This is a genomic window from Streptomyces sp. JLBJ103, assembly GCF_058215575.1.
Genome location: NZ_CM177089.1, coordinates 683947 through 739664, shown reverse-complemented (window position 1 = coordinate 739664; position 55718 = coordinate 683947). Strand labels below are relative to the sequence as shown.

General features: G+C 72.0%; 53 protein-coding genes and 1 pseudogene (1 of these 54 running past the window's edge). 26 read left to right on the top strand and 28 right to left on the bottom strand.

Annotation, left to right across the window (positions count from 1 at the left end):
• Positions 1–34 precede the first annotated feature (34 nt).
• The 3 genes from AC4BEG_RS03160 to AC4BEG_RS03150 are packed head-to-tail and all read right to left on the bottom strand — an operon-like array spanning position 35 to position 3482.
• Positions 35–1399: a serine hydrolase domain-containing protein gene (locus AC4BEG_RS03160; RefSeq protein ID WP_490704378.1), complete on the bottom strand. Its 1365-nt coding sequence runs from the start codon at positions 1397–1399 to the stop codon at positions 35–37.
• A 44-nt stretch (positions 1400–1443) separates the two neighbouring features.
• On the bottom strand, positions 1444–2664 hold the full coding sequence (locus AC4BEG_RS03155; protein ID WP_490704377.1) for a copper amine oxidase: 1221 nt from the start codon (positions 2662–2664) through the stop codon (positions 1444–1446).
• Between the two features lie 14 nt (positions 2665–2678).
• Positions 2679–3482 (bottom strand): hypothetical protein, encoded by an 804-nt coding sequence (locus AC4BEG_RS03150; protein WP_490704376.1) that lies wholly within the window; start codon positions 3480–3482, stop codon positions 2679–2681.
• A gap of 435 nt (positions 3483–3917) precedes the next feature.
• Between AC4BEG_RS03150 and AC4BEG_RS03145 the strand changes: the two genes are divergently transcribed.
• From AC4BEG_RS03145 to AC4BEG_RS03130, 4 genes are all read left to right on the top strand, one after another.
• Positions 3918–4205: a helix-hairpin-helix domain-containing protein gene (locus AC4BEG_RS03145; protein ID WP_490704375.1), complete on the top strand. Its 288-nt coding sequence runs from the start codon at positions 3918–3920 to the stop codon at positions 4203–4205.
• 167 nt (positions 4206–4372) lie between these two features.
• Positions 4373–4678, top strand: a complete 306-nt coding sequence (locus AC4BEG_RS03140) for a hypothetical protein (protein ID WP_490704374.1) — start codon at positions 4373–4375, stop codon at positions 4676–4678.
• 57 nt (positions 4679–4735) lie between these two features.
• Positions 4736–5593 (top strand): helix-turn-helix domain-containing protein, encoded by an 858-nt coding sequence (locus tag AC4BEG_RS03135; RefSeq protein ID WP_490704373.1) that lies wholly within the window; start codon positions 4736–4738, stop codon positions 5591–5593.
• Between the two features lie 5 nt (positions 5594–5598).
• Positions 5599–6030, top strand: a complete 432-nt coding sequence (locus AC4BEG_RS03130; protein ID WP_490704372.1) for a VOC family protein — start codon at positions 5599–5601, stop codon at positions 6028–6030.
• Positions 6031–6075: 45 nt separating this feature from the next.
• Here AC4BEG_RS03130 and AC4BEG_RS03125 read toward each other — a convergent pair whose 3' ends face one another.
• Together AC4BEG_RS03125 and AC4BEG_RS03120 are read right to left on the bottom strand one after the other, a co-directional pair.
• Entirely contained in the window at positions 6076–10677 is a 4602-nt protein-coding gene (locus tag AC4BEG_RS03125; RefSeq protein WP_490704371.1) for a caspase, EACC1-associated type, read from the bottom strand.
• Positions 10674–11129, bottom strand: coding sequence for an effector-associated constant component EACC1 (locus AC4BEG_RS03120; protein WP_490704370.1), 456 nt, complete (start codon positions 11127–11129; stop codon positions 10674–10676). Before AC4BEG_RS03120 ends, AC4BEG_RS03125 begins: the two co-directional genes overlap by 4 nt.
• A gap of 180 nt (positions 11130–11309) precedes the next feature.
• Between AC4BEG_RS03120 and AC4BEG_RS03115 the strand changes: the two genes are divergently transcribed.
• Both AC4BEG_RS03115 and AC4BEG_RS03110 read left to right on the top strand, forming a co-directional pair.
• Positions 11310–11933 carry a flavin reductase family protein gene (locus tag AC4BEG_RS03115; protein ID WP_490704369.1) on the top strand — a complete coding sequence of 208 codons (624 nt, stop codon included), beginning with the start codon at positions 11310–11312 and terminating at the stop codon, positions 11931–11933.
• Positions 11934–11985: 52 nt separating this feature from the next.
• Complete coding sequence (locus AC4BEG_RS03110; protein WP_490706965.1) at positions 11986–12621, top strand: HAD family hydrolase; 636 nt, start codon at positions 11986–11988, stop codon at positions 12619–12621.
• Between the two features lie 301 nt (positions 12622–12922).
• Here the strand turns inward: AC4BEG_RS03110 and AC4BEG_RS03105 are convergent, their stop codons facing one another.
• On the bottom strand, positions 12923–13795 hold the full coding sequence (locus tag AC4BEG_RS03105; RefSeq protein WP_490704368.1) for an undecaprenyl-diphosphate phosphatase: 873 nt from the start codon (positions 13793–13795) through the stop codon (positions 12923–12925).
• Positions 13796–14065: 270 nt separating this feature from the next.
• On the opposite strand from AC4BEG_RS03105, the pseudogene AC4BEG_RS03100 reads away from it, so the two are divergent.
• Positions 14066–14891, top strand: a pseudogene (locus tag AC4BEG_RS03100) (MFS transporter).
• 22 nt (positions 14892–14913) lie between these two features.
• On the opposite strand, the gene AC4BEG_RS03095 reads toward AC4BEG_RS03100, so the two are convergent.
• Entirely contained in the window at positions 14914–15648 is a 735-nt protein-coding gene (locus tag AC4BEG_RS03095) for a TVP38/TMEM64 family protein (RefSeq protein WP_490704367.1), read from the bottom strand.
• Between the two features lie 313 nt (positions 15649–15961).
• Here AC4BEG_RS03095 and AC4BEG_RS03090 point away from each other — a divergent pair, with 313 nt between their 5' ends.
• From AC4BEG_RS03090 to AC4BEG_RS03075, 4 genes are all read left to right on the top strand, one after another.
• Positions 15962–16138, top strand: coding sequence for a hypothetical protein (locus AC4BEG_RS03090; protein WP_201879539.1), 177 nt, complete (start codon positions 15962–15964; stop codon positions 16136–16138).
• 96 nt (positions 16139–16234) lie between these two features.
• On the top strand, positions 16235–17416 hold the full coding sequence (gene tuf / locus AC4BEG_RS03085) for an elongation factor Tu (protein ID WP_490704366.1): 1182 nt from the start codon (positions 16235–16237) through the stop codon (positions 17414–17416).
• A 232-nt stretch (positions 17417–17648) separates the two neighbouring features.
• The gene (locus AC4BEG_RS03080) at positions 17649–18494 is read left to right on the top strand and encodes a spermidine synthase (protein ID WP_490704365.1); all 846 of its coding nucleotides are present in this window, start codon (positions 17649–17651) and stop codon (positions 18492–18494) included.
• A gap of 256 nt (positions 18495–18750) precedes the next feature.
• Entirely contained in the window at positions 18751–19929 is a 1179-nt protein-coding gene (locus tag AC4BEG_RS03075; protein ID WP_490704364.1) for a glycoside hydrolase family 113 protein, read from the top strand.
• Here the strand turns inward: AC4BEG_RS03075 and AC4BEG_RS03070 are convergent.
• Together AC4BEG_RS03070 and AC4BEG_RS03065 are read right to left on the bottom strand one after the other, a co-directional pair.
• A complete protein-coding gene (locus tag AC4BEG_RS03070; protein WP_490704363.1) occupies positions 19908–21260 on the bottom strand; it encodes an MFS transporter in 1353 nt (450 codons plus the stop codon). The two genes, AC4BEG_RS03075 and AC4BEG_RS03070, sit on opposite strands and share 22 nt — an antisense overlap.
• A gap of 57 nt (positions 21261–21317) precedes the next feature.
• Positions 21318–22397 (bottom strand): DUF8017 domain-containing protein, encoded by a 1080-nt coding sequence (locus tag AC4BEG_RS03065; protein WP_490704362.1) that lies wholly within the window; start codon positions 22395–22397, stop codon positions 21318–21320.
• Between the two features lie 84 nt (positions 22398–22481).
• On the opposite strand from AC4BEG_RS03065, the gene AC4BEG_RS03060 reads away from it, so the two are divergent.
• Positions 22482–22934 carry a DUF4442 domain-containing protein gene (locus AC4BEG_RS03060; RefSeq protein ID WP_490704361.1) on the top strand — a complete coding sequence of 151 codons (453 nt, stop codon included), beginning with the start codon at positions 22482–22484 and terminating at the stop codon, positions 22932–22934.
• A gap of 181 nt (positions 22935–23115) precedes the next feature.
• Positions 23116–23784, top strand: a complete 669-nt coding sequence (locus tag AC4BEG_RS03055) for a DedA family protein (RefSeq protein WP_490704360.1) — start codon at positions 23116–23118, stop codon at positions 23782–23784.
• Positions 23785–23841: 57 nt separating this feature from the next.
• Here the strand turns inward: AC4BEG_RS03055 and AC4BEG_RS03050 are convergent, their stop codons facing one another.
• Positions 23842–24393: a gamma carbonic anhydrase family protein gene (locus AC4BEG_RS03050; protein WP_201879360.1), complete on the bottom strand. Its 552-nt coding sequence runs from the start codon at positions 24391–24393 to the stop codon at positions 23842–23844.
• Between the two features lie 138 nt (positions 24394–24531).
• Here AC4BEG_RS03050 and AC4BEG_RS03045 point away from each other — a divergent pair, with 138 nt between their 5' ends.
• On the top strand, positions 24532–25308 hold the full coding sequence (locus AC4BEG_RS03045) for an alpha/beta hydrolase (protein WP_490704359.1): 777 nt from the start codon (positions 24532–24534) through the stop codon (positions 25306–25308).
• A gap of 98 nt (positions 25309–25406) precedes the next feature.
• Here AC4BEG_RS03045 and AC4BEG_RS03040 read toward each other — a convergent pair whose 3' ends face one another.
• The gene (locus AC4BEG_RS03040) at positions 25407–26273 is read right to left on the bottom strand and encodes an EamA family transporter (protein WP_490704358.1); all 867 of its coding nucleotides are present in this window, start codon (positions 26271–26273) and stop codon (positions 25407–25409) included.
• Between the two features lie 102 nt (positions 26274–26375).
• Here AC4BEG_RS03040 and AC4BEG_RS03035 point away from each other — a divergent pair, with 102 nt between their 5' ends.
• Together AC4BEG_RS03035 and AC4BEG_RS03030 are read left to right on the top strand one after the other, a co-directional pair.
• Positions 26376–26948 (top strand): helix-turn-helix domain-containing protein, encoded by a 573-nt coding sequence (locus tag AC4BEG_RS03035; protein ID WP_490704357.1) that lies wholly within the window; start codon positions 26376–26378, stop codon positions 26946–26948.
• Positions 26949–26991: 43 nt separating this feature from the next.
• Positions 26992–27546, top strand: coding sequence for a YbaK/EbsC family protein (locus tag AC4BEG_RS03030; protein ID WP_490704356.1), 555 nt, complete (start codon positions 26992–26994; stop codon positions 27544–27546).
• 33 nt (positions 27547–27579) lie between these two features.
• Here AC4BEG_RS03030 and AC4BEG_RS03025 read toward each other — a convergent pair whose 3' ends face one another.
• Positions 27580–27987 carry a CoA-binding protein gene (locus tag AC4BEG_RS03025; protein WP_490704355.1) on the bottom strand — a complete coding sequence of 136 codons (408 nt, stop codon included), beginning with the start codon at positions 27985–27987 and terminating at the stop codon, positions 27580–27582.
• A 201-nt stretch (positions 27988–28188) separates the two neighbouring features.
• On the opposite strand from AC4BEG_RS03025, the gene AC4BEG_RS03020 reads away from it, so the two are divergent.
• The 3 genes from AC4BEG_RS03020 (at position 28189) to AC4BEG_RS03010 (ending at position 33844) form a co-directional block, all read left to right on the top strand.
• The gene (locus AC4BEG_RS03020) at positions 28189–28815 is read left to right on the top strand and encodes a YigZ family protein (protein WP_490704354.1); all 627 of its coding nucleotides are present in this window, start codon (positions 28189–28191) and stop codon (positions 28813–28815) included.
• A 356-nt stretch (positions 28816–29171) separates the two neighbouring features.
• Positions 29172–30560 (top strand): exonuclease SbcCD subunit D, encoded by a 1389-nt coding sequence (locus AC4BEG_RS03015; protein ID WP_490704353.1) that lies wholly within the window; start codon positions 29172–29174, stop codon positions 30558–30560.
• Positions 30557–33844: an AAA family ATPase gene (locus AC4BEG_RS03010; RefSeq protein WP_490704352.1), complete on the top strand. Its 3288-nt coding sequence runs from the start codon at positions 30557–30559 to the stop codon at positions 33842–33844. The genes AC4BEG_RS03015 and AC4BEG_RS03010 overlap by 4 nt, the downstream gene beginning before the upstream one ends.
• Before the next feature lie 206 nt (positions 33845–34050).
• On the opposite strand, the gene AC4BEG_RS03005 is transcribed toward AC4BEG_RS03010, so the two are convergent.
• Both AC4BEG_RS03005 and AC4BEG_RS03000 read right to left on the bottom strand, forming a co-directional pair.
• The gene (locus AC4BEG_RS03005; protein WP_490704351.1) at positions 34051–35733 is read right to left on the bottom strand and encodes a DUF885 domain-containing protein; all 1683 of its coding nucleotides are present in this window, start codon (positions 35731–35733) and stop codon (positions 34051–34053) included.
• 90 nt (positions 35734–35823) lie between these two features.
• On the bottom strand, positions 35824–36315 hold the full coding sequence (locus tag AC4BEG_RS03000; protein ID WP_490704350.1) for an Lrp/AsnC family transcriptional regulator: 492 nt from the start codon (positions 36313–36315) through the stop codon (positions 35824–35826).
• 59 nt (positions 36316–36374) lie between these two features.
• Here AC4BEG_RS03000 and AC4BEG_RS02995 point away from each other — a divergent pair, with 59 nt between their 5' ends.
• Positions 36375–37604, top strand: coding sequence for a trans-sulfuration enzyme family protein (locus tag AC4BEG_RS02995; RefSeq protein ID WP_490704349.1), 1230 nt, complete (start codon positions 36375–36377; stop codon positions 37602–37604).
• On the opposite strand, the gene AC4BEG_RS02990 is transcribed toward AC4BEG_RS02995, so the two are convergent.
• The 4 genes from AC4BEG_RS02990 to AC4BEG_RS02975 all read right to left on the bottom strand — a co-directional run bounded on the left by AC4BEG_RS02990 (position 37522) and on the right by AC4BEG_RS02975 (position 42292).
• Positions 37522–38961: a GNAT family N-acetyltransferase gene (locus tag AC4BEG_RS02990; protein WP_490704348.1), complete on the bottom strand. Its 1440-nt coding sequence runs from the start codon at positions 38959–38961 to the stop codon at positions 37522–37524. The two genes, AC4BEG_RS02995 and AC4BEG_RS02990, sit on opposite strands and share 83 nt — an antisense overlap.
• A gap of 125 nt (positions 38962–39086) precedes the next feature.
• On the bottom strand, positions 39087–39623 hold the full coding sequence (locus AC4BEG_RS02985; protein ID WP_490704347.1) for a DUF1990 domain-containing protein: 537 nt from the start codon (positions 39621–39623) through the stop codon (positions 39087–39089).
• A gap of 54 nt (positions 39624–39677) precedes the next feature.
• Positions 39678–41252, bottom strand: coding sequence for an alkaline phosphatase D family protein (locus AC4BEG_RS02980; protein ID WP_490704346.1), 1575 nt, complete (start codon positions 41250–41252; stop codon positions 39678–39680).
• A gap of 209 nt (positions 41253–41461) precedes the next feature.
• Positions 41462–42292, bottom strand: coding sequence for an alpha/beta fold hydrolase (locus AC4BEG_RS02975; protein WP_490704345.1), 831 nt, complete (start codon positions 42290–42292; stop codon positions 41462–41464).
• A gap of 146 nt (positions 42293–42438) precedes the next feature.
• Here AC4BEG_RS02975 and AC4BEG_RS02970 point away from each other — a divergent pair, with 146 nt between their 5' ends.
• Positions 42439–43320: an RNA polymerase sigma-70 factor gene (locus AC4BEG_RS02970; RefSeq protein WP_490704344.1), complete on the top strand. Its 882-nt coding sequence runs from the start codon at positions 42439–42441 to the stop codon at positions 43318–43320.
• A gap of 64 nt (positions 43321–43384) precedes the next feature.
• Here AC4BEG_RS02970 and AC4BEG_RS02965 read toward each other — a convergent pair whose 3' ends face one another.
• Positions 43385–44131 (bottom strand): SDR family oxidoreductase, encoded by a 747-nt coding sequence (locus tag AC4BEG_RS02965; protein ID WP_490704343.1) that lies wholly within the window; start codon positions 44129–44131, stop codon positions 43385–43387.
• Positions 44132–44329: 198 nt separating this feature from the next.
• On the opposite strand from AC4BEG_RS02965, the gene AC4BEG_RS02960 reads away from it, so the two are divergent.
• Positions 44330–45076, top strand: a complete 747-nt coding sequence (locus AC4BEG_RS02960) for a GntR family transcriptional regulator (RefSeq protein ID WP_490704342.1) — start codon at positions 44330–44332, stop codon at positions 45074–45076.
• A gap of 21 nt (positions 45077–45097) precedes the next feature.
• On the opposite strand, the gene AC4BEG_RS02955 is transcribed toward AC4BEG_RS02960, so the two are convergent.
• Positions 45098–46294 carry an ROK family protein gene (locus tag AC4BEG_RS02955; RefSeq protein WP_490704341.1) on the bottom strand — a complete coding sequence of 399 codons (1197 nt, stop codon included), beginning with the start codon at positions 46292–46294 and terminating at the stop codon, positions 45098–45100.
• A 183-nt stretch (positions 46295–46477) separates the two neighbouring features.
• On the opposite strand from AC4BEG_RS02955, the gene AC4BEG_RS02950 reads away from it, so the two are divergent.
• A complete protein-coding gene (locus tag AC4BEG_RS02950; protein WP_490704340.1) occupies positions 46478–46915 on the top strand; it encodes a hypothetical protein in 438 nt (145 codons plus the stop codon).
• A 65-nt stretch (positions 46916–46980) separates the two neighbouring features.
• Here the strand turns inward: AC4BEG_RS02950 and mug are convergent, their stop codons facing one another.
• The 3 genes from mug to AC4BEG_RS02935 are packed head-to-tail and all read right to left on the bottom strand — an operon-like array spanning position 46981 to position 49829.
• Positions 46981–47526 carry a G/U mismatch-specific DNA glycosylase gene (gene mug / locus AC4BEG_RS02945; RefSeq protein WP_490706964.1) on the bottom strand — a complete coding sequence of 182 codons (546 nt, stop codon included), beginning with the start codon at positions 47524–47526 and terminating at the stop codon, positions 46981–46983.
• Between the two features lie 28 nt (positions 47527–47554).
• Entirely contained in the window at positions 47555–48988 is a 1434-nt protein-coding gene (purB, locus tag AC4BEG_RS02940) for an adenylosuccinate lyase (protein WP_490704339.1), read from the bottom strand.
• A 58-nt stretch (positions 48989–49046) separates the two neighbouring features.
• Entirely contained in the window at positions 49047–49829 is a 783-nt protein-coding gene (locus AC4BEG_RS02935) for an SGNH/GDSL hydrolase family protein (RefSeq protein ID WP_490704338.1), read from the bottom strand.
• A 126-nt stretch (positions 49830–49955) separates the two neighbouring features.
• On the opposite strand from AC4BEG_RS02935, the gene AC4BEG_RS02930 reads away from it, so the two are divergent.
• Together AC4BEG_RS02930 and AC4BEG_RS02925 are read left to right on the top strand one after the other, a co-directional pair.
• Positions 49956–50174, top strand: coding sequence for a hypothetical protein (locus AC4BEG_RS02930; protein ID WP_490704337.1), 219 nt, complete (start codon positions 49956–49958; stop codon positions 50172–50174).
• 15 nt (positions 50175–50189) lie between these two features.
• A complete protein-coding gene (locus tag AC4BEG_RS02925) occupies positions 50190–50486 on the top strand; it encodes a hypothetical protein (RefSeq protein WP_490704336.1) in 297 nt (98 codons plus the stop codon).
• A gap of 40 nt (positions 50487–50526) precedes the next feature.
• On the opposite strand, the gene AC4BEG_RS02920 is transcribed toward AC4BEG_RS02925, so the two are convergent.
• The 5 genes from AC4BEG_RS02920 to AC4BEG_RS02900 all read right to left on the bottom strand — a co-directional run bounded on the left by AC4BEG_RS02920 (position 50527) and on the right by AC4BEG_RS02900 (position 55435).
• The gene (locus tag AC4BEG_RS02920) at positions 50527–51534 is read right to left on the bottom strand and encodes a hemolysin family protein (protein ID WP_490704335.1); all 1008 of its coding nucleotides are present in this window, start codon (positions 51532–51534) and stop codon (positions 50527–50529) included.
• Complete coding sequence (locus tag AC4BEG_RS02915) at positions 51531–52946, bottom strand: hemolysin family protein (RefSeq protein WP_490704334.1); 1416 nt, start codon at positions 52944–52946, stop codon at positions 51531–51533. The genes AC4BEG_RS02920 and AC4BEG_RS02915 overlap by 4 nt, the downstream gene beginning before the upstream one ends.
• A gap of 207 nt (positions 52947–53153) precedes the next feature.
• Positions 53154–53579, bottom strand: a complete 426-nt coding sequence (locus AC4BEG_RS02910; RefSeq protein WP_490704333.1) for a GNAT family N-acetyltransferase — start codon at positions 53577–53579, stop codon at positions 53154–53156.
• A 66-nt stretch (positions 53580–53645) separates the two neighbouring features.
• A complete protein-coding gene (locus AC4BEG_RS02905) occupies positions 53646–54545 on the bottom strand; it encodes an LLM class F420-dependent oxidoreductase (RefSeq protein WP_490704332.1) in 900 nt (299 codons plus the stop codon).
• A gap of 80 nt (positions 54546–54625) precedes the next feature.
• Positions 54626–55435 carry an ABC transporter ATP-binding protein gene (locus AC4BEG_RS02900; protein ID WP_490704331.1) on the bottom strand — a complete coding sequence of 270 codons (810 nt, stop codon included), beginning with the start codon at positions 55433–55435 and terminating at the stop codon, positions 54626–54628.
• Between the two features lie 102 nt (positions 55436–55537).
• Between AC4BEG_RS02900 and AC4BEG_RS02895 the strand changes: the two genes are divergently transcribed.
• Positions 55538–55718: the 5' portion of an antitoxin gene (locus AC4BEG_RS02895; RefSeq protein ID WP_201876290.1), read on the top strand. Its footprint extends 47 nt past the window's final position; the window shows 181 of its 228 coding nt (coding positions 1–181); it begins with the start codon at positions 55538–55540; the stop codon falls past the right edge of the window.

The window sequence follows — 55718 nt, the reverse complement described above, 5'->3', positions numbered from 1 at the left end:
GGAGGACCGGTGTGGGGAGGACCGGTCGCGGCTGTCAGACCAGGGCGCTCTTGCGGGCCATCCGGCCCGAGAGCTGAATGCGGTCGACCGCGCCGGTCCGCGGATCGCGCACGAAGCGGCCACCGGGGATCCGGCGTCCGGAGGACGGGTCCACCAGGTCGCAGGTGAGGTCCTCGTGACAGACCAGGGGCGCGGGCAGATCGCCGTCCACGGACAGGGCGAGATTGCCGCTGTCGCTCATCGTCACCTGGTACTCGATGTCACCGTTCAGATAGACCCCGGTGCACTGGGCGGTCGCGGCCATGGGGGTGGCCGGGGCGGGGCGGGCCGGGGTCGCGGGCACCCGGATCCCGGTGATGTCCTCGAGCGCGTCGGCCAGTTCGTGCCACATCCCGGTGCCGGCGCTCGCGTTGCTGGTGAAGGCGACCACGGCACCGCTGACCGGATCCGCCCGCAGATGGCAGGAGGTTCCCTGGGCGTTGCCGTCGTGGCCGAACCACAGGATGTCGTCCCGCCGGAAGAGTGCGACCCCCAGGCCCCAGCCGTCGGCGAGCACACCGGGATCGGCGCCGGGCACCGGACGGCGCGCCCGTGCCGCGAGCTCCGCGGGCAGCAGCCCCGGAGGCCCGTCGCCGGTGTGCGCCCGCGCCAGCGCCACCAGATCGAGCGCACTGACCGCGAGGGCTCCGGCCGCGGCCTCCGCCGGGGCGAGGTTCTGGCGCACCGGCCGGGTTCTGCCGGTGGCCGTGTTGCCCGCGTGGCCGTGCGCCAGCGGGCGGCGCGCGGTTCCGGTGGCGCCCACGAAGCAGGGCACGCTACCCAGCGGTTCCAGCAGCACCGACCGTACGGCCTCCGCCCAGCTCATTCCGGTGACCGTCTCGATGAGCCGGCCCGCGGCCACATAACCGGCGTTGGAATAGGAGAAGTCGGTGCCCGGCGCCATCACCAGGCTGCGGTCGGTGCAGTGGTCCAGCAGATAGCGCGCGGCGGTCAGCGCGGCCACCTGGTCGGAGTCGGGGCCCGACGGCAGCCCCGCGGTGTGGCTGAGCACCTGGCGCACCGTGCACGGCGTGCCGGACCGCCGCAGCTCCGGTACGTGGTCGCCGAGCTGGTCGTCGAGTGCCACGTCCCCGTCGGCCACCAGCAGCAGCACCAGCGTCGCGGTGTAGCACTTGGTGATCGAGCCGATGGGCACCGCGGTTTCGGCGGTGAACGGCTCCGCGGTGTCCGCGTCCAGCACACCGGTCTCCACGGTGAGGGTGGATCCGCCGGTGTGCACGGCGAGTTGGGCGCCCGGCACCCGGTGGGCGCGGGCCAGTGCGGTCAGACGGTCTTCGAGGAGGCGGCGCTCCTTGGGGCGCCGCTCGTCTCTGGAAGCGGTCTCGGACCCGTGGTACACGGTGTACTCCTTGGCGCACGAGGGGACGGACGGCCTGCCGGGGGTCACGGCAGCCGGCTGGTGGCGGTCACATCGCGGGGGACGATCCGGAAGCCCTGCCAGTGCGTGGGCATGGGGTCCTCGTCCTCGTCCCGGGGCACATGGTGGAAGTCGACACTGACCCAGGCCACCGGGTCGGTGAGCTTCTCGCCGTTGACGTATTTGTCCACCGAGGCGGCGCAGCCGGACGCGGCGGTGCCGTACGCGTTGGCCTTGTTGCCGTACGCCAGCCGCTCGCACGTCCGGTACTGCGTGAAGTACATGTCGTGGTGGGTGAAGTCCTCGGTGTGGTCCGGCCCGCGGTACTGGTCGCTCTCGTGGTTGTCGATCTCCCATGACTTCGGGTGGCCGTCGGCGTTCTCGGCGGCCCGGTTCACCACCCGCCAGAAGCGGCTGGGGGCGATGTCCGCCGCCGTCTCCTGGGAGAGCACGGTGCGCTTGGTGGTGCGCTTCGCGGTGCCGCTGCCGGGGAAGTCGTACTGCTCGACGGCGTTCTTCTTCTCCCCGTCGACGTCGAAGTCCAGCCGCCAGAAGATGTTGTGGCTGTGGTTCTCGCTGAACCGGGTGGAGCCCACCCCGGTCGGCCAGCCACGGGTCGCGTCGGCGAACTGGAACGGCGACAGGGAGCCGGTGGCGCCCGCCCTCGGGGTGATCGAGCCGTCGTCGGCGAAGTGCCACTCGACGATGTAGTCGTACCAGCCGATCTCCGAGACCGAGAAGACGGTCAGATCACTGCCGTGCAGCACCCCCTTCTCCACCGCGCTCTTGTAGGCGAAGGGCCTCGGCTGCTCCTCGCCGCACAGCACGGCGGTGCCGCGGAAGCTGCCGAGCCGCCCCGCCGGGCAGTCCTTCTTCGTCAGCTTGGTGAGGGTGCCCTGCTCCAGGTCGCCGAAGCCGATGGCGGACACATCGTAGAAACGCGGCTCGCCACTGTCGTAGGGCACATGCACCTCGGCGAGTGACGCGCTCTTCAGCACCCGGGTCGCGGTGCCGCGCAGCGGGGTGTACGTCACATCGCTCAGCACCACACCGGTGTTGCGGTCGACGTCCCAGCACATCCGCCAACGGGCGCCGTTCTTCAGGGCCTTGTCGATGCGGTTGGCCGCGGGGCAGTCGGCGGTCGCCGAGGGCTCCCGCGGAGCGGCGGACGCCGGACCCGGCATGCCTAAGCCCAGCAGAACCGCCGCGGCCACGAGCACACGGGCACGCCACAGGACACGGAACACGAACGGGACTCCCCTCAGAGGCCGATGACGGCGGCGCGCCGGGCCGACAGATCGATGACGATGCGACTGGTGTCGATCCACCTGCCACCGTCGCGGCCCTGTGTGCCAGGAACGCGGATGAAGAGCTGCACACATCGATGGGCACCGCACCGGGACACCTGCCGGGCTCCCTTGACGCCGTCGGCGCGGGCGGCCAGGAACGCCATTCCCTGGAGCCGCAGTTGAGCGGGTGAGGTCAGCTTCTTGTGCGTCGCGGACGCGTACGACGCGCGCATCCCCGGACCGAGGCGGCGGTCGGCGAGGAGGATCCGCACCGCCTGCCGGGCCTCCGCGAGACTGGGCGGCGGCTGCACACCGTGCCGGCGGCCGGAGGCCAGCACCTTCCCGGAGCGCAGATCGACCCGGCGGGTGATCAGGCTGTCCGAGGCGTAGTCGTAGAGCTGGACCTCGGCCTCACCGTCCGGCGCCGCGGACTTCGACGGGGACCGCGGCGGGCGATGGGTGTCCAGCGGCTCGGCCCCGGCCGCGCCCGCGGCGTTCCGCTCACGGCCGGTGGCGATGTCTCCCCGGCGGGAGGTGGGGTGGCCGATGGCGATCCGGGTGGCCTTGCGGGATTCCTCCGAGGTCAGCGGAGCGTTGTGGGAGGCGATCACGGCGGCGGGGGTGGTGCCGGGCGCGGCTGACCCGGTGGCCTTCAGCGCCACCGTCCCCGCGGCGGCCAGCAGGGCCGACAGACCCAGGGCCACGGGTATGCGCCATCGTCGTGTCCGGCCGCCCTTCGCATCGGCCGCACCGTTGTTGGTGGCGTTGCTTCTCATCACCCAGCCGTTCCCGTTGTCGGTCGGTCGAGCCTCGGTGGGGGGCTCAGGAGGACAGCACGGCGATCGCCGTCCCACCGGCGCGATTCGAGACGCTTCCGGCGGCTCGCCCGGACACATCCGAGGCTCTCCGCTGTCCACTGTCGGCACACGTTTTCACCACTCCGGGCGGCGTAACAGTTGCTTTTGTAATCAAGCGACTGTGAGAAACACATGTTCTGGATGGAATGCGTCCTGGACGGGGGAGACTGCAAAGCGACTACGAAGAAGGCCCGTTGGCGACCCGTCTGCCATCATGCGCACATGAGCCATTGGATCATCATTCGATGTGACCTCTGTGGCGCCACTCATTCATCCCACGCGGCCGAGAGCGCAAGCGCGGTACGGGAAGCCATGGCCCCAATGAGCTGGGCAATAGCGCGACAGGACGGCCGAATGATCGATGTGTGCTCCGCGTGCACCACCCCGCAGAACACGCCGGAGAACCCCGGTGGGAAATCCCGCTGTTCATGCGAGGGCGGTGAACTCTTCGATGTGCTCGGCCACGACAGAATCGGGCATCGCCTCGCCAATACCCTGCTGCGGGCGGGCATCGACAATCTCGAACTCCTCGCCAGTTTGTCGGCGCGCCAACTCCTCAGCCTGGAGGGGATCGGAACCGCCGGAGCCCATCACGCACTCAGCCGTCTGCGTCCCGAACCGGAGCGGGACGCAACGCGCTGAGGTGTTTCGCGACCACCCCCGCGACCACGCCCGCGAACACACCCGCGACCCCGCGACCACGCCCGCGACCACGCCCGCGAACACGCCCACGAACACGCCCACGAACCCCACGCGCCGCGTTCCGGCCCGGCCGGGACACGGTGGGCCCGACGGCCGAGAGGTGACCCATGACCGATGTCCCCGCCCACCCGACCGCCGCCTTCTACGCCACCCGCCGGACCCGGGCGCTGTGGGTGCTGGGCGTGGTGTTCTCCGCCGGGCTGCTGGGCCCGCCGCTGTTCCTCGCCGCCGCCCGGAAGGGTGTCGTCCGGCAGGCCGTCCCCGCGGTGTACGCGGCGATCGTCTACCCGGTCGCGCTGGGACGGACCTGGCTGCCCAACCCCGGCAACTGGATCCCCTGGGTGCTCGCGGCCGCGGTGCTGACCGCGGCGGCCCACGCGGCGCTGCTGGAAGCGGGCGAACGGCGGGGGTGAGAAGCCGCCGGGAGCAGGGCCGGACCCCATGGCCGCGAGGTGGCCCATACTGAGCCCATGAGCACCCGCGAGTTCGTGCGGGCCACTCCCGGGCTCGACGGCATGGTCGTGTCGGCGGTCGGCTACCGCACCGCCGGAGTCCTCCCGGCGCTGCACCGCGGGCTGCCCTCGCCGTATCTGACGCTGATCTTCTCCCTCGAGGGCCCGGTCGTCACCGGCCGCACCCCCGAGCAGGCGTACGGGGCCGACGCCGCACGGACCGACATCGTGATCGCCGGACTGCACCAGGACCCCGCGTATGTGGCCCAGGACAGCCACGAGGCCGGTGTCCAGCTGGCGCTGCACCCCCTGGCCGCCCGTGCGCTCCTCGGGCTGCCCGCCGGTGAACTCACCTCCCAGCTGGTCGTGTCCGGGACGGAGGTGTTCGGCGCGCGGGCCGCCGAGGTGCGCGAGCGGATGTGCGCCCAGGACACCTGGGACGAGCGCTTCGCCACCCTCGCCGGATATCTGCGGCAGCGCGCCGCGTCGGCCCGGCACACCGCGGTGCGCCCCGAGGTTGCCAAGGCATGGGCCTGGCTGGCCCGCCACCGCGGCACCGGCACGCTCTCCGGCCTGGCGGAGCATGTGGCACTCAGTCCGCGCCGGCTGACCACCCTGTTCCGCTTCGAAACGGGTCTGGGCCCCAAGCAGGCCGCCCGGCTGATGCGCTTCCAGCACGCCAGGTCCGCGGTGGCCCGCGCCGTCGCCGCGGACCGCTCGCCGGAGCTGTCCCGTATCGCCGCCGTATGCGGCTACTACGACCACTCCCACCTCGTCCGCGACTTCCGGCAGTACACCGGCGTCAGCCCGACGGCCTGGCTCGCCGAAGAGTGCCGGAATATCCAAGCCGGGGGCCACCGCAACGGCGAAGAGTAGGGCGCATGAACACCACGCACACCACCGAGAAGCAGCAGCTCCGCGCCCCCGATGTGTGGCCCACCTGCCAGGCCCACGACGCCCTCGCCCTGATCGGCTTCCTGGTCGACACGGTCGGCTTTGAGCGTACGGCCGTCTACCGGGACGGTGACCGCGTCGCCCACGCCCAGCTCGACTGGCCCGAGGGCGGCGGCATCATGCTCGGCTCCTACGATCCGTCCGGCGAGAAGGGCTGCCTCCAGCCGGGCAGCTCCGGCGCGTACATCGTCACCGCACACGTCGACGCGCTCTACGAGCGGCTGACGGCGGCCCGGGTGACGATCGTCCGCGCCATCGAGGACCAGCCCTATGGAAGCCGCGAGTTCGCGATCGCGGACCCGGAGGGCAACACCTGGTCGTTCGGCACCTATCCCGGAGAGCCGCGCGGCCAGGACTGACGGACAGCTGACGTCCGGACCCCGTCGGCGCGGTCCCAGCGCCCTTCAGCACGAGCGCTGGTAGGCCAGATGCGGGAACAACTCCTTCCACTTCGTCTTCCCGATGGTCGGCGGGTGGGTCCGGCACAGCCTTCGGTGTACGGCATCAGGCTCGAGGTCCAGAAGAAACGTCCGTTCCTCCCCGGTGGATCCCCCCGGAGCATCGGGGCCGGCCTCCGGGTTGACAAGGAGGTGCGTGCGTTCACCCGGCAGGAATCCCGCCTGTGCGGCGAACGTCAGATCGGCGAACGCCGGAGTCTTCCACCGGCCGGTGCCGCGGGCCTCCCAGAGCCGGTACGGCTTCCCGGTCACCACCCACCCGCCATCCGGACTGGCACGGACCGATGAGACATCCCTGTCCAGCCGCAGACCGTCCAGACGGCGGACGTTCCGTGGGTCCGTGACATCCCAGACGAGCACCTGTCCACTGGGCAGCGCGGTGGCCAGCTCGCGCCGTTTCAGCTGGAAGTACTGGGTCGGGGCGGCAGGCAGGCGATCACCTTTGACAGGGTGCTTCCTGTCGGACATGTCCCACAACCGGATCCGGCCCCCCGGCTCCTCGGTCATCAGGAGGTGCGCGGAGCGGACATAGGCCGCTCCCGCGTGGCTGTAGGCACCCTTGATCCGGGCGGCCTTCACCGGCCGTGCCGGGTCGCCGACGTCCCACAGCCGCAGGTCGTCGTTCTCCCGCGTCGCCAGTGTCCGCTCGTCCAGCCACCACAGGCCCGGTTCGAACACTCTGAGCGGCGCCGTCATCTCGCCGCGCTTTCGCGGCCGGTGGATATCGCGGATGTCCCACAACTCGACATCGCCACGGGGGCTGCCGAGAGCCAGCAGCCTGCCGTCGGAACTGGCCGTGGCCAGCGCGGTGGAATCTCCGAACCGGAACTCCTTCCCCGGGACCGGCGCGGAGCGCGGCGCGGAGCCGAACTCCCACAGCCGGAAGGCACTGAAGCCCTGGCTCTCGTTCCACCGGCGGCTCAGCAGGACCGGCCGGGCCCGGCCGGGGAGGAACTGCTTGGCCACCCACGGCCCCGGCACCGCGAAGCGCTTGCGCGGTCCGCTCGGATCTGCCACGTCCCAGACCGTCGCGTGTTCGGTTTCGTCCGTGTCGCGTGTGGTGGTGAGGAGGAGCTTTCCGTTGTCGCTGACCGAGTCGCCCTCGTCCAGGCCGGGCGCTGTCCCCGGCACACTGGGGGCGTCGAATCGGTCCGGCCACAGTCTGACCTCACCACGGGAGTCCCCGGCGGCGAGCACGGTGCCGTCCGGGCTCCAGGCCACGGACCGCACCGGTCCGGAGGCGGGATACGGAGACAGGGGCGCACCGGATGACTTCAGATCGGACACCGCGCCCGCTTTCGCGCGCAGCACGGAACCGTGCGCGGAGCCGTCGGCCGCCGCCACCTCCCTGCCGTCCGGCCGGAAGGCCAGGGACTGCTGACCGCCGTTCCACCAGGAGCTCTGCTCGGTCGCCGTGAGTTTTCCCTTCGGGCCGACCGACCACCAGAACGGGCCGTAGGCCCCCGAGGCCATGAGTAGATCCCGTTTGGGGTGGAAGGCGATGGCCGTCACCGAGTCGAAGGTGGTGGTGTCACGCAGCGCCGGGCGTGCCGGATCGTGGACGTTCCACAGCCGCACCTCGCCCCGGGGGCTCGCAATCCGCTTCTCCGCCTTCCCCGCGATCCGGATTCCCGCGGCGAGGTACCGGCCGTCGTGGCTGAAGGCCACGGACAGCACGTCCTGCTCCGCCGTCTTCTTCTCCCAGCGGGAGACGGGACGGGCCGGGTCGGCCATGTCCCACAGGTGCACCCTGCCGCCCTTCTCTCCGGCGGCCAGACCGCGTCCGTCGGGGCTGAACGCCAGGGAGACGGCGGCGTGCGAGACGGGCCGCTCCGCCAGTTTCCCGGGTTCTTCCGGATCGGAGACATCCCACACGGTGAGCCGCCTGGCGTTCGCCACCGCGAGCAGGGGCTTGTGGGGATGGTAGGCCAGCGCCGCGTCGCCGTCGGCGTAGCCACCGAACGGTACGACGGCCGCCGGTCGCGGACCGGACGCGGCGCCGAGGTTCCACAACGCCAGCTGCCCGGCCCGCTCGCCCTTCCCTCCCTCCTCCTCCCGCTCCTCCCCTCGCTCCACCGTCGCCGCCAGGACCCGCCCGTCCGGGCTGAACGCGAGATGGCGCACGGCACGCGGAGCGGTCTGGAGAACGGTGGGCCTCCGGGTGACATACGACGCGTAGAGGGCGGCGCGCGTCTCCGGAACCTCTGCCAGCCGGTAGGCCGCCAGACTGAGTTGCAGCGCCGTCAGCGGGTCCTGTCCGCGCAATTCGTCGGCGCGGGCCGCCATTTCCTGCGCGGTCTCCACGGCCTTCCTGCGCTCCGCGTCGTCCGAGGCATGACCGGCCCGCACGATCGCCACGCCGACCACCAGCACCATCGCGATCAGCAGCGACACCCCGGTGCGGAAGCGCAGTTTTCCGCGCCGTTGCACCAGGGCGCCGGCGGCGAGGAACTCCCGATCCACCCGGCGCAGTTCCAGAATCTGTTCACCGTCGTCGAGTCGGTCCCGTACGGCCGTCAGATGCCTGCCGGTGTACAAGCCGCTGGGCGGCCTGCCGGCCTCGTCCCAGGAGTCGGCCGCCTCCGCCAGGCTCCGGTGGGCGAGCAGCACTTCCAGGTTCTCGTTGATCCAGGCCCGCAGCGCGGGCCAGCCGTACAGCAGTGAGTCATGGCACAGCTGGGCGCGGTCGTCGTCGACCACGACCAGGCGCGCCTCGACGAGCCTGCCCAGAAGGACCACGTTGCGCTGCCGCTCGCGTTCGCCCGACGCGGCGACCAGGTCCTCGGTGCGCACCCGTCGGCGCACCGCCTTGCCTTCCGCTCCGACCAGATACACCAGACGCAGCAGCAGCGCACGCAGCGCGGTTCGGTCGGCGGGCGCCAAGGAGGCGTGGACCCGTTCGGCGGTCAGGGCCACTGAGCCGCGGATGCCGCCGGTGGCGTGGTAGCCGGAGACCGTCATGCGGCCGTGCCGGCGTCTCGCCCAGGTCTCCTGGAGCGCATGGGCGAGGAAGGGCAGCGCGATGGAGTCACCGCCGGTGCCGGTGTCCTGCTCACGCAGCTCCCTCAGGAGGAGTTCGGCGAGGCCGTCCTCGAGCCGGAGACCAGCGTGCTCGGCGGGGCCGCGGATGACGGACAGCATGTTGTCGTCGGTCATCGGCGCCACGGTGAAGTGGCCGTCCCTCATGACCCGGGACAGCCGGGGGTCGCGCAGGACATGTCCGTAGTAGTCAGCACGCAGACCCATGACGAGGCGGGGCCGGGGATCCTGCCCGGCGGACGGCCGGGCGTGCTGTTCGGCGGTCACGGCGCGGATGAAGAGATCCCGTTCCTCCGGGTCCTCGCACTGTGTGAAGATCTCCTCCAACTGGTCGATGATCAGAACGCCGGGTGCCCGGCGTCCGCCGTCCGCCGGGGCGGGGAACCGCCCGGCCCCCAACGCGGCGGCGATCTCACCGAACGGCCGACCGACCGCCCCCGCCCAGCAGGCGACCAGTTCCCGGAACGGCGTCGGCCCCGGCGCCGGGAGCAGGCTCACCGAGCCATGGACGTCCGGGGCGGCTCCCAGACCGGCCCTGAGCAGAGAGGACTTGCCCACCCCCGAGGGGCCGACGAGCACCACCGGGCCGGTCGGCGCAGTGGGCGCGACCCGGTCGAGCAGCGAGCGGATCAGCTCGGCGCGGCCGAAGAAAAGGTGCCGCTCCTCGGACAGGAAGGGCCGCATACCCGGATACGGGCAGACACCGTCATCGCCGCGCTCGGAGGATGCGGGCCCGGGTCCGGGCGCGGGCACGTACCGGCGGTTGGGGGCGATGACGAGGTCACCCACGCGCCCCACACCGTCGGCGTGCGGGCGCGCCGGGCCGCTCTGGAATCTGTGATCGAGATGCCGGTAGACATCGGCGAGCGTGAAGTGTCGCGGACCCGCCGTGTCCCCTTCGGTGAGCAGCCGCAGCAGCTCACCGCTGAACAGCGTGTACATCGCGCCATCGGGAGCGAAGGACGCGGAGTAGTACGTCGCGGACGTCAGCAGGAAGCTGCCGGCCGGGCGTGCGGAGAGGTAGGGATCGCGCCGCGCCCCCTGGGAAGCTGCCTCGGCCAGCCCGGAGAAGCAGCAGTCGAGAATGACCACCGGGCTCGCGCGGGCGACGCTCAGCCGGTTTTTCACCTCCTCGTACGGGACGGCGTACGCGGTGCTGTCCGCGGACCCGCTCGCCGCCGTGGCCAGATACAGCCGATCCTCGGGGCCGAGGAGACCGTGGCCGACGAAGCAGAAGACGACGATCCCGTCCTCCGGCGCCCGGGTCGCCACCCGTTCGACAGCGGCCAGCACATCCGTCGGCCCGGCCGGGTCGGTCATGAGGTGGATGTGGCCGGGTCGCATTCCGCACACCGCGTGCAGTGCCTCGGCCAGGGCGGCGGCGGACCGCGTGGCGCCGGGAAGGTCCGATAACCCGGCGCCCTCGGGGTGCCGTCCGGTGCCGACGACGACGGCGTACGCGTGGGGCCCGGCCAGACCGGTGATGTTCGGCTCCTCCCGCGGACTCATCCTCGGTCCCGGTCACCGGTGGGGAGCGGCCCCTGGCCCGGAGCGGACCCCGGCCGATGCTCCGGTCCCGTCTCCGGTACCTCTTCCGACGGGGGCTGCTGGAGTGCGTCGGCGACGCGCTGGGCGAGGTCGCCGGTCCCTTCTGAGGTCAAGCCGCGCACCCGCTCCGAGGTGACAGTGATCTGCGTACCGTCGGGCCGGACGATGGTGACGGTCTGATTGCCGTGGCGGTTCTGGAGCCAGGCCACGACCGCTGCCGCGAGCGCGGCCGTCAGCCCGCCGGGGGCGAGCAGTACGGGCAGCAGCTCGGCCGTCCCGCCCATCGTCCCCGCCGCGGGTTCCGCCGCGGGCTCCCTCCCTACCCGGCCCCGCAGCCGGGGGTCGCGGGTGATCCATCGCCGCAGATCGCCGGCAGCCCCGCTCCCACCGGTGACCGACACGATAACTCTCATGCTGCTCCCCCCGCCGAGTTACCCCGATGTCACTCAGGCGAGCGTAACGGCCGGCCGCCTCATGGACCACTGAGCGTGGCACGGTGAACTCGCTCCGTTCATGGGTGAGTTGCTGCCAGCCCCCGGTTCGGGTCCGGCCCATGGTTGGGGTCCGGGGCGCGGGCGCGGATACTGGGCGGCATGCGTATCGACTTTGATCCCGAGGCCATGGACCGGACCCCCTTCTACAAGCTGCTGACCTCGGTCGTGGTGCCCCGGCCGATCGCCTGGGTGTCGACGATGTCGGCGGACGGGACGGCCAACCTGGCGCCGCACTCGTTCTACTCCGTCTCGTGTGTGTCCCCGCCGATCGTGCAGTTCACCTCCGTCGGCCGGAAGGACTCGCTGCGCAATGTCGAGGAGACCGGGGAGTTCGTGGTGAACTTCGCCCCCGAGCAGCTCTTCGAGGAGGTCAACGCGACCGCGACGGACTTTCCGCACGGGGTCAGCGAGTTCGAGAAGGTGGGGATCGAGCAGGAGACGAGCCTGCGGGTGAAGCCGCCGCGGGTGGCCGCGTCGCCGGTGGCGCTCGAGTGTGTGCTGCACGGCACGCTGGGTCTCGGCGATTCCACGGTGGTCTTCGGGCGGGTGGTGCACGCCGTGGTCGACGACGCGGTGATGGCCGACGGCCACCCCGAGATCGACCGGCTCAAGCCCCTGGCCCGGCTGGGCAAGAACGAGTGGGGAACCACCGGCGAGATCCTGGACCGCGCCCGGATCCGGTACGCGGACTGGGAGGCCGGCCGGAGCGAAGCCCGGGGCTGACGGAGCGCCCCCCGGGGCGGGAGGGCCGTGGGCCCGTAGGGTGCTGCCGGTGATGGAGACCTTCGTGTTCGACGTCGGCTCGACCCTCATCCGCGAGGACCGCCACTGGGCCGCGTGGGCCGACTGGCTCGGTGTCCCGCGGCACACCCTCTCCGCCCTGGTGGGAGCCGTTGTCGCACAGGGTCGTCCGGACACCGACGCGCTCCGCCTGGCGCGGCCGGGGATGGACATCGCCGCCGAGTGGCGGGCACGCGAGGCGGCCGGGCGCGGGGAGCGGCTGGACGAGGAGGATCTGTATCCGGACGTCCGCGGCGCGCTCGGCCGGTTGCGCGGCACCGGGACGCGGATCGTTGTCGCCGGGAACCAGACGGTCCGCATGGGCGAGCTGCTGCGGGCGCTGGAGCTGCCGGTCGACGCCGTCGCCACGTCCGGCGCATGGGGCGTCGCCAAGCCCGCGGCCGGATTCTTCCGGCGGGTGCGGGAACTCGCGGACAGCGCGCCGGACCGCACCGTGTACGTGGGGGACTATCCGGCGTTCGACATCCGTCCGGCGAAGGCCGCCGGGCTGCGGGCCGCGCATATCCGGCGCGGGCCATGGGGGCATCTCTGGGCCGGTACGGCCGACGCGGCCCTGGCGGACTGGCGGATCGACTCGCTGGACGAGCTGGTCGGCGTCGCCACCGGATGAGCGCGAGGGCGGAGTGCCGGAGCGGCCCGCGCAGTGGAAGGCCGCAGTTCAGGGCAGGAATTCACGGTGTGTGATGCATTCACACCCCGTGTGACGAGAGTGCTTGCATATATCTACCGCACACCCTTCCCGGCCCGTGCCACGGGGCGATTGACTCTTCCCATGCCGCTCAGGGGGCGCCAGACCTGAGCGAAGGGGCCGCCGGACTCCTCCCTCCTCGGCCGGCGGCCCATCTCCCTGCCCCTGTCGGCAGCGTCCTCGAGGATGTCCTCGGGCGCGTCCTCGGGGGGCGTCAGGAACGTCAGCCCGCCGACTCGGCCGCGTGCGCGCTCAGCACACCGAAGCCGACCAGGGCGAAGAGGACCAGACCCAGCAGGATCCGGTAGATCACGAACGGCATGAAGCTCTTGCTGGAGATGAACTTCATGAACCACGCGATAACCGCATATCCGACAACAAAGGCGATAACGGTTGCGAAGATCGTGGGGCCCCAGGAGGTGTGCCCCTCGGACGCGTCCTTCAGCTCGAAGAGCCCGGACGCCAGGACCGCCGGAACGGCGAGGAGGAAGGAGTAGCGGGCGGCGGCCTCGCGGGTGTAGCCCATCAGCAGACCGCCGCTGATGGTCGCTCCCGACCGGGAGACACCCGGGACCAGGGCCATCGCCTGGCAGACGCCGAATATGAGCCCGTCCTTGACCCCGAGCTCCTGGAGCGTCTTGCGCTGCTTGGCGACACGGTGCTTCCCGCCCGTCTCGTCGCGCGCCGCCTGCCGGTCCGCGAAGCCCAGCACCACACCCATGACCACGAGGGTGGTGGCGATCAGCCGCAGATCGCGGAACGGTCCCTCGATCTGGTCCTGGAGCGTGATGCCGAGCACGCCGATGGGTATGGAGCCGACGATCACCAGCCAGCCCATCTGGGCGTCATGGTCGGAGCGCCACTCCTTGCTGTAGAGCGAGCGGAACCAGGCCGAGACGATCCGGGCGATGTCCTTGCGGAAGTAGATGAGCACCGCGAGCTCGGTACCGATCTGGGTGATCGCGGTGAAGGCTGGTCCCGGGTCGTTCCAACCCGCGAAGGCGGCCGTGAGCCGCAGATGGGCACTGGAGGAAATCGGAAGGAACTCGGTCAGCCCCTGGACAAGCCCGAGGATGAAAGATTCGAACCACGACATTGCGTCTACGTATCCAAAGGCTGATCATGCGCTGACCGGCGCATATGGGGCACGACCGGGTCAGGCGGGGGTGGCCGACGGGAAGAAGCCGGTGGTCGACGATCAACCACCGGGTTCGTGGGGCAGCGTAGCGTCCCCGGGTAAGAGACGACCAAGGGCCCGGTCCGCTCACCCGTTAAGCGCATTGATCATGGGGTACCCGGCGGCTCGGCACACCGCGTTCGCACACCGCGTTCGCGATGCCGACGATCTGCCGAGGAGCCGAGCCGTATGACTGGGACCGGGCATGGATCAGCAGAGGGCGGGAACGGCCGCGCGGCGGCCGGGACCATCACGACCGAAGTTCCGGCGCGGCTGGACCGGCTGCCCTGGTCTCGCTGGCACTGGATGATCGTCATCGGGCTCGGCACCGTATGGATCCTCGACGGCCTGGAAGTGACCGTCGTCGGCAATATCGCCAGCCGGCTCTCCGAGCCCGGCAGCGGGCTGACCATCACCGATGCCCAGGTCACCGGGACGGCCGCGGCCCTCTATGTCGCCGGAGCCTGCTGCGGAGCCCTGTTCTTCGGCTGGCTGACCGACCGGTACGGCCGCAAGAGGCTCTTCATGATCACGCTCGCGATCGGTCGGCCGCAGACCGATGATCGCGGGGACATATGTCCTGTCCGGGGCGCTGCTGTTCCTCACCGCCTGGTTCTTCGGTCAGGGCTTCCTCACCGCGACGACGATGACCGCATGCTGGTGCGGGGTCCTCTTCTTCGCCTCGGCCGGGGCCAGCTCCGCCTATCTGACGGTGAGCGAGGTCTTCCCGATGGAGACCCGTGCCCTGGCCATCGCGTTCTTCTACGCGATCGGTACGGCGGCCGGAGGGATCACCGGCCCGCTGATCTTCGCGGACCTCACACAGAGCGGTGTGGTCGCCGACACCGTGCTGGCCTTCTCCATCGGGGCATCGCTGATGGTGGTGTCCGGGCTGATCGCCGCGTTCCTCGCCGTACCGGCCGAACGCCGCTCCCTCGAGGACATCGCCGAGCCGCTGTCCGCCCGCGCCGCGGCGGCGTCCTCGGCCCCCGGGACGAGTGCCACGAGCGGCTGACCGTCCGGCTCGGCGGTACGGGTCAGGCGTGCGGCGTGGCGCTCCCGGCGGTGCGCGGGATCCGCGGTCCGCCGCGCTTGCGCCATGCCACGACCACACCGGCCAGCGCGGGAACGGCGATGCACGCCATCGCGATGAGGAAGACGGGGGAGGTGGGGGTGGTCGCATGGCTGCCCGCCACGACATACGCGGCGGTGTTCGGCACACTGCCGAGGCCGGTCGCCAGGAGGAACGACAGCCACCCCATCCGGGACACCGCGGCGCAGTAGTTCGCGGCGGCGAACGGTATGCCGGGGAAGAGCCGGATCGCGAGCATCGACCGGAAGCCATGACGGCTCAGCTGGTGGTCGGCCGAGGTCAGCCAGCGGCCCCGTAGCAGCGGGCGCAGCGCGTCCTGGCCCAGCAGCCGGCCCAGACCGAAGGCGATTCCGGCGCCGATCACCGTCCCGGCGACGGCCGCGGCCAGTGCGGCCTGCCAGCCGAAGAGCGCACCCGCCGCCAGATTCAGCAGTGGCCGCGGCACCAGTGCGGCGGTGCACAGCCCGTACGCGACGGTGAACAGGACCACGGCCGCCGGGCCGGACAGCTGGGGCGGCCAGCCGTGCGCCAGTAGCCGGTGCGGCTGCCACATCCAGACCGAGGCCGCCGAACCCACCAGCAGCGCGGCGAGCAGCGCAAGCCGCGACCACGGCGACAGCAGTACCGCGCGGGCGCGGCGCACGGCCGGTTTCGGGGAGGGGACGGCGACATCGAGCATCGGGGGAGCCTAACCGACCGGATGAGGCGGACGCTGTGATGTCGTCCTCTCGTCGGAGGACTGTCGGTCGATCGTCGGCCGGCCGTTGGCCGTTCGTCGGCTGTTGGTGGCCTTCGTCGCCTTCGTCGGCTGTTCGTGAGGTGTTCGTGGGTCGTGCGTGAGGCGTTCGGCGGTCGTGCGTGAGGCGTCCGTCGCGCGTGTCCGGTCGCCGGTCATGACCGGCACAACGAACTCCACAGCACCGGAAGTTGATTTCCGGCACACCGTTCCCACGCGCCCCGAAAACCATTCGACGCGGATCGTACGGTGCGCAATGATCAACGACATGTTCCGGTACGCCTTCCTCCCGCCGACGTCCGCCCTCGCGGACGCGCCGAAGGCTGCCGCTGTTCCTCCGCCCGTGAGCACGGCCGCCGCCATGGCGGCCATCGCCGCAGTGGCCCTCGCCCTTGTCACGACTCCCGCCTGCCTCGACGGCGCACGAAGCTGACCCTCCTCGGACAACTCCGACGGATCCCGCAAGGGGAGGGTCGGACAGGCCCTGGGGTCCGCGTTTCCACTGCTGTTCCGAGGAGGAACTGCCCGCATGTCCAAGCAGACGTATGTGCGCACCAAGCCGCATCTGAACATCGGCACCATGGGCCATGTCGACCACGGCAAGACCACCCTGACCGCCGCCATCACCAAGGTGCTCAGCGAGCGCGGCTCCGGCGGCACCTATGTGCCGTTCGACCGCATCGACCGGGCGCCGGAGGAGGCCGAGCGCGGTATCACCATCAACATCGCCCACGTCGAGTACGAGACCGAGACCCGGCACTACGCCCATGTCGACATGCCCGGCCATGCCGACTTCATCAAGAACATGGTGACCGGTGCGGCCCAGCTCGACGGCGCGATCCTCGTGGTCTCCGCGCTCGACGGTGTCATGCCGCAGACCGCCGAGCACGTACTGCTCGCCCGCCAGGTGGGCGTCGACCACATCGTGGTCGCCCTCAACAAGGCCGACGCGGGCGACCCCGAGCTCACCGACCTGGTCGAGCTCGAGGTGCGCGACCTGTTGTCGGCGCACGGCTACCCCGGTGAGAGCACCCCCGTCGTACGGGTCTCCGGACTGTGGGCGCTGGACGGCGACCCGCGCTGGACCGGCGCGATCGAGGCGCTCCTGGACGCCGTGGACTTCTATGTGCCGACGCCGGTGCGCTACACCGACGCCCCGTTCCTGCTCCCGGTGGAGAACGTGCTGACCATCACCGGGCGCGGCACAGTGGTCACCGGTGCCATCGAGCGCGGCACGGTGCGCGTGGGCGACCGGGTCGAGGTGCTCGGCGCGGAGGTGGCGACCGTCGTCACGGGCGTCGAGACCTTCGGCAAACCGATGGAGGTCGCGGAGGCGGGCGACAATGTCGCGCTGCTGCTGCGCGGTGTGCCGCGCGACGCGGTGCGCCGTGGCCATGTGGTCGCGGCGCCCGGCAGCGTGGTGCCCCGGCGGCACTTCACCGCGCGGGTCTACGTCCTGTCGACGGACGAGGGCGGGCGGCGTACGCCGGTGTCCACCGGCTATCGGCCGCAGTTCTACATCCGTACGGCGGATGTGGTCGGCGATGTGGACCTCGGGCTCACGGGTGTGGCGCGCCCCGGAGACACCGTCACCATGGCGGTCGAGCTCGGCCGTGCCCTGCCGCTGGAGCCGGGGCTGGGCTTCGCGATCCGCGAGGGCGGCCGCACGGTGGGCGCGGGGACCGTGACCACGGTCTCCGACCGGCCGTGACGCACCGGTGAGGGATCCGCCCGCGCCCCGCGCGATGACGGGGGCGCGGGCGGATCAGCCGCGGGCAGGAACGAAGGGAAACGGTCGAGAGCCGAGAGGAGGCCGAGCGAGAACGGGCCAGAACAGGTAGGAGCGAGCAGGAGCGGGCAGGAGCGAGCGGGAACGGGCCGAGGCGAGCCGAGCGGATGGCCGCCGGGCCGCGGCAGGGCATCCGGCCCGGCACAATGAGAGCGTGGACGAGCCCATACCCGTGATCCGCGCCGTGGACGGCGGCACCGCCAAGCTGATGCCGGACCTCGACCGGCCGCACGCCTGGCTGCTCACGGTGGACGACGCCCCGCAGTCCTATGTCGACCTGGACGACCCCACACACCTCGAGTTCGAGTACGCGCAACGGCTGGCGCACGTTCTCGACGAGACGGCCGACCCCGGCACCCCGCTCGATGTCCTGCACCTCGGCGGCGGGGCGCTCACCCTGCCGCGCTATCTGGCCGCGACCCGTCCCGGTTCGCGTCAGGAAGTGATCGAGGCCGACCGCGGGCTGCTGGAACTGGTCGACGAACATCTGCCGTTGCCGCCCGCGTCGGGGATCACGGTGCGCCGCGCGGACGCGCGGACCGCCCTGGAGGCCGCGCCCGAGGCCTCCGCCGACGTCATCATCGCCGATGTCTTCGGCGGTTCCCGGGTGCCCGCGCATCTCACCTCGGTCGAGTACGCCCACGCGGCCGCCCGGGTGCTGCGGCGGGGCGGCCGGTACACGGCGAATCTGGCCGACGGAGCGCCCTTCGGCTTCCTCCGCTCCCAACTGGCCTCGCTGCGGGTGGTGTTCCCGCATCTGTGCCTGATCGCCGAGCCCGCGGTGCTGCGCGGCCGGCGGTTCGGCAACACCGTGCTGGTGGCCTCCCGCAGTGAGCTGCCGGTCGCCGTGCTGGCCCGCCGCACCGCCGCCGACGCCTTTCCGGCCCGTGTGGAGTACGGGGAGGCGCTGGAGCGTTTCACGGGCGGGGCGGCCCCGGTGGCGGACGCCGAGGCGGTGCCGTCGCCCGAACCACCGGGCGGTGCCTTCAGCGTGGGCTGATCCTCGCGGACTGTTCCTTCCGTTCTTTCCGTTCCGTCCGTCGGCGAAAGCCGCCGCATCACGTCGGGCGCTGTCCGAGGCGCTACCTAAGTCGCTTTCCGGGAGGGCGGGTTCATACCTCCGTCGCCGGGGCGCAGACCTTTGGCCGACGACAGCGCGTACCGCCGATTGCCAGAGTGGAGTCATGCCGCGGCGCCGAGGACGCCGCGGTGGATGGACGACATGAACGGCACAGCGAACGGCATGCGGGGGAGCGATGATGGGCGGCAAGGAGATCAGCAGGGCCGGATTTCTGGCCAGGGCGGGAGCGGTCGGTGTCGCGGGAGCGATGGGGCCGCTGCTGACGGGAGGCGGGGCGAGGGCGGCCGGGGCGCCCGAAGCGGCCGGGGCCTCGGCCCCGGGACCGGCGCCGGGCGGGACGAGCGGCCGGCGGGGGCTGACGTATCGCGGGGTGTCCTACGAAATCATCGACGGAGAGACACCGTTCACGGGGTGGAATGCCACGCGGATGCGCCATGACCTGCGGGCGATCAGGGACCAGCTCCACGCGAGCTCGGTCTCGGTCTTCGGCACCGGTGTCGAGCGGCTCGCCGCCACATCGTCGGAGGCCGCGGAGCGCGGGCTGCATGTGTGGCTCCAGCCGCGGCTGGCGGATGTTCCGCAGCGGGAGATCCTTGACCATCTGGCCGAAACGGGCCGACATGCCGAGCGGTTGAGGCGCCAGGGGGCCGAGGTTCATCTCAGCGTCGGGGCTGAGTTCATGCTCTTCGTGCCGGGCATTGTTCCCGGTGCCAATGCCGTGGAGCGCATCAAGAACCTGACGAGCGGAAACGTCGACCTGAAGAAGATGATGCGGGAGCTGCGCTCGTTCACCGAGCGGGCGGCGAAGGTCGGCAGGTCCGTCTTCCACGGCAAGCTGACATACGGCGCGGCGCAGGACGAAGAGGTGGACTGGGATCTGTTCGACCTGGTCAGCGTCAACTACTACGCGTCCTTCGCCCGGCGGGACGATCATGTCCGGGAGCTGGCGAAGTACCGGCGGTGGGGCAAGCCGGTGGTCGTCTCGGAGTTCGGCACCTGCACCTTCCAAGGAGCCCCGGAAAAGGGCGGTATGGGATGGGACGTGGTCGACTACGACAAGGAGCCCCCCGAGATCATCGGCGACCTGGTCCGCAGCGAGCGCACCCAGGCCGCCTATCTCACCGATCTGGTCGATGTCTTCGAATCGATGAATCTGTATGCGGCGCTGGTGTACCAATTTGTCACCCCGGACGCCCCGCACCGGCATCAGCCGCGTTACGACCTCGACATGGCCAGTTACAGCCTCGTGAAGGCGATCTGGAAGACAGCTGAGGAGCCGACCGCCCACTGGCACTGGGAGCCGAAGGAGGCCTTCCACGCACTGGCGCGGCACTACGGCAGGGTGCGGTGCTGACCCTCGGCCGCCGCGGGGCCGGGGGCGAGCGGCCCCTCGGCGGCGGTCTCTTCGGCGGCGGGCGCCTCGGTAACGGCTCCCTGGGCGACGGGCTCCGATTCACGCCGCCGCAGTCGGCGGATGTCCGGCACGGTCAGCACCGCCAGGGTCAGCAGCAGGATCAGTGCCGCGCAGCCCCACAGCGAGGCCGTCCGGCCAAAGGCGTTCTCCGCCGGGCCGGCGAGGGCCATGGCCACAGGGAGGAAGGCGATCGAGCCCAGCATGTCGTAGGCCGAGACCCGCGAGAGTTTGTGCTCGGGGATCTCCTGGTGCAGCGCGGTCATCCAGGACACACCGAACACCTCGATCGACGCCCCGCTGATGAACATGACCACCGCCAGCACCGGCACCGGAAGCGGGATGGCGAGCGCGGCGGACGGCATGGCGAGGGGCAGGACACACAGGGTGCCCGCGAGCAGCAGACGGCGCGGACGCCAGCGCGTCATCAGCACTCCGCCGAGTACGGTGCCCGCGCCGAACGCCGCCAGGGCGAAGCCCCAGGGCCGGGCGCCGCCCAGATGCTCTTCGGCGACCAGCGGACCGTAGACCGCGTCGGCCGCGCCCACCACGGCGTTGACCACGGAGAATTGCAGCACGATGCTCCACAGCCAGGGCCGGGTGGCGAACTCCCGCCATCCATCGCGCAGATCGGCCAGCATCCCGCTCCCGGACTCCCGCGGGGGGACTCCACTGACATCGAGGAAGGCGCGCAGCGAGCCCGCGACGGCGAAGGCGGCGGCGTCCACGACCAGCATCCAGCCGGGGCCCACGATGGCGATGAGCGCGCCACCGAGAGCGGCGCCACCGATCTGCGCGCCGTTCACCCCTATCCGGAAGAACGCGAAGGCACGGCCCGCCTGTTCGCTGGTGACGCTGGACAGCAGCATGCCCTCGGCGGCGGGGGAGAAGAAGGCGTGGCCGGTGCCGCCGATCGCGGAGAGCAGGGCCATCTGCCACAGCTGTGCCTCACCGGACAGCACCAGGGCCGCGAAGGCCGCCTGGGACAGGCAGTTGAGGGCGTTGGCCGCGACCATCACCCGGTGCCGGGGCAACCGGTCCGCCAGCGCCCCGCCGATCAGCAGGAACACCACGAGCGGCACCGTGCGGGCAGCGGCCACCAGACCGACGTCGCCGCTGTCCCCACCGGCGTCGAGCACCGCGAACGCCGCCGCGATGAGGGCCCCGGCGTTTCCGAGGCCCGTCGCTACGGCGGCGGCGGTCAGCAGTGTGTAGTTGCGTCCGGCCCACTGGGGGCGGCGGGATGGGGAGCGCGGGGCCGGGGGAGTGGTCACGAGCGGACTATCCCTGGGGGCAGGCCCCGGCGTCCAACCGAGATTCGGCCAGGGCGATCAAAAGCCGGTCTCGGACTTCAGCGGACGCAGGCTGCTCATGATCTTCTTGATGGTCGCGTCCGGTACCTCGTTCTTGGTGCCCTTGACGGAGTAGAGCACCCAGGTCGCGAAGTCACCATTGGTGTCGGTGTAGCTGACGGTCACCGACTTTCCGTCCGTGCTGCACTTGTCGGTCTTCTTCACCCCGGTGACCGTGGCCGAGGCGGTGTAGCCCTTGAGTCCGTGCTCGCTGGTGAACTTCCTGGCCTTGCTGACCTTGAGGGTGCCGGTCTTCTCCTGGTCGAAGGCGGAGAAGACCCAGTTGCCCGCCTCGATCCGGGCGGCGGACGCCTCGCTCTTGGCTCCCTGGGCGCCCTTGGAGCCCGCCGCGGCGGCATCGGGCTTGTTCTCGTAGCCGCCCTCACGCTTGACCGTGCAGTAGTCCTTCTTGTAAATGCCCGGGGCGGACATGGCGACAAGCGGCTTGCCCTTGTCGTCCTCGAAACCGATGCTCAGCCCGGAAGACTGGACCCCCCAATTCGCGGGCACGTCGAAGGCGTTGTGCCGCTTGGCGCTGACCACCGTCTTCCAGCCGGGTATGACGGGCTTGACGCTGCCGCCGTCGCGCGGATTGTCGTCCTCCTGTCCCGCTCCGGGGTCCTCGGTGGGGTCCGACGAGGCCGGGGCGGACGAGGAGGCGGGCTTCTTGGCGCTCTCGTTGGACTGGTCGTCCTTGCTGTCGTTCTTGTTCAGCACCAGCACAGCGGCGACCGTGGCGGCGGCCACGACCGCCACCGCCGTGACGATCGCGATGGTGGCCGAGCGCTTCTTGCGCGGCGGCTCAGGTGCCCCGGGCGGTGCGGAGGGGGCGCCCCAGCCCTGCGGCTGCTGCTGCGGCCCGCCGTAGCCCGGCTGCTGCTGCTGACCGGGCTGACCGGGCTGGCCCGGTTGGGGCTGCTGCGGCGGTTGCTGATACGGATTCGGCTGTTGGTAGCCGGGCTGCTGATACGGGTTGGGCTGGTGATACCCCGGCTGGTGGTACGGGTTCTGGTCGTGCGGGTTCTGCTCGCCCCCGGGCGGCTGCTGTCCTGGCCACATGGGCAGTAACCATAAAGGTGGGTGCCGACAGGGGCTACGGCTGCCCCTTTCCTCGCTTTGCTACCGAGTGGTAACTTCCGGGGTATGTCACAGACCACGCCGTCCATCGGCGAGATGCTCGCTGCCACCGTGCCCATGGTGCGCACCCTGAACCTGGAGATCGTCGAGGCGACGGCCGAAGGTGCCGTACTGCGCCTGCCGGACCAGCCGGACTTCCACAACCACGTCGGCGGGCCGCATGCGGGTGCGATGTTCACCCTCGCCGAGTCCGCGAGCGGTGCGATCGTGCTGGCCGCCTTCGGTGACCAGCTCGCCCGCGCCGTACCGCTGGCCGTGCGCTCCGAGATCTCCTTCAAGAAGCTGGCCATGGGCCCCGTCACCGCGACGGCCCGGCTCGGCCGCCCGGTCGCCGATGTGATCGCCGAGCTGGACGCCGGAGAGCGTCCCGAATTCCCGGTGAACGTCGAGATCACTCGTGAGGACGGGGCGGTGACCGGCGAGATGTCGATCACGTGGACCCTGCGGCCGCAGTCCTGACGCGCCCCTCGGCAAGCGTCCGTCAGCCATACGTCAAGCCCGTCCTCAGCAGTAGGCAAACGCGCCCCGGACCACGACCTGGGGATGATGGCGACCGCGCGCTCATTGAGTAGGCTTCCCGGGCGTGCGCCGAAAATCGGTGCGCGCCCGGTATGGATCGGCACACGGGGAGGAACCGGCGTTGCACATCGAGGAATGGCTCGAGAGCGTACCCGCGATCAGCGTCTATCTTCTTGTGGGCTTGGTCATCGGCCTGGAGAGCCTGGGCATCCCGCTTCCGGGGGAGATCATCCTCGTCAGCGCGACGCTGCTGGCGGCCTCCCAGGACCACATCAACCCCTACATCCTCGGATCCTGCGCCATCGCCGGGGCTGTGATCGGCGACTCCATCGGCTATCTGATCGGCCGGAAGGGCGGCGAACCACTCCTGGCGTGGCTGGGGCGCAAATTCCCCAAGCACTTCAGCGCCGAGCATGTGGCCACCGCCGAGCGCTCCTTCCACAAGTGGGGCATGTGGGCGGTCTTCTTCGGCCGCTTCATCGCCCTGCTGCGGATCTTCGCGGGCCCGCTCGCCGGTGTGCTGCGCATGCCGTACTGGAAGTTCCTCATCGCCAATGTGCTCGGCGGCATCATCTGGGCGGGCGGCACCACCGCGGTCATATACTCCGTCGGCAAGGTCGCGGAGGACTGGCTCAAGCGCTTCTCCTGGCTCGGTCTGGTGGCCGCCCTGCTCTTCGGCCTCTGCTCGATGCTCGTCATGAAGTGGCGGTCGAAGAAGACCAAGGCGACGGCGGTCACCGAGGCCGGGCCCGAGGCGGCCGAGCCGAAGCCCGTCCCGGCCGCCGACTGAGGCCGACGACCGGGGCCAGATGGCCTCAGGGCCGCCCGGCCCCGGGGCCGCCCTCTCTCACCGGCCTTCCTGCCGTGCCCGCTCCTCAGCGGCCGCGCGGTGCTGATGGGCCAGCTCGACATAGCCCGTCGCGTTGAGCCGGATCGACTCGCGCTCCTCCTCGGTGAGCTCCCGCCGGACCTTCGCCGGAACCCCTGCCACCAGTGAGTTCGGTGGCACCCGCATTCCCTGTGGCACCAGCGCCTGCGCGGCCACCAGCGAGCCCGCTCCGATATGCGCGCCATTGAGGACGGTCGCGCCCATCCCGATCAGCACATCGTCCTCGACGGTGCAGCCGTGCAGCACCGCGTTGTGGCCCACCGACACCCGCTCTCCGACAGTGGCCGGGAACCCGGGGTCGGCGTGCACGGTGCAGTTGTCCTGGATATTGCTCTGCGCCCCCACGCTGATCGGCGTGGTGTCCCCGCGGAGCACGGCGTGGTACCAGATGCTCGCCTCCGGGCCCACCGACACCTCACCGATCACCACGGAGGTCGGGGCGATGAACGCCTCCGGGTCGACCTTCGGCTCCCTGCCGCCCACACCAGCGATCAACGCCCGCTCCGTCACAGCATGTCCCCTCGGTCCGTCTGAGCATCTCCCCGGCACGGTACCCCCGTCCCGGACCACCGGAACCGCCGGAACCAGGGCGGAACCACGGCGGAACCGAGGCGGAACCAGGGCAATCGATCATGCGTCCTCCTGTCCATGGAGACACCGGGCGCGGTAGCACAGGGACAGGACCGACGGCAGATACCGGGGCAGGAGGACCACACCGCCCCGCGGCGGTTCTTCCTGGAGGGCGACGGCGAGAGGCTCGGCTGCGCCGCCTTCGAGCCCACCGCCCCCGCGGTGGGTGCCACCGCGGTGGTGCTGCACGGCGCCGGGACCAGTGACAAGGAGCGGATGCTCGGCCTGATGCGAGAGCTGGCCGCCCATGGCCGTCGCGCCGTGGCCTGTGACTTCTCCGGACATGGCGAAAGCTCCGGCGAACTGGGCGAATTGAGCCTGAAGCGGCGGTGCGCCCAGGCCCGTGCCCTGATCGACCAGGGCGTACCCGCCACCGATGAGCTGGTCCTCATCGGGTTCAGCATGAGCGGTCAGACGGTCGCCGATCTGCTGGCCCACTACGGTCCCCGGGTGAGGGCGATCGGCCTGTGCGCTCCGGCCCTCTACGCCCGCGACGCCTGGCCGGTGCCGTTCCGCGCCGGGTCCGGCTTCACCGAGACCATCCGCACCCCGGGCAGTTGGCGCTCCTCCGCGGCCCTCGACATCTTCCGCGCGTACCGCGCGCGGGCGGTTCTCGCGGTGCCCGCGCGGGACGAGATCATCCCACCGGAGGTGACCGAGGCCGTCACGGGCGCGCTGGCCGAGCGCTCCGACCTCACCCGCCTCGTCCTGCCCGACGCCGAGCACTGGCTCGGCGCCTGGTTCCGTGACCACGCCGAGGACCGCGGCCGGTTCGTCCGGGCACTGGTGGGGTGAGTAAGGCCAGGATAAGGACCGGGAGTTGAGGCTCGGGAGCCGGTGACATCGGCGCCCCCGGGGGCTGGTGAGGCGCTGGTGAGTCGGTGAACCCCGGGTCAGCCCGTCGCCAGCAGCAGCGTTCCGACCAGGGCCAGTCCGGCTCCGCCGGCCTGTACGGCACGCAGCCGCTCATTGAGCAGACCGCGGGCCGCGAGCGCGGTCACCACGGGGTAGAGGGAGGCGAGTACGGCGGCCACGGCGACCGGGCCGTGGTGGGCGGCCAGGTTGTAGGTGCCGTTCGCGGCGACATCGGACAGACCCACGAAGGCGAGCGCCGGAAGCGACGCCCCCACCACGCCGAGTCCCGCTTCGGGCAGCGCGGGGTTTCCGCGCCGGACGGCGGCGTACAGCGCGGTGCCGCCGACCACCACATTGCACACCCGCTGGACGAACAGGGCGAGGAAGAGCCCGGTGAGGGTGGCGGACGCCTCCGCGATCAGCGCCATCACCGAGCCGAAGCCGAGCGCGGCGACCAGCGTGAGCAGCAGGGTCTGCCGCTGGACGGGCGCACCGCCGGTCTGCGGTCCGCTCGCCAGGACAACTCCGGCCACCGCCACCACGATCCCGGCGATCTGGAGCACCCCCGGCCGCTCGCCGAGCACCAGCGCCACGCCCAGCGGCACCGCCACCGCGCCCAGCGCCCCGAGCGGGGAGACCACGCCCATCGGGCCGAGCGCGAGGGCTCGGTAGAAGCAGAGCATCGCGGCCGGTCCGACCACACCCGCCGCGGCCGCGAACCACAGCTGCGGCCCGGCCTCGGACCAGCCGCCGGTGGCCACCACGATGGCGCCCAGGACCGCCACCGCGATGGTTTGCGAGACCACGACCACGGTGAGCGCGGGCATCCGTCGGGTGAGCAGCCCTCCGCCGAAGTCGGCCAGCCCCCAGAGCAGACTGGTGGCAAGAGCGAAGAGTGCGGACATGGTGGAACCTCGCCGTACAGTGTGATGGACGTGGGAGTACACCTCACCGTAGTTCAACGCGCTCGACTACGCCATTCAAAATATTGGACGGACATCCGGACCGTGACGGACCTCGATCAGCTCACGCAGTCGCTCGCCCGCAATCTCAAGCGCTGGCGCAATGAACGCGGCTACACCCTCGACGCCCTCGCCGCCCGCGCCGGGGTCAGCCGAGGCATGATCATCCAGATTGAGCAGGCCCGTACCAACCCCAGTGTCGGCACCACCGTGAAGCTGGCCGACGCCCTCGGGGTGAGCATCACCACCCTGCTCGACTACGAGCAGGGGTCACAGGTGAACCTCGTCCCCGCCGACCAGGCGGTGCGGATGTGGGCCACCGACGGGGGCAGCTACACCGCGCTGCTCATCGGCACCGAGGCGCGCGGGCCGCTGGAGCTGTGGGAGTGGCGGCTGATGCCCGGCGAGGGCAGCGACTCCGATCCGCACCCCGCGGGCACCTTCGAACTGCTGCATGTGACGGCGGGGGTGCTGACCCTGGTGGCGGGCGGCGCGGAGCACACCGTTCCGGCCGGGACCTCGGCGGCCTTCGAGGCGAACACCCCGCACACCTACCGCAACGACGGCGAGGTCCCGGTGGCGATGACCATGGCGGTGTCGGTCCCGCCCGCCCGCTGAGACCGGGGCTCCGCTGCCCGCCTCCGGCTGTTAGCTTGACCGCATGAGCACGCCGATGGATGCCTTCGACGACGTCCGCCCCGCCGTCGAGTGCCTGGACCTGCTGACCGCCCCCGTCGCCGCCGCCCTGCGCGACTGGCGCGGCACCGAGCCGGTGGACCGGGTGGCTTATGTGGACACGGACCCGGACCGGGCCGACACCGCCGTACTCGTTGAGACCTACGGCTCATGGCTGCTGGAGCAGTCCGCCAACTGCGTGGTCGTGGCGGGCAAACGGGGCGGCGCCGTCACCCTCGCCGCCGCTCTGGTGCTGGCCCACACCCGCGCGGACGTCAATGGTGTGGTCCGCCGTCATCTCGGTGCCCGGAAGGCGTCGTTCGCCCCGATCGAGACGGCGACCGGGGAGAGCGGGATGGAGTTCGGCGGCATCACCCCCATCGGTCTGCCCGCCGACTGGCCGCTGCTGGTGGACGCCGCCGTCGCCGACATCCCCTACGCCGTCATCGGGAGCGGCAGCCGCCGCGGCAAGCTCATCGTGCCGGGCAAGCTGCTCGCCGGGCTGCCGGGCGCGGTGGTGCTGGAGGGGCTCGGCCTCTGAGCCGTCCACCCGCTCCGGCTGAGTCGCCGGGGTTCAGTCCAGCCGGGGGATCTCGATGGCCGGGCAGCGGTCCATGATCATCTCCAGACCGGCGGCCCGGGTGCGCTCGTACGCGTCCGGATCGATCACACCCAGCTGGAACCAGACGGCCTTGGCCCCGATGGTCACCGCCTCGTCCGCGATGCCGCCCGCCAGCCCGGAGTTCACGAACACATCGACCACATCGACCGGGAAGGGGATCTCGCCGAGCGAGGCGTAGCCCCGCTCGCCGTGCACCGTCTCGGCCTTGGGGTGCACCGGCACGATCCGCTTGCCGAAGCGCTGGAGGATCCCGGCGACCCCGTAGGCCGCGCGCTCCTGGTTGGCGGAGAGCCCCACCACGGCCCAGGTGTCACCCAGCTCCGTGAGGATCCTGCGGACCGTCGCCGGGTCGCCGTACATACGTGCCTCCTGGAGTGGGGTGCTGAGTGGGGTGCTGGAACGGCCTGTTCCAACAGCTCTTCGCACGTCAACGGCGCCCGGCGCCCGGAGATTCCCCGGCGGGCAGGTCAGGAGCGGTAGCGGTGGCCCAGGCGCGGGGCCGGCTACGCGTTCGGTGGGCGGTCCCCGGGCGCCGCTCCCCGGTGCGCATAGGGTGGACGGATGCAGGAGCGGTACCGGACGGTCGCCCGCGCGGGCGCGCATGAGATCGAGATCAACAAGTCACGCTTCATCTGCTCGCTCGCGCCCGCCGCGAACGAGCAGGAGGCGCAGGACGTCATCCAGCGCGTCCGGAAGGAGCACCCCACCGCCACGCACAACTGCTTCGCCTATGTCATCGGCGCCGACGGCGGGGTGCAGAAGGCGAGTGACGACGGCGAGCCGGGTGGCACGGCGGGCGTCCCAATGCTCCAGATGCTGGTGCGCCGGGAGGCGCGCTATGTGGTGGCCGTCGTCACCCGCTACTACGGTGGTGTGAAGCTGGGCGCGGGCGGGCTGATCCGCGCCTACGGCGGAGCGGTCGGCGAGGCGCTGGACGCGCTGGGCACCGTTGTCCGGCAGCGCTTCCGGCTGGTTACCGTCACCGTCGACCACCAGCGGGCGGGAAAGCTGGAGAACGATCTGCGCGCCACCGGGCGGGCGGTGCGCGATGTGCGCTATGCCGAGGACGTGACGATCGAGGTGGGCCTGCCCGAGGCGGAGGTGGAGACCTTCCGCGCCTGGCTGGCGGACACCACCGCCGGGACCGCCGTCATGGTGCTGGGCGGCGAGGCGTACCAGGACGCGTAGGGCCGGGGCGGCATACGGGTGCGCGTCGTCCGCGCCCGCCCATTTTTGTAACGTTCCGAGCGCGGCCGCGAATTGCTGAACGCGCGCTTCATGGAGCGGCCTGGAAAAGCGTCGATCGGCAATTGCCCCGGGCGCATTTCCCTCGCCCCCCAATCCCCCTCCGGCTGACGGCTCCCCACGGATCCCCACGGCTCCCCACGGCGACACGGGCGGGAAAGGTGCGGACCCCGTTACCGACGGGGAGCCGATCGTGGATACGGTGGTCGTTGCCCGTACCGCGCAGTCGGTGCGGGCGTGATCGTGACCGAGGCCAATGGGGCGGGGGAAGGGCAAAACGTGCGGGGCGGGGATGAACAGTGAGAATTCTGCACACCTCCGACTGGCATCTCGGGCGGTCCTTTCACCGGGTGAACCTGCTCGCCGCACAGCGCGAGTTCATCGACCACCTGGTCACCACCGTGCGGGAGCGACAGGTCGACGCCGTTCTCGTCGCGGGTGATATCTACGACCGCGCGGTGCCGCCGCTCGCCGCCGTCGAACTCTTCGACGACGCCCTGCACCGTCTCGCGGAGCTCGGTGTGCCCACCGTCATGATCTCCGGCAACCATGACTCCGCCCGTCGGCTCGGCGTCGGCGCCGGGCTGATCGAGCGTGCCGGTATCCATCTGCGGACCGATCCCACCGGCTGCGCCACCCCCGTCGTCCTCGGTGACGACCACGGCGAGGTGGCCTTCTACGGTCTGCCCTATCTGGAACCCCGCCTGGTGCGCGAGGCGTTGGACGCCCCGGCCGCCGGACACACCGCGGTGCTGGAGGCCGCCATGCGCCGGGTGCGGGCCGATCTCGCCGGGCGGCCCCCCGGTACCCGCTCCGTTGTCCTCGCCCATGCCTTCGTCACGGGGGGCGCGGTGAGCGACAGCGAGCGGGACATCACCGTCGGGGGTGTCGCCTCCGTCCCCGCCGAGGTCTTCGACGGCGTCGACTACGTGGCGCTCGGGCATCTGCACGGCTGTCAGGCCATCACGGAGCGGATCCGCTACTCGGGCTCACCGCTCGCGTACTCCTTCTCCGAGACCACCCACCGCAAGTCCATGTGGCTGGTGGAACTAGGCCCTGTCCTGCCGATCTTCGCGGGCCCGCGGCGCCTGGCACCGCGCCTCGCCGCGTTGTCGGGATCTTCTGAGTGCGCCCAGTACGAGGACGACCCTCCGCCTTGCGATCCACGGCACCAGACGCCGCGGCCTGATCCACGAAGATCGACAGGACAGGACCTGGGCGCCGGGGGAGCGGCGAACCCGGCCGCTCCGGGGGGCGCCGCGCTGTCCGCCGAGCGCGTGGACTGCCCCGTACCCCGGCCGCTGGCCCGGATCCGCGGCCGTATCGAGGACCTGCTCGCCGACCCCGGCCTCGCCCGGCACGAGCACGCCTGGGTCGAGGCGACGCTCACCGACGCCGTCCGTCCGCAGGAGCCGATGGCCCGGCTGACGCGGCGTTTCCCGCATATCCTCGCCCTCGCCTTCGACCCCGAGCGGTCCCCCGAGGACCCGCTCGCCTCCTACGCCGGGCGACTGCGCGGCCGCGGCGACCAGCAGATCGCCGAGGACTTCGTGGCCCATGTGCGCGGTGGACGCGGCCCGGACGCGGCGGAGCGCACGGTGCTCGGCGACGCGCTCGAAGCCGTACGGACCGAAGAGAGCGGCGCCGGACGGGGCACCGGGCGCGGTGGCGCGGAGGTGGCGCGATGAGGCTGCACCGGCTGTCCGTCACCGCCTTCGGCCCCTTCGGCGGCACCCAGGAGGTCGACTTCGGCGAACTGTCCGCCGCCGGGCTGTTCCTGCTCCACGGCCCGACCGGCGCGGGCAAGACCTCGGTCCTGGACGCGGTCTGCTACGCCCTGTACGGGCAGGTTCCCGGGGCCCGGCAGGGCAGCGGGCCGTCCCTGCGCAGCGACCACGCCGATCCGTTCACCCCGACCGAGGTCGTCCTCGAACTCACCGTCGCCGAACGGCGCCTGGAGATCACCCGGAGCCCTGAGCAGCCCCGCCCCAAGAAACGGGGCACCGGCACCACACGGAGCAAGGCACAGAGCCTGTTGCGCGAGTACGTGCCCGGGACGGGGCCCGGCGGGGGTACGGGGGAGTGGAAGGCGCTCAGCCGTTCGCACCAGGAGATCGGCGAGGAGATCGGGCAGCTGCTCGGTATGAGCCGGGAGCAGTTCTGCCAGGTGGTGCTGTTGCCGCAGGGCGATTTCGCGCGCTTTCTGCGCGCGGACGAGATGGCGCGCGGCAAGCTGCTGGGCAGGCTGTTCGACACCGGCCGCTTCGCCGCCGTCGAGGAACGGCTCGCGGAGCTGCGGCGGGCCGCCGAGAAGCGGGTCATCGGCGGTGACGAACGGCTTCTCGCGCTCGCCCACCGGATGGCACAGGCGGCGGGCGCCGCCCCCGACCTCGAGCGCCGGCCGCTCCCCGAACTCGCCCCCGGCGCACCGGGGCTGGCCGACGCGGTCCTGGAGTGGGCCGCCCTCGCCCGCACCGGCGCGCGCGAGCAGCGCGACATCGCGCTCGCCGCGGTGCGGGCCGCCGAGGACGCCCATGACGCGGCTCAGCGCGCGGCCGACGCCGAGCGCGAACGAGCCCAGTTGCAGCACCGCCACGCCGAGGCCCGGCACCGCGCGGACGACCTCGAACGACAGCGGGCCGAGCGCGACATGGTGCACCAGCGGCTGGAGCGGGCCCGCGCGGCCGACGCGGTCGCCCCCGCCCTCGAGCTGCGCACCGCCGCCGAACACGAGCACCGCGCCGCCGCCTCCGCCGAACGCGCCGCCCGCGCCCACCTCGCCGCCGAGCCGGACCTCGACGCCCTGACGGCGACACTCCGCCGCTCCGCCACCCCCGAGATCCCCGGCCAACGCCCGCCGGGCGAGGGTGAGTTCCCGGCCGAGGCGGTGGCCAGCCCCGACGGATCGCGGCGCATCGCGGACGCGCCGGAGAGCCATGCGGCTGGTACGGCGCACCCCGGGGGCGGTACCGGGACGAGTCCGGAAGACGCCGATCGACCATCCCCGTCCGCCCCGGCCGACCACCACCGCGTCCCCTCCCCCCTCTCCGAGGCCGACGCCGCCTCATTGGCACGGGTGGAGCGGCGGCTGCGCGAAGAGCTCGGGTCCCTGGCCGCCGCGCGGCGCGGTGAGCGGCGGGCCGAGGCCGTGGCCGACGAGATCGCCGCGCTCGACCGGGAGGCGCGCGCCGACGACGAGGCGCTCGCCGAGGCCGCCGACTGGCTCGCCGGGTGGGAGACGGCCCGCGCGGCGCATCAGCGGCGTATCGACACCGCCCAGGAAGCCGCCACCCGGGCCGAACAGCTCCGTGGCCAGATCGAGCCCGCCGAGCGGCGGTTGGAGGCGGCCCGGCAGCGGGACCGGCTCACCGGGGAGGCCGAGGAGGCGCGGGAGAACCGGCTCCGGTCCCGGGAGCGCGCCACCGCCGCGCAGCGGACCTGGCTCGACCTCAAGGAGCGGCGACTGCGCGGAATCGCCGCCGAACTCGCCGCCGGGCTACGGGCGGGGGAGCCCTGTGCGGTGTGCGGATCGGCCGAACACCCGGACCCGGCGCGCCCGGGGGACGGACATGTCGACCGGGCCGCCGAGGAAACCGCGCTGGAGGAGTACCAGCGGGCCGAGGCGCACCGCGAGGAGGCCGAGCGCGTTCTCCACGGGCTGTGCGAAACCCTCGCGGGCGCCGAGGCGACCGCGGAGGGCGGCGAGGCCGGTGAACTCGCCCGCGCCGTCACCGAGGTGCGGTCGGCGTTCGCCGGGGCCCGCGACGCGGCGGCGGACGGCCACCCCGCCCGGGAGGCCCTGGACCGGGCCGAGCGCGAGTACGAACGGCGGCTCGACCAGCGGCAGGAGGCCGAGCGCCGGGCCTCCGCGCGCACCTCGCACCGTGAAGCGCTGCTCCGTGAACGCGCCGTGCTGCTCACCGAGTTGGAGCAGGCCCGGGACGGTGCCGCCACCGTGGCGGAACGCGCCGGGCGGCTGGAGCGGCAGGCCGGGCTGCTCGCACGCGCCGCCGAGGCGGCGCTCGCTGCCGAATCCGCCGCGCGCAGGCTGAAGGAGGCCGACGCCCGGCTCGCCGACGCCGCCTACCGCGCGGGTTTCGACACCCCCCAGGCCGCCGCGAGCGCCGTCCTGTCGCCCGAGCGGCAGCGCGAGGCGCGGCTGCGTATCGAGCGGTGGCAGACGGAGTCCGCGGCCGTCGCGGCGGAACTGGCCGACGAACGGGTGCTGGCCGCCGCGCGGACGCCCCCCGCCGACCCGGCGTCGGCACGCGCCGCCGCGGAGGCGGCCACCCAGGCGCTGCGCGATGTCTCGGCCGCGGACGCCGCGGCCCGCGCCCGCTGTGTGGACCTGGACGCGCTGTCGGAACAGGCGGTCACCGACGCCCGCCGGATCGCCCCGCTGCGCGAGGAGTACGACCGCGTCGCCCGCCTCGCCACGCTCACGGCGGGCACCGCCGCCGACAACGAGCGCAAGATGCGGCTCGAGGCGTATGTGCTCGCCGCCCGCCTGGAGCAGGTCGCGGCGGCGGCGAGCGTACGCCTGGCACGGATGTCCGCCGGGCGCTACACCCTGGTCCACTCCGACGCCCGCTCCAGCGGCCGTGGCAGGTCCGGCCTCGGTCTGCACGTCATCGACGCCTGGACGGGCCGGGAACGGGACACCGCCACCCTCTCGGGCGGAGAGACCTTCTTCGCCTCGCTCGCGCTGGCGCTGGGGCTGTCCGACGTCGTCACGGACGAGGCGGGCGGGGTCCGCCTGGACACCCTCTTCATCGACGAGGGCTTCGGCAGCCTGGACGAGCAGACCCTCGACGAGGTCCTGGACGTCCTGGACTCGCTTCGCGAGCGCGACCGCACGGTCGGCATCGTCAGCCATGTCGCGGATCTGCGCGGGCGGATCCCGGCGCGGCTGGAGATCGTCAAGGGCCGTCGCGGATCGGCCGTGCGCCACCACACGGCGGCGGGCGTCTGAGCACGACGCGGTCCACCGGTGCCGAGCCGCCCCGGCGCACAGCTCACGCCGTGCGAGATCCGTCGTGATGAAGCGGCAGCCCGACTCCCTGACCGCCGGAGAAGAGGAAGACGGGGCCATGCGACGGACCCTGGGAAGAGGGACGGCCGGGCCACAAACCGTTTCCGGCCGGGCCGTCCCTTCCCGCTACGCGTACCGCCCGGACGTCACAGCGCCGACAGCTCCTCGACCAGGTCGTCCAGCCCCAGCGATCCCTGCGACAGCGCCGCCATGTGCCACTTCTTGGCGTCGAAGGCGTCGCCGTGGGCCTTGCGGGCCGCCTCGCGCCCCGTCAGCCAGGCGCGCTCGCCCAACTTGTAGCCGATGGCCTGGCCCGGCATACCGAGGTAGCGCACCAGCTCACTGTCGAGGAATTCGGCGGGGCGGCCGCAGTGCAGACCGAAGAACTCCCGTGCCAGCTCCGGGGTCCACCGCTCGCCGGGGTGGAAGGGGGAGTCGGCGGGGATCTCCATCTCCAGATGCATCCCGATGTCGACGATCACCCGCAGCGCCCGCATCATCTGCGCGTCCAGGTAGCCCAGCCGCCGCTCCGCGTCGGAGAGGAAGCCCAGCTCGTCCATCAGCCGCTCCGCGTACAGCGCCCAGCCCTCGGCGTTGGCGCTGACCATGCCGACGGTGGCCTGGTAGCGGGAGAGCTGGTCGGCGACGTGGGTCCACTGGGCGAGCTGGAGGTGGTGGCCCGGGACGCCCTCGTGGTACCAGGTGGAGACCAGGTCGTAGACCGGGAAGCGGGTCTCGCCCATGGTGGGCAGCCAGGTCCGGCCGGGGCGGGAGAAGTCCACCGACGGCTGGGTGTAGTACGGGGCCGCGGCACCGCCGGGCGGGGCGATCATCGACTCGACCCGCTTGACCCGTTCGGCCAGGTCGAAGTGGGTGCCGTCCAGTTTCTCGATGGCCTCGTCCATCAGCTCCTGGAGCCAGACCCGGGTCTCCTCGACGCCCTCGATATGGGTGCCGTGCTCATCGAGGTGGCGCAGCGCCTCCCACGGGGTGGCGCCGGGGAGGATCTTCTCGGCCTCGGTGCGCATCTCGGCGTGGATGCGGTGGAACTCCGACCAGCCGTAGGCATACGCCTCGTCCAGGTCGAGGTCGGTGCCGTTCCACATCCGGACCCAGCGGCGGTAGCGCTCGCGCCCGACGACGTCCGGGGCGCCCTCGACGGCCGGGGCGTACCCATCGCGCAGCCAGTCGCGGAAGGTGACCAGCGCGCCGGTGGCCACCGCCGCCGCCTCGTCCAGTTCCTCGCGCAGCTCCTTCGGACCGCCCGCGGTGAACTCCGCGAACCAGCCGCCGTCGGTGCCGATCCACTCCGTCAGCTGCTCCAGCACGGTGGCCACCTGCCGGGGCCCGGCGGGCAGCTCCCGGCGCAGCCCCTCGGCGAGCGAGGCGCGGTAGCCCTCGAGCGCGGCCGGTACGGCGCGCAGCCGGGCCGCGATGGCCGCCCAGTCGTCCTCGGTCCCGGTGGGCATCACGGTGAAGATGCCGCGCACCGAGTGGAGCGGGGAGTGCAGATTGCTGACGGCCCGCAGTTCCTCATGGGCGTCGTGGACCGCGAGCTCCGCGGTCAGCCGCTCCCGCAGCAGCCGGGCGCAGCGCCGCTCGGCGTCGCTGTCCGCGCCGGGCCGCGCCTCGGCCTCGGTCAGCCGGTCCAGCGTGGTGCGGGCCAACTCGGCGAGGGCCTCGGCGCCGGCCGGGGAGAAGTCCGGGAGGCGGCGGGAGCTCTCGGGAACGCCCATGTAGGTGCCGGTGATCGGGTCGAGTTCGATGAGGGCGTCGACATACGCGTCGGCGACGTCACGGGGCAGCGGAGCGCTCTTGGTATCGGACATGCGGCCATCCTCGTACGAGCGGGGCCACGGCGTCAGCAGCATTATCCGTGACATACCTGAACCCGCCGGTCCAGGTGGCCGGATGGGGCGCTAGGCCGATGGGCCACCGGGGGCCGGGGGCAACATCGGTCCGCACTCCCACTGCTGGAAGATCAGCCGGGTCTCCACCCGGGTCACCTCACGGCGTGAGGTGAACTCGTCCAGCACCAGCCGCTGGAGATCGGCGGTGTCGGCGACCGCGACATGCACCAGGTAGTCGTCGGGCCCGGCGAGGTGGAACAGCGCCCGGGACTCGGGCAGCGCCCGGATCCGTTCGACGAACGGTCCGACCAGCTCACGGCGGTGCGGTCGCAGCTGTACGGAGAGCAGCGCCTCCAGGCCGCGCCCCAGCTTGGCGGGGTCGAGCCGGAGCTCATGGCCGAGAATGACTCCTGACCGTCGCAGCCGGGTGACCCGGTCCAGACAGGTCGAGGGGGCGACACCCACCTGTGCTGCGAGGTCGCGATAGGTGGTCCGGGCGTCGTTCTGCAAGAGCCGCAGAATCTGGAGATCCACCGGATCGAGAGCGACAGTTTCGGCCATCGGCCGAACGTAGCACGAACATCAGTCGGATTGAATCGGCGTTTGTTCACTCTTCACCCATGGACTTCACGGAGACCACGGAGAGCATGCGGAACGGTGGGAGCCACGCACTCGCCACCGAGGCCGTCCACGCCGGCCGCGAGGATCTCGCGGCCATGGGACTGCACGCCGTGCCGCTGGACCTGTCGACAACCTACCCCTCGTACGACAGCCGCCATGAGGCCGCCCGGATCGACGACTTCGCCACCACCGGCGCCCGGCCGGACGGTCCGCCCGTCTACGCCCGGCTCGACAACCCGACCGTCGCCCGTTTCGAGACCGCCCTCGCCCGGCTGGAGGGCACCGAGAGCGCCGTCGCGTTCGCCAGCGGGATGGCGGCGCTCAGCGCCTGTCTGCTGGTGCGGGTGGCACAGGGGCTGCGACATGTGATCGCGGTCCGTCCGCTGTACGGATGCAGTGACCACCTCCTGGACGCCGGGCTGCTGGGCACCGAGGTGACCTGGGTGGATCCGGCCGGAGTGGCCGAGGCCATCCGCCCGGACACCGGTCTGGTGGTGGTCGAGTCCCCGGCCAACCCGACCCTGCGCGAGCTCGATCTGCGGGCCATCGCCCACTCCTGCGGCACGGTGCCGCTGCTCGCCGACAACACCTTCGCCACCCCGGTCCTCCAGCGCCCGGCCGAACAGGGCGCGAACGTGGTCCTGCACAGCGCCACGAAGTACCTCGGCGGGCACGGCGATGTGCTCGGCGGGGTCATCGCCTGTGACGAGCAGTTCGCGCGGTCGCTGCGCCAGGTGCGGTTCGCGACCGGCGGGGTGCTCCATCCGCTCGCGGGCTATCTGCTGCTGCGCGGTCTGTCCACGCTGCCGGTGCGGATGCGGGCGGCCTCGGCGACCGCCGAGGAGCTGGCGCGGCGGCTGGCCGCCGACCCGCGGGTGGAGCGGGTCCACTATCCGCGGCTGGGCGGCGCGATGGTGGCCTTCGAGACCCACGGCGACCCGCACGAGGTGATCGCCGGGGTCCGGCTGATCACCCCGGCGGTCAGCCTCGGCAGTGTCGACACCCTGATCCAGCACCCCGGCTCCATCAGCCACCGCATCGTGGCCGAGGGGGACCGGCACTCGAACGGGATCAGCGACCGGCTGCTGCGGATGTCGGTCGGCCTGGAGGACGTCGAGGACCTGTGGGCCGATCTGGACCGGGCGCTCAGTGGCCGTGCGGCCGGGCGGGCGCCGGAAGCGGCGTCGGAGCCGGAGCGGGCGCCGGTACCGGGCGGAGCCGGGCGGTGATCACCAGGATGCCCTGCTCGATCTGGTAGTCCAGCGGCAGTTCCAGGGAGCGCATGGCCGCCACCATGCCGGTGTTGGCGGACTGGGTGACGGCGTAGACGCTCTCGCATCCGGTCTCGGCGGCCATCGCCACCAGGCGTCGCAGCAGTCGGCCGCCGACACCACGCCGCTGCCAGTCGTCCTCGACGATCAGCGCGACCTCGGTCTCGTCCCCGTCCCACAGCAGATGGCCGAGGGCCACCAGCCGCCCGGAGGCGGTGTAGGCGGCCAGCGTCCGGCCGAAGCGGGGGCTGAGCAGATGGGTCAGATAGCGGTCGGCGTCGCCGATCGGGCCGTGGTAGCGACGACCGAGCGTCGCGGAGGAGCAGCGGCCGTGCATCGCGCGGGCAGCGGGCAGATCGCCGGTGTCCGCGCGGCGCACGGTGATCTCGTTGCCCTCGGGCAGGGTCAGCACATCGCTGCGGTGCGGGACGCGCGGGCCGAGCCGGGCGTCCAGCTCCACCAGGGCGCGGGCCCGGGCGAACTCCGTCGGGGTGAACGGCAGATACGGCCGCTCGATGGTGATCGCGCCACCGGACGGATCGCGCAGCCGCATCACGGTCTCCTCCAGCGCCCCCTCGACCGGCGGGGTGCCGTCCAGACGGCGGCCGGTGAGGGATTTGGCGGGCAGAGAGTGGATGGTGCAGCGGCCCAGCAACTGCCGTAGGGCCAGCGGGAGTTCCGCGCCATCCAGCGCGGTGCGGGTGGCCAGGGTCAGTACCCGGGTGGGGGCGTCCACGAGATCGTGGGTGTCGGCCCGTTCGATCCAGGTGTCGCTGCCGCCCCCGGCCGTGACCGCGCGGGTCAACTCGGCGGCGGGCAGGGCCTCGGGGGAGCGCAGCAGGAGTTCGTCCACCGTTCCGTCGCCGAGCGGATGGGTCTGGAGCGCGAGGATGTCGACCCGGTGCCTGGCCAGCGCCGCGCACAGCGCGGCCAGGGTGCCGGGCTCGTCCTGGACGGTGGTGCGCATCCGCCACAGCGCGGTGGTCTCCGGCCGTTCGGTCTCCGGGGTGGCCGCGGGGGCGGCGGTCGGTGCGCTGTCGGTGGGCGAGGGTGAGTCGTCCGGTGGCGTATGGCCATGGCGTCGTGACCACCATAGGTGGAAGGCGGTCATGGCGAGCAGGGTCACGGATGACGTGATGAGCAGCAGCGCCCCGTCCGGGCCGTGGACGACCGTGCCGGCCGCGGCGTCGGCGACCGCCACCGCGGTGAACAAGGCGGCCAGCGCCACCAGTTCACGCCGCCAGTGACGGAGGTGGCGGGAGGGGCGGCGGGAGGGGCGGCGGGAAGGGCGTGGGACGTTCGCTCGAGAGGTCATGGAAAACACCTTCGCGCAAGGGTGTTGCCTGATCACGAACACGATGTGTCCGGAGGGTTAAGCGATGGTCTGAGGTGAGAAGGTTGTTTTGTCCGAAATCAAACCTTTGAAGGTGGTAGTTCCGCTTACGCGGCTGCCAGTCGCCGCAGCACCAGGCCACAGCGCCGTGCGTACGCCCGCTGGAAGACGGGCACCAGCGGACCCGCCATCCGCGAGTACCACGCCGCCGGGCGGCTGAACGCCGTCACCGTCAGCACCACCGAATCGTCCGATTCCAGACCCACGACGAACGACTCCTCACCGCATTCCGGATGGCCCGGCAGCGTGCCGTAGCCGAAGCCGGTCCGCGACCCGTCCGCGACCGTCCACACCACCTCGCAGGGCGCTCGCAGCCGAAGCCGCCCCACGCCCAGGCCCACCACGACCGGCCGCCCCGGGGTGGCGACCGGCTCCGAGGAGCGGATGGAGACCCCGACCGCCCGGTGCATCCGCCAGTCCAGCACCGCCCGCCCGGCCCGCTCGAACACCGCGGGCCCGTGGCCGACGGCGGTGCGCACCCGCAGTTGGTGATAGCCGCCCGGCAACGGCCACCGCCGGGTGGCGCCCACCTCCGGATAGGTGAGCCGGGAGGCGGGAGTGTCCGGGTCGCCGGTGGACGTCATGTCCGTACCGTACGCCGCGCGGCGGGCGCACCGCGCGGCATACCGCGGGGAGAGCTACTGACCGACCAGGCCCGGCCGCAACACCTTGGTGAACAGCACCTGTCCGCCGTCCTCGCGCAGCCGGACGGTCATCTCCCCGCTGTCCCCGTCGATGTCCACCTCGCCGTAGAACTGGAAGCCCTCGGCGGGGCTGACATTCGCCCGGGTCGGCGCCTTGACGAAGGGCTGCTCGGGTCCGAAGGTGCCGTCCAGTTTCACCGCGGGGAAGGCGCCCGCGTTCAGCGGTCCGGAGACGAACTCCCAGAACGGGGCGAAGTCCTTGAACGCCGCCCGCGAGGGGTCGTAGTGCTGAGCCGAGGTGTAGTGGACGTCGGCCGTCAGCCACACCGTGCCGGTGATCTTCCGGTGCTTGATATGCCGCAGCAATTCGGCCAGCTGGAGTTCACGGCCCAGCGGCGCGCCCGGGTCGCCCTGCGCCACGGCCTCGATGTCGGTGCTTCCGTCCGGCACCACCAGGCCCAGCGGCATATCGCAGGCGATCACCTTCCATACCGCCCGTGACCGCGACAGCTCCCGCTTGAGCCAGGCCAGTTGCTCCGCGCCCAGGGCTCCCTGGGTGTCCTCCGGCTGGCGGCCGGGCGAGTTGGCGTTGCGGTAGGTGCGCAGGTCCAGGACGAAGACATCCAGCAGCGGGCCGTGGTGCAGCACCCGGTAGACCCGGCCCTCGCCGTCGGGGCGCAGGGTGCCGATGGGGAAGTACTCGGCGAACGCCTGCCGGGCGCGCGCCGCCAGCACGTCCACGTTCTTCTCGGTGTAGCGCGCGTCGGTGAGGATCTCGCCCGGGTACCAGTTGTTGAGCACCTCGTGGTCGTCCCACTGGGTGATCGTCGGCACCTGGGCGTGGAACCGGCGCAGAGCGGTGTCCAGCAGGTTGTAGCGGAAGGCGCCGCGGAACTCGTCCAGGGATTCGGCCACCTTGGTCTTCTCCGGAGTGACCACATTCCGCCAGGTGGAACCGTCGGGCAGGGTGACGCTCTCGGTCAACGGGCCGTCGGCGTAGATGTTGTCGCCGCTGCACAGGAAGAAGTCGGGGTTCCGGCGGCGCATCTCCTCGAAGATGCGGAAGCCGCCGTGGTCGGGGTTGATGCCCCAGCCCTGACCGGCCAGGTCGCCGGACCAGACGAAGCGCACCCCGTCGCGGCGGCTCGCGGAGACGGTGCGGAATGTGCCGTACACCGGCTCCCCGGTGCGGCGCGGATCGTCGGGGTCGGCGAGCAGCACCCGGTAGTGCACCTGGCTGCCGGACGGCAACCCGCGCAGCGCCGTCCGGCCGGTGAAGTCGGTGCCGGGGCCGACCAGCGGGCCCTGCCAGCGCCGGGGCCGGGTGAAGGACTCGGTCGCGGAGGTCTCGACGATCATCCGGGCCGGGCGGTCGGAGCGCACCCACACCAGTCCGGACGACATCGTCACATCGCCCACCTGGACGCCCCACCGGGCGTTCGGCCGTCCGGACAGCGCCTGGGCGGGCGCGGCCGGTGCCACGGTGGGCAGGGTGAGCGCGGCCGAGGCGGCCGCCGAACCCCGCAGTACCGCCCGTCGCCCCATCCGCCCGCCGGAATCCCGCACCATGTGGAACCTCCCGTGTGATTCGAAGAGCCGCTGTGCCGTGCGTTGCCACTGTGCCGCTGTGCCACTCTCGTTGCTATCGGTGCGAGGTGCCCGGTGCCCGAACGGACAGTGAACAACCGGCCCGCGTGCCGGGGGAAGTGGGCGCCGCCGGAGGATCCCCCTTGCGGCGTTCGGTCAGCGGCCATCGCCCGGCGGCCGGCGGCCTGCGGTCAGCGGCTGCCGTCCAGGATCACCCGGGCCACCAGTGCCGGGTCGTCGCTCATCGGGACATGTCCGCAGCCGGGCAGCCGCACCAGCCGCGCCCCCGGGATCACTCGCTTGGCGCGCACCCCCTGACGGCGCAGCAGCAGCCGGTCGCGCGACCCCCACCCGATGGTGACGGGCACATCGGCCACATCCCCGGTGAACAGCCCGGCGCCCCCGGCCGCGAGCGTCGCCTCGAAGCCCACCGCCTCGCGCATCGCTCGGGTCTCGGCCACCACCGCCTCGGGGGAACGCCGCCCGGGGCGGGCGTAGATGGTGCCGGTGAGCGCCGCCCGCCCGGCCGCGCTGCGGGCCAGCCGGTCCACCAGCGGGGGCGGCAGTCGCCGCGCGCCCATCCGCATCGCGCTCAGCACCCCGAAGGCATAGCGGCGCTCGGCCTCGTTCCAGAACCGCGCCGGGGAGAGCGCGGTGACGGACCGTACGAGACCGACCCGGCCCAGCTCCAGGGCGAGCAGCCCGCCGAGTGAGTTCCCGGCGACATCGGGGCGGTCGACGCCCAGCGCCTCGAAGAGCGCCCCCAGCACCGGCACCACGCCCTCCAGGCTGTACGGAACCCCGTCCGGCAGCGCGGGAGAGGCGCCGAAACCGGGCAGGTCGACGGCGATGGCATCGCGCTCCACCGCGAGGATGTCCAATACCGGTTCCCACGCCTGCCAGTGGTGGCCGATGCCGTGCAGCAGCACCAGCGGGCGCCCGGTGCCCCGCCGCTCGTGGACCACCCGGGCGGTGCGGGGGCCGCCGGGGGTGTCGACGGGGAAGGAGAGGGTCGCGGCCATGGAGGGCTCCTCGGGTCGGCGCGTCATGATCTGCCGGGCAGGCGTATGAGACAGCATGTCAGTACGAGTTACCGTCGGGTAGACCCAGTGGACGGCGGTGATCGATCCGCCTGGACAACCCGCGCCGCGTCGGGTGGGATGGGACCGTGGCCACCGACACCGCGACCGACGACTTCGAAGCGCACCGTTCCGTTCTGACCGGAGTGGCCTACCGCATGCTCGGTCGCGTCGCCGACGCCGAGGACGTCGTCCAGGAGACCTGGCTGCGCTGGTCCGGCACCGACCGCGAGCAGGTCCGCGATCCGCGTGCCTTCCTGGTGCGGATCACCACCCGGCTCGCCATCGACCGGCTGCGCCAGATCACCTCCCGCCGGGAGTCCTACGTCGGCCCGTGGCTGCCCGAACCGATGGCCACCGATCTCGGGCACACCGCCCCGGACGCGGCCGAGCGCACCCTGCTCTCGGAGACGGTCTCGCTCGCGGTGCTGGTCGTCCTGGAGTCGCTGTCGCCCCTGGAGCGCGCGGTGTTCGTCCTGCGCGAGGCGTTCGGCTTTCCGTACGGCGAGATCGCCGAGACGCTGGACCGCAGCGAGGCGGCGGTACGCCAGCTGTCCGGCCGAGCCCGGCGCCATGTGGACGAGCGCAGACCGCGCTTCGAGGTGAACCCGGAGCAACAGCGGGAGCTGACCGAGAAGTTCCTGGCCGCCGCCACCGGCGGGGACATCGAACAGCTCCTCGCGCTGCTCGCCCCCGACGCCCGGCTGGTCGGCGACAGCGGCGGCAAGGCCAAGGCGCCGCTGCGGGTGCTGGAGACGGCCGACAAGATCGGGCGCTTCCTGCTCGGCGTGGCCCAGCGACCCATCGAGGAGCCGGAGTTGGTCATCACGGAGATCAACGGCGGGCCGGGGGTGCTGCTGCTCTCGCGCGGTGTGCCGGACTCGGTGTGGAGCCTCGATGTGGCCGACGGCCGGATCCAGTCCGTCTACATCGTGCGCAACCCCGACAAGCTGGCCGCGTTCGCCCGCTGAGCGCGGTCGGATGACGAAATCCCGTCCGTCCGACGGGATCCGTCCGTCCGACGGTATCCGTCCGTCACATCCCGCCCGCGACCCGCAGTATCGCGCCGGTGGTGTACGACGCCTCCGGCGAGAGCAGCCAGGCCACCGCGCCCGCGATCTCCTCCGGTTCACCGGGCCGCCCCATCGGCACCCGGCCCGCGCCCTTCCACGGCCGCTCCGGGTCGCCCATCTGCGCGTGGATATCGGTCAGCGTCATTCCGGGCTGGACCGAGTTGACCCGGATGCCCTCCCCGGCCAGCTCCTTGGACAGCCCCACGGTCATGGTGTCCACCGCCGCCTTGCTGGCCGCGTAGTGGACGTACTCCCCGGGGCTGCCGGTGGTCGCCGCGCCCGAGGAGATGTTGACGATGGCGCCGCCCTGGCCGCCGAGGCGGGTGGACATCTCGCGGGCCGCCCGCCGTGCGCACAGCAGCGCACCGGTCACATTGACGTCCACCACCCGGCGCATGACCTCGGGCGATGTCTCGGTGAACCGGCCCAGAGGCCCGGTGATCCCGGCGTTGTTGACCAGCCCGGTGATCGGGCCCAGTTCCTTCCGGGCGGTGTCGAACAGCGCCTCGACCTGGTCCTCGACGCTGGTGTCCAGCTGGACGACCACCGCGGAGACCCCCTCGGCCCGCACCGCCGCCGCGCTGCGCTCGGCCGCGTCCCGCGCGCGCTCGTAGCCGATGGCGATGTGGTGCCCGGCGCGGGCGAGCCGTACGGCCACCGCCGCCCCGATTCCACGGCTGCCGCCGGTGACCACCGTGACCTGGTCCATCGTCCCACTCCCGCCCCGTGTTCTGCCCTGGTCCGGCTGTCGGATCCAGCGATCATCGAGCCTAGCTGATCGCGGATTGGTCTTGACCAAGTACGCAGGCCGCTTTATGGTCGCATTGATACTGCAACAACCTTTAATAAAGAAGCACGCATAAACCGGTGAGCACGCACAAGCCGGTGCGGAGAACAGGGGGACAGGGTGGGGACCACGGACCTGGAATCGGTGCCGGAGCCCAAGTACTGGCACCTGAAGACCGTGCTGAGCGACGCGCTTGACACCGAGTTCGCCGTCGGGGAGATCCTGCCCAACGAGCGTGAGCTCGCGGCCCGTTTCGGAGTCGCCCGCGCCACCCTCCGCCAGGCCCTGGAACAGCTCGAGCTGGAAGGCAGGCTCCAGCGGCGCCGCGGCGTCGGCACCACCGTCGCCCCGCCCCGGGTGGGCGTGGCCGTCGGTGACTCCACCCACGGCTGGACCGACGGCGGGGCCGACGCCTGGAGTTGCGTCGACAGCGTCGAGGCGGTGCCCCCGGCCGCCGTCGCCCGGCTGCTCGAGACCGACCCCGACACCCCCGTGCACCGCGTCCGGCGCACCCGGATCGGCCAGGGGCTGCCGCTCGCCGCCGAGCTGCTCTACGTCCCGGCCGAGTCCGTGCCCGGCCTCGCCGCCATCGACACCCCCAGCGGGCTGGCCCGCGCCCGCGCCGTGCTGCGCGAGCTGCGCCGGCTGGAGCTGGAGGGACGGGAGCGGTCCGTCGAACTCGGCTCGGCCCGCGCGGACGACGCCAAGGAGCTGGACCGGCTGCCCGGCGCCCCCGTGCTCGTGGTCACCACCCGCTATGTCGCGGCCGGGCGCACCGTCGCCGTCGCCGTGGCCACCTACCGGGCCGACACCTGCCGGCTCACCTTCGGCGATCCGCACGACTCCGAGGAACTGCTGGCGGGCTGAGCACCCGCCACCCGCCGCCGGTCAGGGACCGGCGCGGCGGGCCGTGACCGTACCCTCCACCGCGAACAGCTCCGCCTCCACATGGTCCAGGGCCAGCCGCAGCGCGCCCGTGCTCACCGCCGCCTCACCCAGCAGCGACAGCGCCACCTGCGGCGGCCGCAGACAGTAGCGGGCCAGCTCCTCGCGCAGCGGCTCCAGCATTCCGTCAAGCCCCGCGGCCCAGCCGCCCACCACCACGACCTCGGGGTCCAGCGCCAGCACCAGCGCCGCCACATCGTGCACCAGTCGCCGGACGAACCGGTCCACGGCGGCGCGCGCCCGCACGTCCCCTTCCCGGGCCCGTGCGAAGACCCCGGCCACCTGCGCCTCGTCCAGCGGGTTCAGCGGCTCCCCGGTGGTGGACAGCACCACCTCCGGGGTCGCCTCCCGGCCCAGCAGATGCAGCGCGCCGATCTCCCCGGCCGCGCCCCCGAACCCCCGGTGCAGCCGCCCCCCGATCAGCGATCCGGCGCCCGGACTCAGCCCGGCCAGCACGAACACCACATCGTCCGAGCCCAGCGCCGCGCCCTTCCAGTGCTCGGCCACGGCCGCCGCGTTGGCGTCGTTCTCCACCAGCACCGGACAGCGGAAGGACCGCCGCAGCCGCTCCCCGAGCCGCAGTCCGGTCCACCCCGGGAGGGCGGTGCACAGATGCACCGAGCCGTCGGCCTCGACCACCCCCGGGCTGCCCACCCCGACCGCGCGCAGCGAATGGCGCGCCACCCCGGCCCGCCGCAGCAGATCCGCGACGGAGCCGCGCACCCGCTCCAGCCGCTCGTCCACCGGCGCTTTCTCGGAGACCTCCCGCACCGTCGAGCCGAGCGCCCGCCCGTCGAGGTCCGACAGCTGCGCGGCGATGCGGTGCGCCCCTATCTCGATGCCCAGCAGATGTCCGGCCTCGGCCCGGAACCGGAACCGGCGCGCGGGACGCCCCTGGCGACGCGCCCCGCCCTCCTCGGCGGGGACGTCCACCGCGAGCCCGCTGCCGATCAGCCCGTCGATCACCCCCTCGACGGTGGGCCGGGACAGTCCGGTGACCCGGGTGAGATCGGTGAGGGTCGCGGCCCCGGGCGTACGGGCGGCGGAACCGGCCGCCGTCGCCGCGCGCAGCGCGTGCAGCACCACCGCGGAGTTGATGCGCCGCAGCAGGGACGGGTCCCCGCCGGTGAGCCGCCCCACGTCGTCGGCCTCCCTCGCTGTCCGTGTCTGCCGGATCGTAGCCGCTGGGGGCCAAGGCGGCGAGTGGCCCCCGTTTCGGGAGCGGGCGAATCGGCTCCTCCGCGCGGCGGAGCGTGAGCCGGCGCCGGACGCCCGGACCCTGACGGAGGGCCACATGTCCGACCCGCGTTGTTTACTGACAGCATGACCAGCAGCACCACCGCCCGGTATCTGGCCACGATCGACCGGCTGCGCGCCGACGCCCTGCCCGCGCAGCGCGGTTCGGGATGCCGTGTTGCCGATCTCCGGGTGAGCGAGGAGTTCTGGGAGGCGGACGCGGTCCGGGTGCGGGAGGCGGAGGAGGAGTTCGAGGCCGAGCTACGGGCGCTCGTCCAGGTGCTGTCCTTACGGTGGGGAGCCCCCGACGTGCTGGACCTCACCGGGTATCTGGAGCGCTCGGCCATGGGCGAGCCGGTGCCGCCCCCGCTGGATGTGCTGTGCCGCCATGTCCCCGAGCTGTGCGTCTGGCGGGCGGACGGGCGCTGGGTCGCGCTGGGGGTGGGGCAGGCGGGCCGGGAGCTGCCGTTCCAGCTGGTGGTGGCCATAGCCGAGGATCTGGACCTCGGCGCGGCCGGGCACTGAGCGCTCCGCGGGACCTGCCGCGAGGCGCCGTTACCGGCCTGCGGGGCCGCGCCCCTGGGGGACGCTCAGCCCTCCGCTTCCTCCGCCGCCGCACGGAGCCTGCCGAACTCCTCCGCCATCGTCGCGAGCGTCCAGTGCGCGTTGAGCCCGCTCGGATTGGGCAGGGCCCAGATCCGGGTGTCGCCGATGGTCCTGGTCTGCGGGCCTATCGCCGCGTGCTTGTCCCCGAAGGCGATCCGGTAGGCGGTCACCCCGGCCACGGCCAGCCACCGGGGCCGCAGCCGCAGCACCTTCTCCTCCAGGATCCGGCCGCCCTCCCGGTACTCCGTCTCGCTCAGCTCCGACGCCCGCGCGCTGGCACGGGCCACGACATTGGTGATGCCGAGTCCGTAGTCCACCAGCTCCGCCTGCTCGGACGGGTCCAGACGGCGCGGGGTGAAGCCCGAGGCGTGGAGCACGGGCCAGAAGCGATTGCCGGGACGGGCGAAGTGGTGGCCCGTCGCGGCCGTCATCAGCCCCGGATTGATACCGCAGAAGAGCACCCGCAGACCGTCCGCGATCACATCCGGCACCAGACGGTCGCGGGCGGCCTCCAGCTCCTCGGGCGTCAGTGAGGGAGACACCGGCTCGCCGCCGGGGTCAGAGGATCGACCCGGGCGTGTACGCCGCGGCCTCGGGGTGCCGCTTGGCGATCTCCTCGATCCGGGCCACCACGGCGCCGACCTGGTCGGCGGCGGCGCCGGTGAAGGACAGCTTGTCCGCCATCAGCTCCTCAAGCGCGGCCCGGTCCAGCGGGATCCGCTCATCGCCGGCGAGGGAGTCCAGCAGTTCATTGCGCTCGGCGCCGCGCTCGCGCATCGCCAGCGCCGCGGCGACCGCGTGCTCCTTGATCGCCTCATGCGCCACCTCGCGGCCCACCCCGGCCCGCACGGCGCCCATCAGCACCTTCGTCGTCGCGAGGAACGGCAGATAGCGGTCCAGCTCACGGGCGACCACGGCGGGGAAGGCGCCGAACTCGTCGAGCACCGTCAGGAAGGTCTCCAGCAGCCCGTCGAAGGCGAAGAACGCGTCCGGCAGCGCGACCCGGCGCACCACCGAGCAGGACACATCGCCCTCGTTCCACTGGTCGCCCGCCAGTTCCCCGGCCATCGAGGCATAGCCGCGCAGGATCACCGCGAGGCCGTTGACGCGCTCGCAGGAGCGGGTGTTCATCTTGTGCGGCATCGCGGACGAGCCGACCTGGCCGGGCTTGAAGCCCTCGGTCACCAGCTCGTGCCCGGCCATCAGCCGGATCGTCTTGGCCAGCGAGGACGGGGCCGCGGCCAGCTGCACCAGCGCGGTGACCACGTCGTAGTCCAGGGACCGCGGATAGACCTGGCCGACCGAGGTGAAGGCCTGCGCGAAGCCCAGGTGGCCGGCGATCCGCTGCTCCAGCTCGGCCAGCTTCCGCGCGTCCCCGCCCAGCAGGTCGAGCATGTCCTGCGAGGTGCCCACCGGGCCCTTGATGCCGCGCAGCGGATAGCGGCCGAGCAGCTCCTCCAGCCGTCCGTAGGCCACCAGCAGCTCGTCCGCCGCGGTCGCGAACCGCTTGCCGAGCGTTGTGGCCTGCGCCGCGACATTGTGCGAACGGCCCGCCATCACCAGCTCGGCGTGGTCGGCGGCCAGCTTCCCCAGCCGGGCCAGTACGGCCACCGAGCGGTCCCGCACCAGCTCCAGGGAGAGCCGGATCTGGAGCTGCTCCACGTTCTCGGTGAGGTCGCGGGAGGTCATGCCCTTGTGCACATGCTCATGACCGGCGAGGGCGTTGAACTCCTCGATCCGGGCCTTCACATCGTGGCGGGTGACCTTCTCGCGCTCGGCGATCGAGGCCAGGTCCACGTTCTCCAGGACCCGCTCGTAGTCGGCGAGGGCGGCGTCCGGCACCTCGATCCCGAGGTCCTTCTGGGCGCGGAGCACGGCGAGCCACAGCCGCCGCTCCAGCGTCACCTTGTACTCGGGGGACCACAGGACGGCCAGCTCCGCCGAGGCGTAGCGGCCGGCCAGGACGTTCGGGATGCGCGGCTTAGCAGTCACGTGCACAGAGTCTACTGGCCGAACGCGCAGGCCAGACCGGCCCCCGTCGGCGCCGGTCTCAGCCCTTGCCCGGCGCCGGGTACGGCAGCAGCTCGGCGCGCTTGGGAGCGCGCCCGTCGCCCGAGGAACGGCCCGTCAGTCGCCGCACGATCCAGGGTCCGAGATGTTCCCGGGCGAACCGTGCGTCGGAGGTGCGCCGGGCGACCCAGCCGGGCCGGACCGGCGGTGGCAGCGGGGCGTCCCAGTCGGCCTCCGGCTCGTGCCCCAGCGCCTGCCACACCGCCTCGGCGACCCGGCGGTGCCCCTCGGCGTTCAGATGCAGCCGGTCGTCGGCCCACAGCCGGGGGTCGCCCAGCGCCTCGGAGGCGTACAGGTCCACCACCGTCGCGTCATGGCGCGCGGCCAGCTCGTCGATGAAGGAGAACAGCTGCTCCATACGCGGTTGGAACCGCACCAGCACCGGACCGCGCCGCCCCGGGCTGCGCATCAGCACAAGACGCCCACAGCTCGGCGCCAGCCGCTCCGCGGCCTCCTCCAGCAGGGCGCACACCCGGCCGACGTCACACTTCGGCCGCAGTACGTCGTTCAGTCCGCCCACCAGCGTCACCAGGTCGGCGCCCATCGCCGCCGCCGGACCGGTCTGCTCGTCGACGATCTGGCCGATCAGCTTGCCGCGCACCGCGAGGTTGGCGTAGCGGAAGCCGGGGGTGCGGGCGGCGAGCCGCCCGGCGAGGAGATCCGCCCAGCCGCGGTAGCCGCCGCCCGGGAGCTCATCGGACATGCCCTCGGTGAAGGAGTCGCCCAGGGCGGCGAAGCTGGTGTAGGTGATGTTCGTCTGCATGGCGCGGACGATCCTATCCCGGACTCCAGACCGCCCGGTCGGTATTTCCACCTCATCGCCACCCCGCGCGGGTGTTCCCGTGCCGGTGTGCTGCGCGGGCCGCCGGTCGCGAGCATGATGAGCCGCATGGCGATGACCCACATCTACTTCGAGGGCGGCGCGCGGAACGGGACGACCGTCAGCTGGAATGTGGCGCCCGGCGCGGACATCTTCGACGACAACATCTTCCGGCCGCCGGAGCTCTACCGCCGTACGACCAGGGTCAAGGTGATCGGCCGGATCGAGTACGTCGTCTTCCGCTACGACCCCTCGGCGACCCGGCCGGGGCCGCGTGCCCAGGGGTGATAGTCCGGTTGGACCGTGCCGGGTTCCCTCCGGGTCCGGCGGGGCAGTGTGCTCGGCGTGGATGCCTTTGAATGCGACCGAACGACCATGGCCATCGTCGCCGCCGCGCTCGCGGACGACGGAGAGGGCGCGGCGGCCCTGCTGGAGCCGCTGGAGACGCGCGATGTGTGCCGGGTCGCGGTCCGGCTCGCCGCGATGGCCGCCGACGCGCTGCTGGCCGTCGCCGAGGAGAGTGGCGGCGGCCGGGCCGAGGCGCTGGCGCACTGGCAGGCGTGCATCATCGCCCATGAGTCCAGACGGGCCGAGGAGTGAGGGGCGGGGCGGCCCTCGCCGGGACCGCCCCGGCGCGGGCTCAGGCGACCAGCTCGCGCAGCACGTCCTCCATGGTCACCAGCCCCTCCAGCCGCTCCTCCGCGCCGATCACCGCCGCGAGGTGGGTACGGCTGTCGCGCATCGCGGTGAGCACGTCGTCCAGCGGTGTCCGGGACCGCACCTGGGGAATCGGCCGCAGCTGGTCCGGGCGGAAGGGCACATCGCGCGGCCGGTCGGCGCCCAGCGCGTCCTTCACATGCAGATAGCCCGTGATCCGCCCGGAGTCGTCGACCACCGGGAACCGGGAGAAGCCCGACCTGGCCGACAGCTCCTCCAGCTCCTCGGGGGTCACACCGAGCTGTGCGGAGACCACCCGCTCCATGGGCAGCACCACGTCCCGCACCCGGCGGCGGCCCAGCTCCAGCGCCTCCCGCAGCCGATCGGTGGCCCGGTCGTCCAGCAGCCCGGCCTCACTGGAGTCCGAGACCATACGGGCCAGTTCATCGTCCGAGAAGGTGGCCGCCACCTCGCCCTTGGGCTCCACCCGCAACAGCTTCAGCAGACCGTTGGCGAAGGCGTTGATGGCGAAGATCACCGGACGCAGCGCACGGGCCAGCCCGACCAGCGGCGGGCCGAGCATCAGCGCGGTGCGCACCGGCTCGGCCAGCGCCACGTTCTTCGGCACCATCTCGCCGAAGAGCATGTGCAGATAGGTCGCCAGGCTCAGCGCGATCACGAACGACACGGGGTGGACCAGCCCCAGCGGCAGCCCGACCGCGTGGAAGACCGGCTCCATCAGATGCGCGATGGCCGGTTCCGCGACGGCGCCCAGCACCAGGGTGCACAGGGTGATGCCCAGCTGTGCGGCGGCCAGCAGCGCGGAGACATGCTCCAGGCCCCACAGCACCGCGCGCGCCCGCCGGTCGCCCCGCTCGGCATGGGGCTCGATCTGGCTGCGCCGGACCGAGATCAGGGCGAACTCGGCGCCCACGAAGAACGCGTTGACGACCAGCGTCAGCAGACCGATCATCAGCTGCACCGCGGTCATCGGCCCGCCCCCTTGTCACCCTTGGTGCGACCGGAGCCCTTGCGGCCCCGGCCGGTGGCCCTGCCACCGCTGTTGTCCTCGGCGGTCTCGGCGCCCTCGTCCGCACCGGGCAGCGGGGCCCGCAGCCGGACCCGGGCGGCCCGGTGGCCCGCCGCGTTCACCACCTCCAGCCGCCAGCCCGCCGGCTCGACGATGTCCCCGACGGTGGGGATACGGCCCAGCTCGGTCGCGAGCAGCCCGGCCAGCGTCTCGTACGGGCCTGGGGGCACCCGCAGCCCGACCTGCTCCAGCTGGTCGACGCGGACCGAGCCGTCCGCGTCGTACAGCGCGTGGCCCTCCGCGTCCTCGCCCGCCGGGGCCAGATCAGGGGTTTCATGCGGATCGTGCTCGTCGCGGACCTCGCCGACCACCTCCTCGACGATGTCCTCCAGGGTGACCACCCCGGCCGTACCGCCGTACTCGTCGATGACCACGGCCATGCTGCGCTTGGCGGACAGCCGGTCCAGCAGCCGGTCCACGGTGAGCGACTCGGGGACGAACAGCGGTTCGCGCGCCAGCCAGGACACCGGGTGGCGCAACCGCTCCTCGGCGGGGATCGCCAGAACGTCCTTGATGTGGACGAGACCGGCGACGGCGTCCAGGCTGCCGCGGTAGACGGGGAAGCGGGACAGTCCGGTGGCGCGGGTCGCGTTGGCCACGTCTTCGGCGGTGGCCCGTTCGTCCAGCGCGATGACCTGCACCCGCGGGGTCATGACGCTCTGCGCGGTGAGCCCGGCCAGGTTGAGGGTGCGGACGAACAGCTCGGCGGTGTCCTTCTCCAGCGCCCCTTCCTTGGCGGAGTGCCGGGCCAGCGCGATCAGCTCCTGCGGTCCGCGCGCGGAGGCCAGCTCCTCGGCGGGCTCAAGACCCATCCGGCGCACGGTGCGGTTGGCGGTGTTGTTGAGATGGGTGATCAGCGGGCGGAACACGGCGCTGAAGACGCGCTGCGGGGTGGCGACGGCCTTGGCGACGGGCAGCGGCCGGGAGATCGCCCAGTTCTTCGGGACCAGCTCACCGACCACCATCAGCACCACGGTGGACAGCGCGGTCCCGGTCACCAGGGCGACCGAGGGGACGGCGGAGGCCGGGACGCCGATCGCGGTGAGCGGCCCGGCCAGCAGGGCGGCCACCGACGGCTCGGCGAGCATGCCGACGATCAGGTTGGTGACGGTGATACCGAGCTGTGCGCCGGAGAGCTGGTAGGTCAGGCTCCGCACGGCCTTCAGAGCGCTCGCCGCGCCCCGCTCCCCGCGCTCCGCCGCCCGCTCGAGCTCGCTGCGCTCGACCGTGGTCAGCGAGAACTCCGCCGCGACGAAGGCGCCACAGGCCAGCGCCAGCAGGAGCGACACGGCCAGGAGGAGGACTTCGGTCATCGGTTCACCTCCGTCCCATGATCCAGCAGGGACGGAAGGAACGCGCGATGTCGGCTCCGGGTACTACTGGGAGGCTCGCCCATGGGCGGACGCTCACACCTTTCGACTGAAGGCTGAAGGGTCGACAAGATCACGGCGCATCGAAGCACCATGTTCTGCGTCCATGGTAAAGGACGAGCAAAGTACCGAGGTTGGGCGGGCGAGGCGTCAGGAGCCGAGGGGTTTGACCCAGCGGCTCCACTGCGGCTCGGGGGCGTAGCCCGCCGCGCTCCACGCGTGCTGGGCGAGCGCGTTCTCCTTGAGCACCATGGCGTCCCCGCGGCGTCCGCCGAGTGCGACGAACCGCTCCTCGGCCGCCTTCAGCAGCGCGGTCGCCACCCCGCGCCGCCGCCAACCGGGGTGGACGGCCAGCCGGTACAGATGGCAGCGCCAGCCGTCGAAGCCCGCGATCACGGTTCCGGCGAGCACGCCGTCCAGCTCGGCCAGCAGCAGCGACTCCGGGTCCCGGGCGAGCAGCCGGGTCACCCCGTCCCGGTCGTCGCTGATGCTCGTCCCCTCGGCCGCCCGCTTCCAGAAGGCGAGCACGGCATCGAGGTCGTCGGGTGTCGCGGCCCGTATCCGAAAATCGTTCACAGCGGGCATCCCATCATCGGACGGGCCGCGGCGTCGACGGACTTTTCCCCGTGGAGCAGGCCGGCCTCAGCTGCCGTGCAACTCCTCGATCACCGGCGCGAACACCTCCATGTTCGGCTCCAGCACGGTGAAGTACGAGAAGCCGAACCGCTCACGGTGCGTCCTCAGCTGGTCGGCCATCTCCTGGGGGCTGCCCAGCAGCAGGGCGGGGTGGGCCAGCAGCTCCTCCTCGCTGAGCTCCGGCCCGTAGCGACCCAGGTCGCGGGCGGTGGCGCGGCGGTTGCCGCTGTCCGCGACCACCTGGAGCAGATAGTTGAGCTCGGCGCCGTCGGCGGGCCTGCCCGCCTCCGCGGCGAAGCCCCGGTAGGCCGCCACCCGCTCCTCCAGCGCCTCCGGGCTGATCAGGTGCATGGTTCCCGGCGGCTGTCCCGGCGCCTGTGCCGCCCCGGTGAAGGCCGCGATGTCCGCGTGGCGCGCGGCCAGTCGCAGCAGCCGGTTGCCGTTGCCGCCCAGCAGCAGCGGCGGGCGCGGTGTCTGCGCGGGCCGCGGCTGCTGCTCGGGGTCGCCGAACAGCCGCTCCAACTCGCCCACGGTGTGCGCCAGATGGTCCACCCGCTCCTTCGGCGAGCCGAACGGCAGCCCGGCGCTGTCGTGTTCGGTCTTGACGTAGCCGGTGCCCAGCCCCAGCTCCAGCCGACCGCCGGTGAGCGTGTCGCAGGTGGCCACCTCACGGGCGAGCAGCGCGGGGTTCCAGAACCCCAGGTTGAGCACGAAGGTGCCGAGCCGCGGCCGCTCGGTGACCTCGGCGGCGGCCACCAGGGCCGGGAACGGCGCGGGCATTCCGAGGTGGTCGGGCACCATCAGCACGTCGTAGCCGAGCTGTTCGGCCCGGCGGCACTTCGTCCGCCATGCCTCACCCGACTCCAGCGCGAGCAGATTGACGCCAAAACGGAATGGCCTGGTCATAAATCCCCCTCCAGGATCACGGTGGTGATCAACGTACCGGAGACCGGCTCCGGTTGGTGTGGCGAGGGCCCAGTTCGGGTTCAGCCCAGCGGATCCGATCCGGCCTCGGAGGCGGAGGTCTGGGAGAAGATCTGCATCCGCTCCAGCACCGCTTCGGCGGTGGGCCGCTCCATCCGGTCCACGATCCGGCCGTCGCTGAGAAAGATCACCAGATCGGAGTGGGCGGTGGCGCTCGGGTCATGGGTCACCATCACCACCGTTTGCCCGAGTTCGTCGACCGCCTCCCGCAGGAAGCCCAGCACATCGAGACCCGACCGCGAGTCCAGATTGCCGGTCGGTTCGTCCGCGAAGATCAGGTCGGGGCGCGAGGCCAGCGCCCGGGCGCAGGCCACCCGCTGCTGCTGGCCGCCGGACAGCTGGGCGGGCCGGTGCTTCAGCCGGTCCCGCAGCCCGAGGGTGTCGATGACCCGGTCCAGCCACGCTGGATCGGGCTGCCGGCCCGCGATGTCCATGGGCAGCGTGATGTTCTCGGCCGCGTTCAGCGTGGGCAGCAGATTGAACGACTGGAACACAAAGCCCACCCGGTCCCGGCGCAGCTGGGTCAGCTGCCGGTCGTCGAGGCCCGTGATCTCGGTGTCGCCCAGCCACACCTGGCCCGAGGAGACCGTGTCCAGCCCCGCCAGACAGTGCATCAGGGTGGACTTGCCGGATCCGGACGGGCCCATCACCGCCGTGAATCGGCCCTGTTCGATCTCCACGTCCACCGCGTCCAGGGCGATCACGGCCGTCTCGCCGACGCCGTACGCCTTGGTGAGGGAGCGTGCGCGGGCCGCCGCGCGGGCTCCGCCCTCCGCGAATCCGTCCTTCTTCGTCGCCGCCGGTGTGGACACCCTGCCTCCCCGTTTCGGAACGGTTTCAGACCTCGATGGTAAGGATCCGGCCGCTATGGCGCGCCCTTGAAGGCGCTAGCAAATATGCGCTAGCGTGGCCGTGTGGCGAAGACACAGCTGAACGTACGGGTCGACGAGGCCACCGCCGAGGTGGCCCGGGAGCGTGCTCTCCAGCGGGGGATCAGTATGAACCGCTATATCGAGGAGCTGGTCCGCCAGGACGCGGGCGAGGCGGGCCACACCTTCGTGGCGGCCGCCGCCGACTTCATGAAGCAGTACCGCG

Bases quoted from the DNA above. Each gene is read 5' to 3' on its own strand.
- AC4BEG_RS03150 (WP_490704376.1), bottom strand. From the start codon at position 3,482: ATGAGAAGCAACGCCACCAACAACGGTGCGGCCGATGCGAAGGGCGGC.
- AC4BEG_RS03145 (WP_490704375.1), top strand. From the start codon at position 3,918: ATGATCGATGTGTGCTCCGCGTGCACCACCCCGCAGAACACGCCGGAG.
- AC4BEG_RS03140 (WP_490704374.1), top strand. From the start codon at position 4,373: ATGACCGATGTCCCCGCCCACCCGACCGCCGCCTTCTACGCCACCCGC.
- AC4BEG_RS03135 (WP_490704373.1), top strand. From the start codon at position 4,736: ATGAGCACCCGCGAGTTCGTGCGGGCCACTCCCGGGCTCGACGGCATG.
- AC4BEG_RS03130 (WP_490704372.1), top strand. From the start codon at position 5,599: ATGAACACCACGCACACCACCGAGAAGCAGCAGCTCCGCGCCCCCGAT.
- AC4BEG_RS03125 (WP_490704371.1), bottom strand. From the start codon at position 10,677: ATGAGTCCGCGGGAGGAGCCGAACATCACCGGTCTGGCCGGGCCCCAC.
- AC4BEG_RS03120 (WP_490704370.1), bottom strand. From the start codon at position 11,129: ATGAGAGTTATCGTGTCGGTCACCGGTGGGAGCGGGGCTGCCGGCGAT.
- AC4BEG_RS03115 (WP_490704369.1), top strand. From the start codon at position 11,310: ATGCGTATCGACTTTGATCCCGAGGCCATGGACCGGACCCCCTTCTAC.
- AC4BEG_RS03110 (WP_490706965.1), top strand. From the start codon at position 11,986: ATGGAGACCTTCGTGTTCGACGTCGGCTCGACCCTCATCCGCGAGGAC.
- AC4BEG_RS03105 (WP_490704368.1), bottom strand. From the start codon at position 13,795: ATGTCGTGGTTCGAATCTTTCATCCTCGGGCTTGTCCAGGGGCTGACC.
- AC4BEG_RS03095 (WP_490704367.1), bottom strand. From the start codon at position 15,648: ATGCTCGATGTCGCCGTCCCCTCCCCGAAACCGGCCGTGCGCCGCGCC.
- AC4BEG_RS03090 (WP_201879539.1), top strand. From the start codon at position 15,962: ATGATCAACGACATGTTCCGGTACGCCTTCCTCCCGCCGACGTCCGCC.
- tuf (WP_490704366.1), top strand. From the start codon at position 16,235: ATGTCCAAGCAGACGTATGTGCGCACCAAGCCGCATCTGAACATCGGC.
- AC4BEG_RS03075 (WP_490704364.1), top strand. From the start codon at position 18,751: ATGATGGGCGGCAAGGAGATCAGCAGGGCCGGATTTCTGGCCAGGGCG.
- AC4BEG_RS03065 (WP_490704362.1), bottom strand. From the start codon at position 22,397: ATGTGGCCAGGACAGCAGCCGCCCGGGGGCGAGCAGAACCCGCACGAC.
- AC4BEG_RS03060 (WP_490704361.1), top strand. From the start codon at position 22,482: ATGTCACAGACCACGCCGTCCATCGGCGAGATGCTCGCTGCCACCGTG.
- AC4BEG_RS03045 (WP_490704359.1), top strand. From the start codon at position 24,532: ATGGAGACACCGGGCGCGGTAGCACAGGGACAGGACCGACGGCAGATA.
- AC4BEG_RS03040 (WP_490704358.1), bottom strand. From the start codon at position 26,273: ATGTCCGCACTCTTCGCTCTTGCCACCAGTCTGCTCTGGGGGCTGGCC.
- AC4BEG_RS03030 (WP_490704356.1), top strand. From the start codon at position 26,992: ATGAGCACGCCGATGGATGCCTTCGACGACGTCCGCCCCGCCGTCGAG.
- AC4BEG_RS03025 (WP_490704355.1), bottom strand. From the start codon at position 27,987: ATGTACGGCGACCCGGCGACGGTCCGCAGGATCCTCACGGAGCTGGGT.
- AC4BEG_RS03020 (WP_490704354.1), top strand. From the start codon at position 28,189: ATGCAGGAGCGGTACCGGACGGTCGCCCGCGCGGGCGCGCATGAGATC.
- AC4BEG_RS03010 (WP_490704352.1), top strand. From the start codon at position 30,557: ATGAGGCTGCACCGGCTGTCCGTCACCGCCTTCGGCCCCTTCGGCGGC.
- AC4BEG_RS03005 (WP_490704351.1), bottom strand. From the start codon at position 35,733: ATGTCCGATACCAAGAGCGCTCCGCTGCCCCGTGACGTCGCCGACGCG.
- AC4BEG_RS03000 (WP_490704350.1), bottom strand. From the start codon at position 36,315: ATGGCCGAAACTGTCGCTCTCGATCCGGTGGATCTCCAGATTCTGCGG.
- AC4BEG_RS02995 (WP_490704349.1), top strand. From the start codon at position 36,375: ATGGACTTCACGGAGACCACGGAGAGCATGCGGAACGGTGGGAGCCAC.
- AC4BEG_RS02990 (WP_490704348.1), bottom strand. From the start codon at position 38,961: ATGACCTCTCGAGCGAACGTCCCACGCCCTTCCCGCCGCCCCTCCCGC.
- AC4BEG_RS02985 (WP_490704347.1), bottom strand. From the start codon at position 39,623: ATGACGTCCACCGGCGACCCGGACACTCCCGCCTCCCGGCTCACCTAT.
- AC4BEG_RS02980 (WP_490704346.1), bottom strand. From the start codon at position 41,252: ATGGTGCGGGATTCCGGCGGGCGGATGGGGCGACGGGCGGTACTGCGG.
- AC4BEG_RS02975 (WP_490704345.1), bottom strand. From the start codon at position 42,292: ATGGCCGCGACCCTCTCCTTCCCCGTCGACACCCCCGGCGGCCCCCGC.
- AC4BEG_RS02965 (WP_490704343.1), bottom strand. From the start codon at position 44,131: ATGGACCAGGTCACGGTGGTCACCGGCGGCAGCCGTGGAATCGGGGCG.
- AC4BEG_RS02950 (WP_490704340.1), top strand. From the start codon at position 46,478: ATGACCAGCAGCACCACCGCCCGGTATCTGGCCACGATCGACCGGCTG.
- AC4BEG_RS02935 (WP_490704338.1), bottom strand. From the start codon at position 49,829: ATGCAGACGAACATCACCTACACCAGCTTCGCCGCCCTGGGCGACTCC.
- AC4BEG_RS02930 (WP_490704337.1), top strand. From the start codon at position 49,956: ATGGCGATGACCCACATCTACTTCGAGGGCGGCGCGCGGAACGGGACG.
- AC4BEG_RS02920 (WP_490704335.1), bottom strand. From the start codon at position 51,534: ATGACCGCGGTGCAGCTGATGATCGGTCTGCTGACGCTGGTCGTCAAC.
- AC4BEG_RS02915 (WP_490704334.1), bottom strand. From the start codon at position 52,946: ATGACCGAAGTCCTCCTCCTGGCCGTGTCGCTCCTGCTGGCGCTGGCC.
- AC4BEG_RS02905 (WP_490704332.1), bottom strand. From the start codon at position 54,545: ATGACCAGGCCATTCCGTTTTGGCGTCAATCTGCTCGCGCTGGAGTCG.